The sequence below is a fragment of the Undibacterium sp. TC9W genome (assembly GCF_049339865.1).
Classification (GTDB): Bacteria; Pseudomonadota; Gammaproteobacteria; order Burkholderiales; family Burkholderiaceae_D; genus Undibacterium.
Genome location: NZ_JBMPPJ010000010.1, coordinates 1 through 57,671 on the forward strand (window position 1 = coordinate 1; position 57,671 = coordinate 57,671).

Genomic DNA, 57,671 nt, shown 5'->3' on the forward strand with positions numbered 1-57,671 from the left:
TTTCGCCAGCTCTTTGGCCAGCGCCTGCAGTTTGCTTCTTTCCATTGCGTTTGTCGTCATTTTGGCAATTCCTCATTATAGGAGCTTCATCTGCCAGAATTACTTACACACTTTTATTTACAGGCTCCCGCCCATTGCCGGATAGCTTATGGATGGTCGTGCCGCCTGCCAGACCTGGGCATCCCCGCTTCCCTGTTCCAGTAATCCAGCCAGGTCATAGTGCTGGCCATCAGCCTGATTGGCCTGGCGAGCCAGTTGCCAGGCATCTTCGCTGGTATTTCTTAATCATTATATTTGCCGTTCTGCAGCATAAGTTTCTCTAAATTCTCTGAACTTTAGGAAAATTGAAGCATCTACCACTCTTTCCACACAACAAGCTTCATAGCCAGGACATACCATGTCACGTACCCTTATCTCTCTTGCTCTTGCCAGCCTGTTCACCAATATGCTGGCAACGCCTGCTTATGCACAAAATACAAGTGCAGGCACTAACAGCACAATCAACGCAAATAAACTGCAATCGGGCATTGATTTGCAGTGGATGGATAAAAACGTCAGGCCACAAGATGACTTTTACCAGCACATGTCAGGCAAATGGCTGGCGACTGCAGAAATACCGGCTGACCGTGGCCGCTTTGGTTCATTTGACCAGTTGCGTGAGCTGTCAGAACAAAGGTCTTACGACATCATCCAGGCCCTAGCTGCCAACAAGCAATTGACGGCTGGTTCCAATCAGAAAAAAATTGCTGACCTGTTTAACAGCTTCATGGATGAAGCCCGCGCCAACGAGCTTGATATCAAACCACTGCAAAGCCAGTTTGCCCGCATCGATGCCATTACCGATAAATCAAAACTGCCAGCCTTGATGGCAGAACTCAGCAAGCTTGGTGTCAACACGCCTGTTGCGGCGGGCATTAACCAGGATGCGCGTGACTCCAGCCGCTATGCGGTATATCTGAGCCAAAATGGCCTGACCATGCCTGATCCTGATTATTATCTGAAACAGGATGATGCGAAGTGGCAGGGTTTCCGCGACGCTTATCTCAAACATCTGGAAAAAATGCTGGGTATGAGCGGCCAACCCAAGCCGGAACAAGGCGCAGCCGCCGTCATGGCGTTGGAAACCGAGATCGCCAAAATACAATGGACCAAGGTAGAAAACCGGAAACCGGTTAAAACCTATAACAAGATGGACATGAAACAGCTTGAGCAATTAATGCCTGGCTTTGACTGGGGAACTTATTTCAATGAGACAGGCATGGCAGGCAAAATGGATTATGTCATTGTGCGTCAGCCTGATTTTTTCAGTAACCTGGCCAAGGTCCTTGCAACCACCCCGCTTGATACCTGGAAGACTTATCTGAAATGGCAAACCCTGAACACCTATGCACCTTTCCTCAGCCAGCGCTTTGTCGATCAGGATTTTGAATTCACCAGTAAAACTTTGCGCGGTGTCCCGGCCAATCAGGCGCGCTGGAAACGTGGCGTAGGCCGGGTGGAAGAAGCTCTGTCAGAAGCACTGGGGCAATTGTATGTGGAAAAATTTTTCCCGCCTGAGAACAAGACACGCATGCAAACCATGGTCAACAACTTGCTGCTGGCCTATAAGCAAAGCATAGAAACCCTAAGCTGGATGAGCCCGGAAACCAAGAAAGAAGCCCTGACCAAACTGGCCAAATTCAATTCCAAGATAGGCTACCCTGATCAATGGCGCGACTACAGCAAACTGGCCATTGCCAAGGATGATCTGGTCGGCAATATCATACGTGGCCGTGAATATGAATATCAGCGGCAGTTGACAAAACTGGGCAAACCGGTCAGCCGTACTGACTGGGGCATGAGCCCACAAACCGTGAATGCTTATTACAATGCACGCCAGAATGAAATCGTCTTCCCGGCAGCGATATTGCAGCCACCATTCTTTAATGCGGCAGCCGACGATGCCGTCAATTATGGCGGCATAGGTGCAGTCATAGGACATGAAATCAGCCACGGTTTTGATGACTCTGGCAGCGAGTTCGACGGAGATGGCAATTTGCGTGTATGGTGGACCAAGGACGACAAGGCCAACTTTAGCAAACTGACAACCGCCATGATTGCCCAGTACAGCGCCTATAGCCCGCTGCCGGGCTACAAGGTCAATGGTGCGCTGACTCTGGGTGAAAATATTGCTGATAATTCCGGCCTGTCGATCGCTTACAAGGCCTACCAAATCTCACTGGGTGGCAAGCCAGCGCCAGTGATTGATGGCTACACCGGCAACCAGCGTGTCTTCATGGGTTGGGCACAAGTCTGGCGCGGCAAATCACGCGATGGAGAAACCATACTCAGGGTGAGTACTGATTTCCATTCCCCCGCCGAATTCCGCGGCAACGGTCCCTTGACGAATTTGCCAGAGTTTTACTCTGCTTTTGGCGTCAAGGAAGGCGATAAGATGTATGTTGCGCCTGAAAAGCGCATCACTATCTGGTAATTAATATTCAGACAAAGGTGGGCAGAAATGCCCCCTTCTTTATGGAAATAGCCATAAAATAAGATGTACATTTACCTGAAGGCAATTGTCGGTACAGGCTTTTACAAAAAACGGGCGGAAGCTTATCAGTGTCGCAATGACGATATAGTCCGGCTGTGGCAAAATAGCCGGGATTGAATTTCCATCGATGAAAGCAAATTTATGAGTTTTGTACGCCGTGTCCAGCAAGATAAGTATGATGTCTATGATAAAGAAGACGTGCATGCGCGCTTAAATTTCTTCAAGAATCTGCAAACCATCACGAATGCCATCCATTCGACCAGCAATATCGAGCAAATCATGCTCGATCTGTCGCACGATATCTGCGATCTGTTTGATTGTGAGCGCCTGACGCTATATTCGGTCAACTACAAGAAAAATGCCATCGAATCCAAGGTCAAAACTGGTTTGACCTCATTCAAGGATTTTGCTCTGCCTATCTCTGAAAAAAGTGTGGCTGGCTTTGTCGCCATGAGCAAGCAGACCGTCAATATTCTGAATGTGTATGACGAAACTGAACTCAGGAAGCATTCGCCCAAACTGGAATTTTTGCGCCGTGTTGATCAACGCACAGGTTTTCGCACCAAGCACATGCTGGTCGGCCCGCTGATTCATGAACAAAGCAATGAATTGCTGGGTGTGCTGCAACTCATCAACAACCGCAATGATTGCCAGTTCCCACCACTGCTGGAAGAAGGCTTCAAATACCTGCGCAACACCCTGGCCGTGGCTTTCGCACAGCGCCTGATGTCACCGCAGGTGATTCATACCAAATTTGATTCACTGATCAAATCATCGATACTGTCGATACCTGAACTGGGTCTGGCTGCGCGTGCAGCACGCCGCAAGGGTGTGGACGTGGAAGAAATCCTCATTGATGAATTTGAAGTCAGCCTGACGGATATAGGCAATTCTCTGGCGACATTCTTTGAATGTGAATACCAGCCTTACAAGGCAGACCGTGCCCGCCCGGAGGCCCTGAAAAACTTCAAGCGCGCCTACGTAGAAGATCATCATTGGGTCATCCTCGAAGAGAACGCTGACAGCCTGACCGTCATGACGACAGACCCTGAGCGTGTCATGGCTTCACGTATCGTGCATAGCCTGTTCCCTATCGCAAAAATACAATACGTGGTGACGACACAAAGAGAATTCAGACAAACGGTGGATCAGTTCTTTGGTGATACCGAAACTGCTGCCGCTGCTGCCGAACAAACAGCGCAGGATGCAATTGATACTGTCTCTGCCTCAGAAAAAGCTTTGATCGCACAGGTCAGGGAAACCATACAGGACGCCTTTGCCAAGAGTCATCCTGAATTCCAGATTGACGTGCGCTCACGCGAAGACAAGACTGTCAGCCGTATGCACAAGGACGGCTCTGTACAACGTATCGCAGGCCAGGTCATTGTTGATTTTCATGTCGATTTTCTTGATACCGGCATGAATACAGCAGCATAAAATACTGCGCATTGCTAAAACGCCACGGTCAGAAATGAACGTGGCGTTTTTTGTTTAAGGAGCAGCTTCAGACAGTTTTTGCAAATCAGGCCGCTGTCGCGCTATCTGTTGCCAGACTTGCCTGGCCTCGGCAAAAGCGCGCCTGCTTTGCAGCATGGCGGCATACATGACCCAGTCTTCAACGCCTGCATTGCCTTCTGGCTTCAATTCATTGAGGCTATTGGTTTCTGCCTTGCTAGCCATTTTGAATTCAGCCCTGGCGGTATATGTCTTGCCATCTTTGGGCGAGACGTAAGCAACTTGCCAGCGATAAGTTGTCCCCTCTTCCAGCTTTATCTTCTCTGGTAATTGCCAGTTATTCTCTCGGGTTTTTTCTGTGATGACGGTCTTTTCATCCATGTCCTGGATGCTGATTTCAAAGTCAGCAGTTTCTGCAGAAATCCAGCTAAAGCCGGGGCGCTGGCCCAGCAACAGGGAATTGTTTTCTGGTGTAACGGCAACGATGCGCGGTGGCACCTGGCGCATACGCACGGCACCGGCAATCACATTGCTGGTTTCCGCAGCACGCACGAGTCTTTCTGCCATGGGCCGCACTATCGCTTTTTGCCCTAGCAGGCTGGTGACGCCGTCTTTTTCTATGCTTACCGTTGCAGGACCTGTCAGTTGATATACGGAGCGTGTCGCATATAAGGACAGCGAAGCCCTGGCACCTGTCTCCAGCGTAATTTGCATTTTCGGTTGCAGGTAAGCCAGCAATTGCAGTTTGGATGTCGCTCCATTGACTTCCATCTTGCCATTGCCCTGTACGTCCAGCACCATGCCCAGTGCAGCTTCAGCACGTGCCAGGCCGCAAGTCAGCGCTGCGACGAGACTGACTATAATCGCCAGATAGGTTCTCAATCCACTCATACTTTTTTTCATCATCACACTCATCAATTAAATTGCGGTATTTAAATTTCAGTAACAACAGATACCGGCTGCCAACCCCAAACGGCAATGGCAGAACGTCCCTTGAGGTTTTTATCACCGAGCGGGGTCAGCGTGTCAGCTTCTTCAAGGCTGGCAAGCACGGCCTCCGAACAAACGACAGGATAACCCACGTCCTTGCACAAGCCCTCTATCCTTGCTGCGGTGTTGACTGTGTCACCTATGGCCGTATATTCGTGCCGCTCTGCTGAACCAACCTGGCCAATGACTGCATCGCCCGCATGCAGGCCTATACCTATCTGCAATGCAGGCTTGCCTTCTGCCGCAAATTCCAGGTTCAATGTATCCAATGCAGCCAGCATCGCCTGCGCGGCATTGAAGGCATTTTGTGCTGGATTGTCGAGTCGCTTGGGTGCGCCAAAAAATGCCATCATGCCGTCACCAATAAACTTGTCTATGGTACCGCCATGTTCATGCACAGGCTTGCTCATGACGGCAAAATAGCGATTCAAGAGACTGACCACATCCTCTGCCTGTGCATGTTCACACAAAGTGGTGAAACTACGGATATCAGAAAACAAGACACAAACATGCAAACGCCTGCTTTGTGAAGTCTGGTCTATACGCCCTTCAACTATCTCCTGCATGACAGCCGGGCTGACGCGGCCAGAAAAAGCCTTGCTCAGCCTTTGCTTGTCGATGTAATGCTGCCAGGCTTGCCATGCACTGCTGCTGCTCAAAGCCAGCAAGCCAGTCAGAAAAGCGGCCGTTGGCGGCACCCATACATCATATTGCATGGCGATGCTGCTGGCTGCGAACAGACCCACAGGCGCCACTGCAAACACCAGCACTTTAATGCGTATGCTGCGACCCAGCCAGAACAGGGCAAACAAGGCAGACAAAGCAAACAGACTGAGCGTGCCAGCCTGCTGCAATAAACGCTGATTCAGTATGCTGCGTAGTAACTGCGCGTGTGCCAGTACACCAGGATTAGGATCATTTACTGGCAACCAGGCTGCCAGTGACACTGGCAAATCCACCAGATCAGTCGCATCCATGGTGGCACCGAGCAAGACGACTTTGCCTGCAAAACGTTTTTGTAATTCTGCTGTTTTACCCTGCCCGGCAAGCTTCAAGACTTCTTGTAGCGGGACATATTTGAAGCGCTCACCGAGACGGTAATTGATCAAACCATTCCAGTCCTGTCGTACACCTGCTGCTGCCGCTATCTCAGTCGCCAGGCCGCGTTCACTGCGGTCAGGCTGGCAATCACGCCCCGGAAAGCGGCGTATGCGCTGATCACTGTCGCGACAAAATTCAGCTGAGGCAACAGCCTGAAATTGTTCGCCCTGCATGCCCAGTACAGCTGCGTAATCCACCTGGATATCGCGGTAATGCGCATGCTTCAAATCCCAGATTTTGGCAGTAACCAGCGGCGTGGTCTGTATGCTGTCGAGCAGACCACCCAGCAATATTTTATGAAAATCAACCGCGTCCTTGCGGGTAGAAATGAGACTGTCAAAGCGCTTTTCAGGCAGGCTTAAATCCATGCCTACTACTTTGGCTCCCGCCTGGTTCATGGCTTTCAGAAAATTGGCCAGATGCTGATGATTCAGGCTCAGTGGCTCATCGACTTCATCAAGAAAGGCCTCATCTATTCCCACTACAACGGGGTCTATGGCTATTTTTTGAGGAGAGTATTCACGCGACAATTTGAATTGCAGGTCGAGAATTTTATTGTCTATCGCTATGACCGCTGGCAAACGCAGCAAGATTGCAGCCACAACAAGCAGCACCAGCAAACCCAGCACTTGCAGCAAGCGCGGGGTAAAAAAATCCTGCAGGCGTCTGGACTTGGTCATGGCAACTTAATATCTCAATAAACCAGTGGCTGTGGGCAATAAACCGCCTCTTCCGACCAGACTCAGGGAACTACCGCTGCCCAGCCTGCACAAGTCTGCCGCCAGGTCAGCAAAATCATAAGTCTGCGCATTCAAGTTCACCAGGCTGGCAGAGAAATCGACTTGCGGGCTACTCAATCTGACAGCCCCGTTCACGCCATCAGGTGCCGCTGCCTGTATCAAATTCTTGCCACTACCGTCAAATTTTAATGGCGCACCGCCAAGCAGCAATTGATTACCGCTGGCGATGGTGGCGTTCACCTGTATGTTCACATTACCACCACTGGCAGCCTTGGCCGCAGTATTTGCCTGGACAAAACCACTGCGCAGTATCAAGGCTGGTGCACTGATGCTGATGTCACCGCCATTACCGGTCTGCAAACCTGTCACGGAGGTAGTGATTTGTGAGCGCTCAAGTATCAAAGCGCCTTTACCCTGTACCGTAATTGCACCGCCATTACCATCAAAAGCACTGGTGTTGATATTACTGTTTTTGGCAAGCAGGCGGTGACCGTAGTTGAGGCGAATATCACTGGCCGCCACATTGCCGCTGGCAGAAGCAGTAATCTGCGCTTGCTGCAATGTGATATTTGAGGCATCAATTGCCAGCAGGGTCTTGGCTGGCAATTTGTCGGCGCTGACCTGGGCAGCATTGCTAATTGATACTATGCCCTGATCGATGTTCAGGCTGTCTGTCGCCTTGATATTCACATCGCCGGTATAACCGCTGGATGCAGCACCGGCTTCAGAACTGATGATGGCATTGCTATCTACACGAATTTTACTGGCATTGACATTGACTTCTCCCGCCTTGCCTCTGGCATAGGCACTTGATGAAATCAATGCTGCATTGCTCATCTGCAGTTGGCCCGCCGTGACATTCACGGTCCCCGCATTGCCGACCGACCTGCTGGTAGATTCATCACCGGCATTAGCGCTGCTGAAGATACCGGTACTCAAGACCTTGGGATTCACCTCATCATCCTTGACAGAATTACTGAGTTTGCCATCCAGGCTGATGTTGGCGGCATTGACCTTCACCGTACCAGCTGAACCAGTGGTATAACTGGTCGTGGCCGACGATATCTGACCACCATCCTTCAATGACAGATTGCCTGCCACATTGACAGCTACATTTCCTGCATTGCCTTGTGCCTGCGTGCCAGCATCACTATAGATGCCAGTCGCCAGGCTCTTGCCATCAATATCAAGGCTGGCAGCATCAATGCTGACGCTGCCGCCATTGCCGACAAAATGGGTGGCTGAAGAAATCCTGGCACCGTTTTGTATCTGCAAAGACTGGCTGGTCTTGACTGCGATATTGCCCGCATTACCCGTGCCTATGGTTTCTGCCAGAATGCCGCTGCCGTCACCATCCAGAGCCACAGAGTTGGCAGCCACATTGATAGAACCGCTATTGCCGCGTGTATAAGTCGTGGTGGATATACGCCCTCCACCAGCCAGTGATAATTTACCTGTCAGGCTAACATCAATATCACCGCCATTACCACCACGGAAGCTGGCTGAGGTACGGAAATCACCCGCGTCACTATAGATGCCCGCTTCCAGCCCCTGACCATCAACGCTCAGGCTATTGCCAACAAACCTGATCTTGCCAGCCTGCCCTGCATCAAATGCCGAGCTTGAAATACCCCCCTCAGAAAATATGGAAGTGGCCCCGCTGACATTGACACTGACATTACCGGCATTGCCAGCAGCGCCAGAAATACTGTTGATGCCGGTAGAGACACCGTTGCCATTGATCAGCAATTCTGCCGCAGTGACTTTGACATCGGCACCCTGCCCCACAGAATAAGTAGCGGAAGAGATTTGTGCGCTGTTCAATATGCTGAGCTTGCCTTTGGCAGTGGCCTCAACATTACCAGCATTGCCTGACCCTTTATTGGTAGTACTGAGCAATCCCGTATAAGGGCCATTGGCCTCTGCACCATCCAGCATAATGTCGCTGGCATTCACACGCACATTGCCAGCATTGCCTGAGGTATAGCTTGATGAGGAAATGACAGCACCATTCAGGATATTGAGTTTGCCAGCCACATTGATGTCAAGATTGCCTGCATTGCCATAAGCCTCATTAGCCTGGCTGAAAATACCTGTTACCTGGCCCTTGCCATCCATACTGACACTACTTGCATCCAGCTTGATGGAACCGGCATTGCCAGAACTGAAGGTAGAAGTCGAAATGCGGCCAGCATTGACGATGCTGAGCTGCTGGTTTGCCGTAATAAAAATGTCACCTGATTTGGCGCCGCCATCATTGGCATTGCTGAAAATGCCAGTAGGCTTGCGCGCATCCTGGCCGTCAATCAGAATATTCCCAGCCTGTACTCGCACTTGGGCGCCATCGACATTGCCATTCACCGACGCATTGATGCTGCCGCCATTGAGGATACTCAACTTGCCACCCGCTGCAGGCAAATCACCGGCAAAACCAACTTCCAGCTTGCTCTTGCCCACTGCAGCCACACGCACTGCCGCGCCGGGTGCAAGCAAGCTGGAGTCATTGATCGTGATATCGCCAGCGGCCAAGCTCAGCGCTTGTTGCGGGCGGACATTGACAGTCGCGCCATTTTTGAATTCGATAGTGGCAGAATTATTACCCAAAAATCCAAAAGCTTCAGGCGCGGCTGCAGACAGAGTACTGGCTTTCGCCGTATCGACATAAAAATTTCCATCGGCAAATTTCACATAATCTGCAGTACTGATATGCAAACCTGCAGGTACATCAATGGCAGCCCCGGCGCCAACAATCACACCAGCAGGATTGATGAAATAAAAATGCGGCTGGTTACCCGCAGTTGCACTGAGTTTCAACAAACCATTGATATTCGAGGATGCGCCGCCAGTGACACGGGCTATGACATTTTGCAACACCGTCGTAGTGGTGAAAGTGGCAGACTCACCATTTTCTATACTGAAGTTTTTAAAGCTGTGAAATAAATTACCGCCTTTGGTTGTACCCAGGCTTTGTGGTACAACAAAATTGCCACTGAGGTTTTGTACGGCACCAACTGTGCCGTCCGTGGTGGCACCAGCGTAAACAAATACAGGCATACTTCCAAAAGCCAAGGACAGGCTTACTCTGACAAGGCTTAATCTGAGCAAGCCCACCTTATGTAATTGCTTAGACTTCATAACCAGCTCCCGACCATGATGAATGGTGCCCAATAAAATGGATGACTGAACTGATTATTCTTCATCAATTCCAATTGTGCCTTTTGCAAAGCCTGCGCCTTGCTCGTGACGGGTTCTGCCAGGCGGCGGTAAAACTGACCCATCAGCAAAGTCGCCGCATCATCAGATACGGGCCACAATGAACCCAGGGCACTCCTGGCCCTGGCTTTGAGAGCTGCGCCACTCAAACCCAGTGGTGCCCTGTCATCACCCTCTGCCGTTTCACAGGCTGATAATGTTAATAATTCCAGCTCCTGATTTTTCATACTGCCTGCCCGTAAAAAACCTTGCAGATTATCCATGGTGATCAAGTCATCATGCGCCATGACAAAGGTGCTGTCGGCAGTGCCACCAAACACACCGTGCGAAGCAATGTGCACAATCTGGTAATCACCTGTTTTGACTTTTTGACTAAATGCAGCGACGGTAAATTTCGCATTCAACAAAGTCTGGCTACTGGTCAATTTTTCCAGTGTGCGGATTTCTTCATCGACGCCAGCGAGCGCCAGCATTTGTTGCAATTGCTGGTGTTGTTCTGGCTTGTTCAGGATAACAGTTTCGCTTGTCTTGGGGATGTTACGCAGGCTACGCGTCAGCACGGCCCTGGCAACTTGCCTGCCATTTGCAGTCGTTTGTGGATTAGCTGCCAGCAATTGCTCAACCATTGCACCAGGCAATTTATCAACCACAGCACCTGGCTCACTCATGCCCGCCAGCAGCGTTTTATATGTAGTGTCACCACGTTTGCGCGCACTGGTATTCGTCAGACTCAAAGCAGGCACTACGGCGATCGCATATTTTTCTATGGCAAATTGCTGGCCATCATGCAGGGCGGCAAAGGGTAATAAACGCAACACACCGTCAGGAACAATGACGAGTGTGCGTATGCCTTGTTGCGTGAGTTCAGCATCAACAGGTGCCAGCAAGGCCTGGTACAGCCGCTTGGCCTGCGGTTTGAATGAGAGGTTATCTTTCAGGATATTGCCGAAATCCAGTACATCTGCACGCATCTTTGCGACAGACATAGTGATGCTATGGCGGTACATGCCCTTGCTTGTTTCCAGCAAAAGCTCAAGCCTGTCGGGCAAGATGATGGGATACAGTATTGCTGTATCATGTGCAATCACATCATTCTTGCCAGTCTTACGATTGGCCCTGGCAGTATCAACAGCGCAGCGGTCGCCGAGATAGTCTTGCAATTCTGTTTGTTTGAGCAATTCCAGCACATCGCGGGCGCGACGCAATTGTGCATTTTTTTGTACATCATCCAGTTGCGCCGATGTCTGCAATAGCAAATCTGCCAGCCCCAGATACACTGGCTCCAGGGTTTCGCGGAACGACGAACGGCCATCCTGATATTCGACCGGTATGTCGGTGCGTATTGCTTCTATATGCTCAAGCGCTCTTTGATAGGCGGCGATTGCCTCAGTATTTTTTGCTTGCCCCCGCAAGATGCGGCCATGGCGCCATTCGATATTGATGAGCAGGTCATGCGCTTCCTGGCCCTGTGAAACCAGCAAAGCCTTGTCTGTCAAGGCGAGGGCGTCATCGTAGCGTTGTGCATCTTCGTAAAGCTGTGCAAGCTGGTCCAGCGCTTCCAGTTGCAATCGTGCCTGGCCCTGCTTTGCAGTTAGTTTGTGCGCATGGTCGAATGCCTGGAAAGCCAGGTTCTGCCCTTCTGTGCCCAAAGCCCTGGCTTGGACGCCAAGATTCAGGCTATAGCGGGCAGCTTGTGGCTGTTCTCCTGTTTGTATCAGTTGCTGCCACAATGCCTGCAGGTCTTTCACGCTAGCTGCCGGGGTCAGATTTTTTACTTCCAGCTTTTGCCGGTTCAGTCCGACACTGATCGCGATTGCGGCATCCGATGGTGCCAACTGTAGCGCCGTATCATAATAGTAACGCGCCTGTTCTGCATGCCCCTGTTGCTGCTGCCAGTTGCCAACATCAATCGCATATCCAGCCTTGTCCAGTTTATTGCTGGCGTGATCAAAGGCAAATACCAGGTAGGGTTCCGCCTTGGCAACCTGATGCATCTGCACATAAGTCTGTGCCAGTGCAGATGCTGCCTTGACTTTATCCGCTGTCTGATCCGCTCTGGCGTAAGCAGTTTGTAGTACGGACAATGCCTGCGTGTAACTACCGCTGGCACATTCACGCACGCCCTGATCCAGCGCGGCATCGTTTGCAGATGCGGCCAAGTGAACAGACATTGCCAGTACACTGGCAATCAAGATACATCTGGCTGGTGAGGCAAATTTCTTACGCATATGCCGCACTCTCAAAATAAATGGTAAGTCAATTGGGCATGCACGCCATGGTCTTGCAAGTTGCCATTGCTCTGCCCCGGCAAAGTAATGAGCTTCCTGGTCAGGAACAAGTCGGCTGCCCAGTTTTGCCATTGCCAGTTCATACCCACGCCTATCGAGGCCAGTCTTTGTGCAGCCTCGCCCTGGTTGCTGGCTGTCGCCAGATCAGTAAAGGCAATCAGCTTGAATTTGTGCCCCGCCTCTAGCCACACTGGCAAGGGGTAATGGTATTCTGCATTCAATAACCAGGCACGGTCACGTACGACAGTGTTTTCTCTGTAACCGCGAACGGTAGCGACGCCACCCAGCGAGAATCTTTCCATGGGCAATAAACGGTCTGGTGTTTGCTGCGCAGAAGCGCGTAAAATTATTTGATCGCCGGCCTTGCCGAGGTTTTTTACATACTGCAGTTGCCCTGTCCAGATGCGGTAATGCTGATTGGGTACCTGCAAGTTGTTATTGCTGATATCGCTGTTGTCTATATTATTGCGGCCAAAAGCAAACACACTGCGCAAGGCCAGGGCCTGGGTTTCCCAGCGTTCTGTCCATTCCTGGGAAAAGCGCACTACTTTGGTTTTTGAATAACCATCAGGCTCGCCCGGCGTGAAGGAAAACGCTTCGCCCAATAAACTGGTCTGGCTATCGCGCTGGCTATAGCTGAGGCCAAGTTCGATTTTTCTTTGCAGGCTATTCGACAAAGTCTGGCTCATGCCGAGTTCATAACCTGAACTACGGCTCTTGATATCGATCGCTGCCATGGATTCACCAACAACAGAGGAGCTGCCTTTATCAAGACCAAGCTTCAATGCCGTGCCACGGCTATTCACTGGCATGTTCCAGCCCAGATGTACAGGATCAGCACCTTCGCTATGGGCGACACTGGCTTCCAGATAATCACCATAGCCACTCAGATTGCGCACCCAGCCTGACATGCCCAAAACTTCTGACCCTATTGAGGGCGCACGGTAGTTATTGGCATAGATATTCAGGCCATAGGCTTTGGCACGTACAATATCGATGTCCAGTATGGCAGTACTAGGCTTGTCACCGGGGATGATGCGGCTATTGATTTTTTCAAACAGCGGGTCAGTCAGCAAGAGCTGGAAACGCTGCTGCAAGACCGGCATATTGAATACTTCGTCATCCCTTAGCAAACGCTGCTGCAAATACGCTGGCCGCAGTCTTTCTTCCCCCTTTACCCGTACTTCAGAGATGCGTCCTTCTATCAAACTTATGCTGACTATGCCTGATGGAAAAGGCTCGTTGCCCTCTGCCACGACCAGGATAGCGCCAGAATTGAGGTAACCGCGTTCCACATACAGGCGTGAAATGCGGGTCCGCAACTCTTCCAGATCAGCATAAGTGGCACGCTTGCCAAGATAGGCTGCCGACATTGCTTGCAATTCTGAGGTGTTGATGACTGCGTTGCCACTGAATTGAAACTCCCTGACCAGCACATCTCTGGCTATCATTTGCACAGGAGGTAAATCATTGGCGAAAACCATATCTGGATTCAAGCACGCCAACACAATACAGGCCGCGATCCGTGAAGTACCTGACACTGCAGGTCTTGCAAAAATAGAATTCCACATCGTTATTGACCGCCAGTACTGAGAAATCGATGTGCGGTCATAGTATGTAGAATTGCTTGCATGAGATGGTTGAAAAATAAACAGGGAAATAGTGCCACAGTACAGACGAACAACGCAGACCCGGCATGATAAGTCTATTGCCAAATCATTACAACGATACCAAGGTATGGCTTACATTTGGACACATCTGAAACAGGCAGACAAGGCTTTGCAGCAAGCTTGAATAATTGCTCACGCCTTGACTGATCGAATACTCATAAAATTGGCATGGTAAAAAGACCGTGGCAGCACAGTATCTTGCAGGAAATTGTACCGGTACACATTGCCTGCCATGCTCTAAGATAAACTCACAGTAGATTCAGGAGTAGAAAAAATGCAAATATCCGGTTCCCGCCCCATGCAAAAATATCAGGGGAGTTGCCACTGTGGTGCGGTGCACTTTGAAATTGAGACGGATTTTCCTGAGCTGACGATGTGCGACTGCTCAATATGCCGCCGCAAAAATGCCTTGATGGTCAAGGTACATGAAAGCAAGTTCAAGCTGCTGGCGGGTACAGAATCATTGAGCGAATACCAGTTCCACAGCAACACCGCCCATCATTATTTTTGCAAGACTTGCGGCATTTATCCTTTTCACCGCAAACGCGTGACACCAGACAATTTTGGTATCAACGTCTATTGCCTTGAGGACTTTGATCCTGAAGGCATTCCTGTGCGCCAGGCCGTTGGCGCCCGGATGCCATAAGGCGATGAATCTTTTACACTAAACAGGAAACCAGAAATGCAAACCCAAACCCTTCTTGCCTTTACTGCCATCGCCAGCCTGGCGATACTCAGCCCTGGTCCAGCCACCTTGCTGTCTTTAAAAAACGGCGCGAGTTATGGCACACGCGCGGTCATTTGGTCAGCCTTTGGCAATGTATGTGGTATCTTTTGCCTTTCTACTACCGCATTTTTAGGCTTGGGCGCTTTGCTGAATTCGTCTGCCATGCTGTTTGCAGCCGTCAAGATCATTGGTGCACTTTACCTGTTCTATATCGGTGCCAAGCAGTTATTTGGGAAAAGCAACGCATTGACGCATGATGGGCAAAACGGTCAGGCTGATAGCAGGCCACGTCCGCGCAAATTATTTTCTGAAGCTTTTTTGACAGCAGCCACCAACCCAAAAGCTCTGATGTTTTTTACAGCCTTGTTCCCGCATTTCATCACACCGGACGAAGCTTTGGCACCGCAGTTTTTTGCATTGATGGCAATCTTCATGGGCCTGTCTTACCTGACCCACCTGATGTATGCGCAACTGGCTGCGCGTGCCATGCATGTACTGGTCAAGCCGCGTTTTGTGAAATGGATTAACCGCGTCGTTGGTGCGGCATTCATTACCTTCGGGACGATGTTGCTGAGCTTGCGCAGGCAAACAGCCTGAGGGCCAGAGGGCCTGAGAATTCAGGCAGATAAAATCTTTTCCATGAAGACGCTCAAGGGGTCTTCTTCATATTGACCAAAAGCAGCCCGTTCGGCATAGCCGAGGCGAAAGTATAAGCCCAGCGCCTCAGGCTGCCTGATACCGGTTTCCAATCGGACTACACGTATATCCTGATCCAGCAAATGATCTTCCAGTGCCCGCATGATGTGCTTGGACAAACCTCTTCCTCGAAATTCATCAGGTACAAACACGCGCTTGATTTCACCATAACTTAACTGCTCATCGTCATCAAACAGGATAGTGACAGCACCACAGGCAGCCAGTTGTCCGTCCATGTAACAACCGAGAAAAATCACATTATCGTGCAGCAATGCGTCCACGCTGAGCATGTGATTACTCTCGGCTGGATATAGTGCAGCCATGTAAGCATCAGACATGGCAATCAGTCTGCCTGCGGCTTCTGAAGCCGGATCGACTCTTTCTATCATCATGTTTTTATGCGACTTTTTCCTGCATATTAAAACTAATCATCTTCTTGAGTTCCGGCACGCAAGAGCCACAATTCGTGCCGCATTTGAGTTTGCCCTGCAAGTCAGTCAGAATATCGGCAGGCAAACCATCCATGCCTGCAAGTGTCTTATTGATTTCAGTATCAGTCACATTCAGGCAACTGCAAACCACTTTTCCACGTGCGGCAAAACCCTGAGGTGCCGTTGTACTCGGCATCAGCAGGAGACGGCCCAACCTGGCGACTGGTTCTTGTTCCTGCAGGAAGTCCTTGAGCCAGCTCTCAGCAGACACATCCCCCGCCAGTGCCACGGCAGCCAGGCCACCTTCTTTTACCAGGATATGGCGCGAAACACTGCGGCGCTTGTCGTCATAGCGCAAGACGTCCGCGCCCACTATGCCAAAAATGTTCTCGATTTTTTCCAGGACTTCAGTTGCCACCGCTTCTTCATTCGCAGCACGGAAGATCACACCTACTTTATCACGGCCAAATGGTGTGCAGGATGCATAGGCAAACTCACGCATATAAGGGCGCAAGGCAGCTTGTACGCTGTAGGCTTCTTCGCTATCCAGCCACGCGAATACAACGAAGCGCCAGGGTAATTCTGCCTTCAGAATCTTGACGGCTGCAGCTTTCAGTTCAGGTTGTTTAGAGCTGGGATCGATTGCTGGTGAAGTAAGGGCATTCACACCATAGCTGGCATTGCCGGCATGGCCACGGCCAGATACATATTCCTCCCCCCAGTGCATGGCGATGAAAACCTGGCCCGCACGCTGCTCATCACTTTCAACTACCGGCAAAATGACAGTACCGCGACGGCTGCTGACATGCACCAGATCTCCCGCTTTCAGAAAGCGTCTTTGCATATCTGTGGCTTCCATGCAAAGGCCAGGTTCTGCCACGTGGGCAAACAACTGTGCCACAGTGCCGGTACGGCTCATGCCGTGCCACTGATCACGCAGGCGTCCGGTATTCAAGGAAAATGGATAGCGTGCATCAACTGCATCCTTGACAGGTTGGTATACAGTATTGACGAAACGTGCGCGGCCATTTGGTGTAGGGAAGATACCGTCTTCATACAAGCGCTGTTTGCCAGTGCTGGCACCAGCCGGATAAGGCCATTGCTGTGGCCCCTGCTTCTCGAGTATGGAGTAAGACAAACCGGTGATATCCAGATCGCGACCACGGGTACTGTCACGGTGTTCGTTCCAGACTTGTTCGTCGCTGTCGTACTTGAAGTTGACGGGTGACTTGCACAGCAAAGGAGCCAGTACCTGGGCAAACTGACTGGCGATTTGCCAGTCGTGCCTGGCTTCACCAGGTGCGGCTATGACGGGGCGCACGCGGGATATGCGGCGTTCTGAATTGGTGACGGTGCCTGTTTTCTCGGCCCAGGTGCTGGCGGGTAAAAGTATGTCGGCATAAGGCACGGTGGCCGTGCTGGCATAGGCTTCCTGCACGATCACCAGCTCGGCTTTTTGCAGAGCTTCGCGTATCAGGTTTTGCTCAGGCATGGATTGCGCGGGATTGGTGCAGACTATCCAGATGATCTTGATCTCACCCTGCCGGACTGCTTCAAACATTTCCACTGCGGTTTTACCAGGTATGGCAGGCACATGGTCTACTCCCCAGTAGGCGGCAATTTCTGCGCGATGTTCAGCATTGGCAAGGTCGCGGTGACCCGACATCAGGTTGGCCATGCCGCCGACTTCACGCCCGCCCATGGCATTGGGCTGGCCAGTCAAAGAGAACGGTCCAGCACCTGGTTTGCCGATTTGATGGGTAGCCAGATGCAGATTGATCAGGGCAGCATTTTTTGCAGTACCGGCAGATGATTGATTCAGCCCCTGGCAATACAGCGACAGGCTGGCTTTGGACTGGCCAAACCAGCGTGCTGCCTGCACCAGGTCAGCTTCCTTGATGCCGCAGGTCCTGGCAACAGCTGCTGGCGTGTAATCACGTACGGTTTGCTTGAGTTCGGCAAAGCCCTCTGTATGTTCCTGAATATAGGCCAGATCGATTAAATCTTCCCACAGGCACAGATGCAACATGCCATTGAACAGGGCAACATCGGTACCTGGCAAGATAGGCAGGAACAAATCTGCTTCACGCGCAGTATCGGTACGGCGCGGGTCGGCAACAATAACTTTGATTGCCGGATTTTTTTCCCTGGCCTGTTCCAGGCGCCGATATAAAATCGGATGTGCATAAGCCGTGTTGGAACCGACAATAAAAATAACTTCTGCGAGATCTATATCTTCATAACAGGCAGGCGGCGCATCCGCACCCAGGGTCTGCTTGTAACCGGCAACCGCGCTTGACATGCACAGGCGCGAGTTGCTGTCTATGTTATTAGTGCCTATCAAGCCCTTGGCGAGTTTATTGAAGACATAATAGTCTTCCGTCAGCAACTGACCAGAAATATAAAATGCCACACTGTCAGGGCCATGCGTCTTGATAGTGTTCGCAAACTTGCCCGCCATGCTGGCAATGACGCTATCCCAGTCGCTGCGCAGTCGCAACTCTCCACGCATGGTGGGATCGCGCATTTCAGGATACAGCGCCCTGACCTGTTGCTGTATTTTTGCATCTGCAGACAGATGCAAAGTGCTGCCCTTGCTGCACAGGCGGCCAAAATTAGCTGGATGCTCGGTGTCGCCACGTACACCCAGCACTTGCCTGCCATCGCTTTCAATTACTACACCGCAACCAACGCCGCAATAACAACAGGTAGATTTGGTTTCAGTCATACATGCCTTTAAGTGCACGCTGCATCACATACTATGCATAGTATGTGATGCAGCGCATTTTTTCTATACCTCTATTGCGAGTGTGCGTAACTCATTTGCGTCCAGATATACCTGATCTGCATCCACTTTCAGGCTGAACTTCTGGGTGCAGCCCTCATCTGGAGAAATCGCGCAACCTGTGGGCAATTCTATGTTCCAGTTATGCAAGGGGCAGGCTACTCTTTCGCCAAAGACTATACCTTGTGACAAAGGACCGCCTTTGTGCGGGCATTTATCCAGCAGAGCAAAGACCTTGTTTTCTGTATTTCTGAAGATGGCGACATCCGGCTTGGCCGCACGTGCAACCACGCGTGCACCCAGTACGGGGATATCTTCAACACGACAAATAACTTGCCATTCCTGACTCATGTTTTTTCCTCTCAAAAAATGGCGTTATGCTGGCAAGCGTTCAAACTGACGCGTATCGACCTGAGCTTTTTCTGGTTCATGCCATGGATCAGACTCGCCTTCCAGTGCAAACAGCAAACGTTGATACAGGTCTTTGCGGCGCTCGTGGTCTTCCAATATGATTTTCTTCACATAATCCAGACCGACACGGGCAAGGTAATGCACGGTGCGCTCCAGGTACCAACCTTCTTCACGATATAACTGCAAGAAAGCACCGGTATATTCCATGACTTCTTCATGGGTTTTCAACTTGACCAGGAATTGCGCAACTTCGGTTTTGATACCGCCATTACCGCCTACATAAATTTCCCAACCAGAATCAACGCCGATAACACCAACGTCCTTGATACCTGCCTCAGCACAATTACGCGGGCAACCTGACACAGCCAGCTTGACCTTGTGTGGCGAATACATGCGTGCCAGTTCACGCTCCAGTTGCTGCCCCATGAGGGTGGAGTTTTGCGTACCGAAACGGCACCATTCACTGCCCACACAAGTTTTCACGGTACGCAGACCCTTGGCATAAGCCAGGCCGGATGGCATGCCCAGGTCTTGCCATACGGCGCGCAAATCCTCTTTCTTCACACCCAGCAAGTCAATACGCTGGCCACCAGTGACCTTGACTGTTGGTATCTTGAATTTATCGACGACATCAGCAATCCTGCGCAATTCGCTGGCATTGGTTTCACCTCCCCACATACGCGGGATGACGGAGTAAGTGCCATCCTTCTGGATATTCGCATGCGAACGCTCATTGATGAAACGTGTTTGCGGATCATCCTTGGCTTCACGTGGCCAAGTAGAAATCAAATAGTAGTTGATGGCCGGGCGACAACTGGAGCAACCGTTAGGCGTGCGCCATTCCATAAATTCCTGCACGCCAGAGACCGTCAACAGCTTGTTGGCCTTGATGGCATCACGCACTTGCTGATGGCTATGATCAGTACAAGTGCACATAGGTTTGACTTTAGATGCAGTCGAATAATCACCACCAGCAGTAAACATGATGATCTGCTCTACCAGACCAGTACAGGAACCGCAGGACGCCGAGGCCTTGGTATGTTTGCGCACATCATCGAGTGTGAACAGACCTTTTTCCTTGATGGCCTTGACGATGGTGCCCTTGCAGACGCCATTACAGCCGCAGACCTCGGCCTCATCCGGCATGGCGGCAGCCTTGGTATGGCCTTCATGACCAACGTCGCCGGTATTTGATTCACCAAACATCAGGGAATCGCGGATTTCAGAAATATTCTTGCCTTCGCGCAGCAGTTTGAAATACCAGCTGCCATCGACGGTATCGCCATACAGGCAGGCACCAATCAGTTTGTCGTCTTTTACCACCAGTTTTTTGTAGACGCCGCCTATGGGGTCAGACAAGATGATTTCTTCAGTGTCTTTACCACCCATGAATTCACCGGCAGAAAACAGGTCTATGCCTGTCACTTTCAGTTTGGTGGAGGTGACTGAACCCTGGTAACGGCCTATGCCAAAATTAGCCAGGTGATTGGCGCAGACTTTGGCCATTTCAAACAGAGGTGCGACCAGACCGTACACAGTGCCGCGATGATTCACGCATTCGCCGACAGAGTAAATGCGCGGGTCATAAGTCTGCATGGTGTCATTGACGATGATGCCGCGATTGCAGTACAGGCCAGCAGATTCTGCCAGTGCTGTATTAGGACGTATGCCAACTGCCATGACGATCAGTTGCGCAGGGATTTCCAGGCCATCGGTAAAGCGTATGGCTTTGACGTGACCAGCATCATCACCAATGATGGCTTCGGTATTTTTTTCGAGCAGGAAGTTCAGGCCGCGGTCTTCCAGAGATTTTTGCAGCATCTTGCCAGCAACAGGATCAAGCTGACGCTCCATGAGCCAGCCTGGCAGATGCACGACAGAAACGCTCATGCCGCGCATTTTCAAACCATTGGCGGCTTCCAGACCCAGCAGACCACCACCGATAACGACAGCATGTGTATGCTTTTCTGCCGCTTCTATCATGGTGTTGGTGTCGTAGATATCGCGGTAGGCAATCACGCCCTTGAGATCCTTGCCTGGAACCGGCAACATGAAAGGTGTAGAGCCAGTGGCCAGCAGCAGACGATCATATTCAGTCTGGGTACCGTCTTCGGCGATCACGATACGTTTGTGGCGATCGATTTTGGTGATTTTTTTTCCGAGGTGCAGCGTGATATTATTTTCTTCATACCAGTCGACATCATTAAGCATGATGTCTTTGATGGTTTGCTCGCCTGCCAGTACTGGTGATAGCAGGATACGGTTGTAATTGGCATAAGGTTCTGCACCAAATACGGTAATGTCATACAGGTCGGGGGCGATCTTGATTAATTCTTCCAGGGTACGCACACCTGCCATACCATTCCCTACCATCACTAGCTTAAGTTTCTTCATGGCTGCTCCTTTGCTTGTCTCCCCAGACTCTAAGCAAGAGCAATGCCAGTTCATTTTTATCTGAGGGAAAGCCAGACTGTTTTTATAAGCCTGCACCAATTTAACTGCGCATTAATATGGTTTTCACCAAGAAAAACGGAGGATTCCTCTGTTGGCAGCAAAAGCAATGCCACTTATTGAAGCATGCACCCGAAATTCTCGCGGCACTCATACAAAACCCAGCCATTCCGGTGCATTGCACCATTTAATTCAGAGCACGCACAGTTTTTGCGCAGAAAGTTTTGTTTTCAATCATGAAATACGCGAATCATCTGCACATTTTGATGGCACGTCCCTTGCAAGTGGCATGCGTGTTCACTATTGGAGCGATCATGCAAAAAACTTCCTTCTGGAAAGCCGGGCACACGCCCACCTTATTGGCATCCTTCTTTTATTTCGACCTGAGTTTCATGGTCTGGGTATTGCTGGGGCCACTCGCCATCCAGATTTCCAAGGACCTGGGCCTGACCGCTGCGCAAAAAGGCCTGATCGTCGCTACCCCCTTATTGGCCGGTGCCCTGCTGCGCATCGTCATGGGTGTGCTGGTCGATCATCTGAAACCCAAGAAAGCCGGTTTGATAGGGCAGGTCGTCGTACTGGCAGGATTATGCTGGGCATGGCTGGGGAATTTGCACACTTATGAACAACTGCTGTTCCTCGGCGTGATCCTGGGCGTCGCAGGTTCTGCCTTTGCCGTGGCATTGCCGCTGGCATCGCGCTGGTATCCGCCTGAGCACCAGGGCACTGCTTTGGGGATAGCGGGTGCAGGCAATTCCGGCACCGCCTTTGCCGCCCTGTTTGCACCAGCACTGGCAATTGCCTTTGGCTGGCAAAATGTGTTTGGCCTGGCGCTGATACCCTTGTTCATCGCTTTGGCGGTTTACCTGATTTTTGCCAAGGATGCGCCAGGTGATGCGCCTAGCAAATCCCTGACTGAATACCTGGCCGTGCTGAAAGACAAAGACGCCTGGTGGTTCATGTTCTTTTACAGCGTCACCTTTGGTGGTTTCTCTGGCCTGGCATCTTCCCTGACGATTTATTTCAATACGCAATATGGTTTAACGCCAATCACAGCCGGTTACTTCACTGCTGCCTGCGTGTTTGCCGGTTCTCTGGTGCGCCCCATGGGTGGCCGTATTGCTGACCGCATAGGTGGCATCAAAACCCTGTCTGTCATGTACACCGTCGCTTCTGCCTTCCTTTTCATTGCATCCATCGGTTTGCAATCTGCGGCTGCTGCAGTATGTGTATTCGTGGTTGCCATGCTGGCCTTGGGCACCGGCAATGGTGCGGTATTCCAGCTGGTGCCGCAGCGCTTTCGTAAAGAGATGGGTGTCATGACTGGCCTGGTGGGCATGGCTGGTGGCATAGGTGGTTTTTATCTGGCGGCCAGCATGGGTTATTCACGCCAGATCACCGGCAGTTATCAAATAGGCCTGTCGATTTTCGCCAGCCTCGCCATCATCGCCTTGCTGGGTTTATCATTGGTCAAGAAACGCTGGCGCACGACCTGGGGCTCTGCCGCCATGACTACTGCAAAAATCTGAATACACAAAATACACAAAATACACAAAATACACAAACATGCCACTGACAGTCAGCACAGGACATCACAGCGTCGCTGGCATACGCCCGCGTAATGAAGACTTTGTCGGCATGGTCACGCCAGGCGAACCCGAGCTGTCCTGCAAAGGCATGGTATTGGCAGTAGCAGATGGCGTCTCTGGCAATGAAGGCGGGCGCGAAGCGGCTGAATATGTAGTACGTGGCCTGCTGACCGATTACTATGCCACGCCTGACACCTGGGAGGTAACAACAGCACTCGATAAGGTGCTGGTCGCCATGAATAGCTGGGTACAGCAGCAAGGCTCAGTCCGCCGTGAGCTGGCAGGCATGGCCACTACCATGACCTCACTGGTCTTGCGCGGACGCATGTATTACAGCGCCCACGTGGGCGACACCCGCTGTTACCTGTTGCGTGACGGTGCCTTGCAAAAACTGACCCAGGATCATGTCTGGGACAGACCAGAGATGCAACATGTGCTGACCCGTGCCATCGGCCTGGACAACCACCTCGTCATCGATCATGGCATGGGTGAGCTGCGTGTCAATGATGTCTTTTTGCTGGCTTGTGATGGCATCTGGGCCAGTCTGACAGAATATGATCTGACAGATTTTTTGAAGCAGGTCAGCACCGATAAGTTGGACAGTGAAGCAGTCTGCGAAGCACTATGCGCAGCCGCATTGAAAGCGGGGTCGCAAGACAACTGCAGTGCGGTGATAGCACGCATAGACAGCTTGCCAGAAGGTGAGTTGCGCGATGCCATCAGCGAGCTGCACGCCCTGCCAGTACCACCACGCATGAAACCCGGCCAGACCCTTGATGGTTATGCGATAGAAGAAGTCATGCATACCTCGCTGACGACGATACTATATCGCGTCAGCGACACCTCTCATCACCGGCAACTGGTGTTAAAAACCCTGCATCCTGACAAGGCCAATGATGCGCAGGAGCGCTCAGCCTTTGCGCATGAAGCATGGCTGGCCAAGCGCGTGGTAGCACGTTTTTTCCCTCAGGTCATAACACCCGATCAAAGAAACTACCTGTACTATCTCTCAACCTGGCATGCCGGTGCATCCCTGCAACAAAGGCTGGAAGCCGGGCAGCATTTCACCATCCCAGAAGCAGTCGCTTATGGTGGCAAGCTGGTACGCGCCATCGGTGCGCTGCACAGACGCAGCATTCTGCACAGGGATATCAAGCCCGCCAATGTGCATCTGGGGGATGATGATGAAATCCGCATTCTTGACCTTGGTGTCGCACAATCCGGCTTTGACAGCCGGGATGGCCAGGGCAATGCCAGTCATATCATGGCAGGCACACCTTCATTTTTGGCACCTGAACAATTCCAGGGTGCAGCACCATCCCGCGCCACTGATCTGTATGCCACCGGCGTCACACTTTACTATTTGCTGACACGCCACTATCCGTATGGCGAAATCGAACCTTTCCAGCGCCCCAAATTTGCTGAGCCTGCGTCGCCGGGGCGCTACCGCCCGGATTTGCCACACTGGCTGGAAAACGTCTTGCTCAAAGCCGTGGCACGTGACGAGGCTGAACGTTTTGAAACCGCAGAAGAATTTTTACTGGCACTGGAACGTGGTGCCGCCCATCCCCTGCCCGCCCCGCAAGCCAAACCCCTGGCCCAGCGCGACCCGCTGGCCACCTGGCGCATGCTGGCAGTATTGTCCATCGTCGCCAATGTCTTGATGTTGTATATACTAATCGCCCGCTGATCTCTGCACAATAGTATTGCCCTCGCTGTTAATAGTGCATTAACATAAGCCTGTAGTGGCGGGCCCTTGTGTGCCTGTGGCTTTTTGCACGCGGCAAAAAGCGCCTTTTGTACCGGACCAAGAACATAAGCGGCCATATTTATGTCGAACAGCTTTCATCGCCTGATCCAGCTCCTGCGCTTGCGCCGTATAGGCATGCGGCTGGCATTGAGCTATGCTTTGTTGCTGATACTGTTCAGCATTGTCTTGCTGTTGCCAATTTCACAAATCCGCAACATGACTGCGCGCAATGAGCAATTTGCCCGCAAAGAGGTGCGAAGTCTCCTGTATGTGCAAGAACTCAGCGTAGCGACAGAAAACGTCGGCAGAGCCTTATTGCAATTCCTGACAGTTCCTTATGAACAACGGGTACCTGAATACACCATCGTCGATGAAAAAAACCGCCGCATAGATCAGTTCATCAGCGATCTAGAAGGCAGCCTCAGTGACGACGGGCAATTGAACAGCCTCAAACTGCTCAAGCAAAAGCGCGCAATTTATCAGCAGCATTATCTTGATACTGTCAATCAGCTCGAAGATGAAGGGCAGGATGCGGCCAAAACCAGCTTTAGTACGCGCGTCAAACCGGCACTCGATGCCTTGCTCGAACAGTCCAAAATTTTTCTCAAGCGTGAGCAGGAATTAATCCAGGCCCATCAGGCAGAAGCGCAACTGGAACTAGAAAAAACCGGCACCATGGTCGCCATGCTGTCTGTCTTTGGCGTCATCCTGGCGGCAGCGCTGGCATGGCTGACCACCCGCAGCGTAGTCAGGCCATTGGCAAGGCTGGAAATCAGCGCACTGCAAATTGCCAAAGGCGACTACCAGACCCGTTTTATTCCCAGCAAGACAGAAGAAGTCGCACGAGTAGGTGAAGCCCTGAATACTATGGCTGAGGCCATAGGCATACGTGAACAAGCTGTTGAGCGCCTGGCTTATTACGACAGCCTGACTGGCCTGCCCAACCGCACCCTGTTGCTCAAGACGCATGAAGGCCAGGGCTTGCCATATCAGGGCTTTATCCTCATGGATCTGGCACGCCTGAAGGTCATCAATGAAACCCTGGGATTTGATACGGGCGACACCGTCATCTCAGATGTGGCCTTGCGTCTTAAAACCGTCATCAGCCAGGATACCTCCATACAAAAACCCTGGCTGGCAAGACTGGCTGGCGGGGCCTTCGCGGTACTCTGCCATGACAGTTCCAAAGCTGCGGTAGAAGACCTGCATCAGCGCATAGATGCAGCCATGGCCGATCCGGTCAAATGTGGCCAGCATTCTGTCGATGTCAGCCTGGTGTATGGTTTTGCCATCACCACAGCCACACCGCTACCCTTGATGACCCTGATACGTAATGCCGAGGTTGCCCTGTATGCTGCCAAACGCAGCGCCAGTTCATCGGCCTGGTATACCGATGCGCAGGAAGCCTCACGCCTGACCCATCTTAGCCTCTTATCTGATTTGCGCTCTGCCGTCCGGGAATCAGAACTGCAAATGTGGCTGCAACCCAAGCTCTACCTGGCAACAGGCAAGGCTTATGGTTTTGAAGCCCTGGTACGCTGGCAACATCCAGTGCGTGGTTTTATCTCCCCCGCAGAATTTGTTCCGTTTGCCGAGCGCACCGGCTATATCAGCATGCTCACCATGTGGATGCTGGAACAGGCCATCGTCACGCTCAAAAACTGGCAAGACAAATATCCTGGCCAGACCATTGCCGTCAATGTCAGCACCCATGATTTGCGTGATGCCAGCTTCCCAGATCAAATAGCCGCACTGTTGCGTCAATATGAGCTCAATCCAAAATTGCTGAAGCTCGAGATTACCGAGAGCGGCATCATGGAAGACCCGGGCAGTACCATAGAGTTGCTGAACCGTCTGCGCGCCATCGGTCTGGATTTATCCATTGATGATTTTGGTACAGGCTATTCTTCCCTGTCTTACCTGCAACGCCTGCCTGTAAGTGAGCTCAAGATAGACCGTAGCTTTGTCATCGACATAGATCAACTGCCAGCGACCCAGGGTTTGGTCAAGGCGATTATAGAAATGGGCCATGGCCTTGGCCTGAGCGTGATTGCCGAGGGCATAGAAACCGCAGCCGAGCGGGAATGCCTGCGCCAGCTTGGTTGTGATTCCATGCAAGGTTATTTCGCCAGCAAACCTTTGTATGGTGATAATCTGCAAAAATGGCTGGACGCTCTGGCTAACCACGCTGGCGATTGAGCGACACTATGCAAGCACCTGATTTTCCTGTCGATGAGATATTGCGCCTGCAAACCCTGCAAGCCTGCGCCATACTGGACACGCCACCAGAAGAACGTTTTGACCGGCTGACGCGGCTGGCGAGCCATTTGTTCAAGACACCGATTGCTCTGGTTTCCCTCATCGATAGCGACCGTCAATGGTTCAAGTCAAAACAGGGTCTGGATGTCAGCGAGACGGCGCGAGATATTTCTTTCTGCGGACATGCGATACTCAAGCCGGATATTCTGTATGTCGCCGATGCCAGCCAGGATGCGCGTTTCAGCGACAATCCTCTTGTCAGCGATGACCCCAATATCCGCTTTTATGCCGGTGCACCCTTGCGTGCACGTAATGGCCAAAGCCTGGGTACCCTCTGCATCATCGACACCAAACCGCGCATACTTAGTGCAGAAGACCTGGCTGCCCTGCGTGACCTGGCTGATTGTGTAGAGAGTGAATTTGCTCGCGAAGAACAGCAAAGGCAATTGCATGCCTTGCTATCGCTGACTGCCATCACCGCCCTGTCGCACCAACACCCTGAAGCAGCCTTGCAACAAACCCTTGCCATGGCCTGCGATTATCTCGGCATGAGCTGTGGCCAAATCAGCCGAATACAAGCCGGCGGCAAAGCCCGCCTGGTCTGCCAGTCCGGGGATTCGCTGCATCCAGAAATGGCGGCTGCACATTCGGCACCGCTGTGCATACTGCCAGAAGATGCACACAAGGGGCTCATTCATGCAGCAGACCTGGCACAAAGCAAGTACAGGAACGCCATACCAGCACAGATACAATGCCTGATAGGCCTGCGCCTGCATATCAATGCCAGGGATGATGCCGCACTGTGCATCTGGCATACCGAACCAAGGTCATTCCCGTTTTCAGAAGTAGAAACAGAATTTGTACGTCTGCTGGCTGACTGGATTACCGGTGTCATGAAAAGACAGGAGCTGGACCGGCAATTACAAAGGCAACGCGCACTCAGTGATGCCATCGCCATGGCACAAGCTCTATTCATCCGTGAAACCGACCAGGAAAAAGGCTTTGAATCACTGCTCGCAGCAATCTTGAAGCTGACAACCAGCGCCTATGGTTTTATCTGCGAAGTCAAGGATAATACCGTCAGCAACCCGGCCCTGAAAAGCATGATGCTGGCCTGGAATACTACCACTCCGGGTATCTCCAGCACCACTCTGGATGCCGCAGCCAGGGATATGGCCTGCATGCAATTAAAATCCAGATATGGCACGGCACTGAAGTCTGGCCAACCCGTTATCGACAATGCTTTGGCCGCCGATGCACTCGACCAGGTATTCCCGGCGCACTTCGATACCTTGCAATATTTCTTGTGCATACCTGTGCAATACGACGGTCAATTGATTGCCCTGGTTGGCATAGCCAACAAACCGGATGCCTATGATCAGCGGGAGGTTGAATTCCTCAATCCCCTGTTCAGCACACTCGGGCAGCTAATCAGTGCAGCCCGTGTTCAAAAACACCGGTTCGAAACGGAACGCCAACTCATCAACGTCATCAAGGGTACCAATATTGGTACATGGGAATGCAATATCCTGACCGGCGAAACCATCTATAACGAACGCTGGGCTGAGATGCTGGGTTACACTCTAGCTGAACTCGAACCTACTACCGTTGATACCTGGCTTCGATTATGTCATCCGGATGATTTGAAGCTGACCAGTGACATGATAGAACAGCACTTCAAGGGAGAAATTGAATATTTTGACCTGAAAAGCCGCATGCGCCACAAGGATGGCCACTGGATATGGATACATGACCGAGGCTGCGTTGTCAGTTGGGGGCCGAATGGTGACCCCCTGATCATGTCAGGCAGCCATGCCGACATCACCAAGCAAAAAGAAGCGGAAGCAGAACTCGAGCACGCCTATGAATTACTGGAAAAATCCAATACTGCCGCCCGCATAGGCACCTGGGGCTTTGAAGTCAACTCCCGCAAGCTTCAATGGAGCAAGGTAACCCGCCAGATACATGAAGTAGATGAGGCATTTGAATGCAGTGTCGATAATGCCATTGCCTTTTACACAGGCGCACAAAGCCAGCAAGAAATTCGCGCGCTATTTGCCCGGGCCATCCGCGAAAACATGTCATTTGACGGCGAATTTTGCATTCGTACCGCCAGGGGTAATGACAGGTGGGTCCATGTGACTGGCTTCCCGCAATTTGAAAAGGGGGTATGCGTTCGCGTTTATGGCACTTTCCAGGACATTAGCGAAAGAAGAGTCGCCGCAGAAGACTTGCGTGATCAAGCCGCCCATACCAGTGCCGTGCTCGACAATGTGCTTGATGGCATCATCACTTTTGATGAGCAGCAAATCATCCTCAGTGTCAATAATGCCGCCGCTCATATTTTTGATTATGCGGCTGACGAATTACTGGGCCGCAGCATACGTCATATCATTCCCTATTCTGTGCATGACGACAATACTGCACAAGCGCCAGAAACTGGCATACAAAGCATCATAGGCATAGGACGTGAAGTGGAAGCGCGTCGTCAGGATGGCAGCCTGTTCCCACTGGATTTGTCAGTATCCACGGTCACGCGCCTGGGGCAACCCCTGTTCATCGCCCTGATGCGCGATATTACTGAACGCAAACGTACCGAGACCATCAAGAATGAATTCATTTCCACGGTCAGCCATGAACTGCGCACGCCCCTGACCTCGATCTCAGGCGCGCTGGGCCTGATCTCTGGTGGCGTGTTTGGCAGTTATCCTGAACCCATGAAACAGATGATTGATGTTGCCAACAAAAATTGCCAGCGCCTGACCTTTCTCATCAACGACCTGCTGGACATGGAAAAACTCACTGCAGGCAAAATGGTATTCAGGCTCGAAACCGTAGCGGTCCGTGACTTGCTGCAACAAGCAGTCGATGCCAACCAGACCTTTGGCACACAACGCGGGGTCAGCCTGCGTCTGGCAAGTCAGCTGCCTGACGTCAACATCACGGTTGATACCCAGCGCTTCATGCAAGTCTTGTCGAATCTGCTGTCGAATGCCATCAAGTATTCACCAGAAAATGATGTCGTCAATATCGAAGTAGAAAAGCGCACGAACAAACTGCCGCTCTTGCCTGCGCTACGTATCAGCGTCATCGATCACGGCATGGGCATACCGCATGAATTCCGCGACAGAATATTCCAGAAATTTGCCCAGGCAGATTCTTCCGACACCAGGCAAAACGGCGGCACCGGCCTGGGCCTAGCCATTACCCGCGAACTGGTAGAAAGAATGGGCGGCACCATAGGCTTTGAATCCATGCCAGGGCAAGCCACCAGGTTTTACATCGATTTACCCATTAATACCTAAATTCCCTTATGAGACAGGAGCATGGATGTATATAGGAGAACTCGCGCGCCTGGCAAATGCCTCGGCAAAAGCCATACGCCTGTATGAAAACCTGGGCTTGCTTGGCCAGGTGCAACGCCTGGGGAAATACCGGGTTTATACAGAGAGAAATGTCTTGCAGGTGCAGTTGATAAGGCAAGCGCAAAGCCTGGGCTTTCGCCTGTCAGAACTGGCACCCATGCTTCATACAGCGCATGGCGAAACAGACTGGGCATTGATAGCACAGCATTTGCACGATAAGCGTGCTGCCGTGAAAGCGGAAATTAAAAAGCTTGATGCGCTTGATGCCAGCCTGCTGCAAATGCAGGCAGAAATCCAAGATTGCCTGCAAGCACAACTTGCAGCGCAACAAGCTGTCTGCACCAGTTTCCCTGTCTATCAGCATGCTGATTGATATAGCTTGACTCTGTCCCTAGGGACAAGGTGCACACTGTAGCCAGGTTCATCAATTTGGATACAGTATGCAAAAAAAGCGTGTGTTAGTCATTGCCAGCCATCCCAGCGGCAATAGTTTTGGTTCTGATCTCGCCGATATCTATGTACAGGCAGCCCGCACAGCGGGACATGATGTGCAGATATTAAGGCTGGACCAACTGATATTTGATCCCATCTTGCACCAAGGCTATAAAGTCATACAGCCTCTGGAGGCCGATCTGCAAATGGCACAAGAGTCCTTGCTATGGGCCGAGCACCTTTGCTTCGCCTTTCCCATCTGGTGGGGCGGCGTGCCTGCGCTGCTGAAAGGCTTCCTGGATCGTGTCTTGCTCCCAGGTTTCGCCTTCAAATACCATCCCGGAAAAAGCTTTCCTGAAGGCTTGTTGAAAGGCCGCTCGGCCCACTTGCTGATCACCATGGATACACCACCCTGGTTTTTTGGCCTTTACTACCGTGCGCCGGGCATACATCAAATGAAGCGCACTGTCCTTGAGTTCTGTGGCATTAAACCTGTGAGAATACTGAGCCTGGGACCGGTCATCAATTCCCAGCCAGCACAAAGGCAGAAATGGATAGACAAGACAATCGGCCTGGCAAGACGCCTATAAACCTGGACCGCCCGCCAGTGTCACAAAACGCGCAAGTAGTGTTTTCAATTGCACTAATACAAAGAAAGCTCTACCATGAGATTGTCGTAAAAGCATTTCAAAAACACACTCTCATCTTGTAGCAGATAAACTCGGGCGGGTATTTCATGCGCATCAGGAAAAATGTCCACTTTCACATTTACATCTCCTATTTCTTCACCGGCCTGATCCTAATCTTCGCTATCGCCATGGGCACAGTGCAATTCAGCCGCATGAGCCAGATCATATTGGCGCAAGCCAATAGCAGCTACGCCCTGATAGGGAATGAAGTCGCCAGCAATGTCAAAGATATTTATGAGCCGGTAAAAAACCAGACAGAGATACTTGCCCAGTCACATCCCATTACTGGCAAAGACCTGAACGAACGCCTGACCCACGTTAACTATCTGGCCAAGGCCATCATCAGCGTCAAATCTGCGACTTCTGCTTATGTGGGTTTTGCCAGTGGCGAATTTTTCCTGCTACGCCAATATGCCAAATCCAATGGTGGGCAAGATGTATTCAAGGCACCGACAAAGACCACCTGGATAGTACAAAGCACCAGCACGGATGCCGGCAAGATGGTCGAACACCAGGTGTATCTGGATGAAAGGCTCAATGAAATCAGCCGTCAGCAAATTCCCCTGCGCAATTATGACCCACGTCAACGTGGCTGGTATGAAACCGCCATGAAAAACGCCAGCCAGGCCAATGTCAGCGAACCCTATTACTTTTTCACGACCGGCCAGATAGGCGTGACCTATGCACAAAAAATTGTCGATGCTGATGCTGTCGTCGGCATAGACATAGAAATGCCCACCATCCATGAAACCATCAGGAACAGCAACGTCACCCCGTCCACCAGAATCGCCCTGATAGATAGCAAGGGTCAATTGCTGGCCTGGCAAAATGGCAAACAACCCGCCTACAAACCGCAAATCGTCACCAAACTGGATGGCACCCAGGGCATGCCTACCCTGGCTGAGCAAAATGCTCCCGTCCTCAACAAAATACGTGAACTCGACAGCAGCGCCGGCAACGGCAGCCAGACACTGGATGCAATCGATAAAACCTGGGCGACCTATCAGGGCAAGATACAAATCCCCGGCGGCCATGACTTGCGCATACTCATCGCCAGCCCGCATGAAGAATTGCTGGCCGATGTCATCAGGATGCGCGAACAAACCAGCTTGTTGTTTCTGGTGATGCTGATCATAGGCATAGCTGTCACCATTTACTTCTCGCGCCTGGCATCCAAGCCACTCAAACAATTGAATGATGAAGCCAGCAAGATCGCCCGCTTCGATTTCAAGAGCCCTATCAATATACAGTCGCGCATCAAGGAAATTGCCGACCTCAGCAATTCCATGCGCGGCATGAAGGCCACCATACGCTCCTTCCTCGATATCGCCAGCAGCCTCGCATCAGAAACCAACTATGACAAATTGCTGGCGCGGGTACTGAAAGAAATGTCAGAAATCACCGAAGCCAAATCCGGCATCCTCTACCTCTATCAGCCTCAAGACAAGGCCATGCAAGTGGTGCAAGCCTATGCTGATCATCAGGTGCTGGAAACCAATGCACACAGCATCAGTATGGCAGATGAAACGCATCCCGTCATACTAGCCTGCAAATCCCGTAGCAGCATTTGCCAGTTGCAGGCAGCAGACCTGACGCGCTACTTCAGCGCCCTGCCCGCCACTGACCACACCACAACCCTTATTGCCATCCCCTTAAAAGATAGAAGTGGCACACTAGTCGGTGCAATCGCCCTGGTCATCGACGATGCAAACATAGACCCAGGCAGGCAAGCCATGGCCGAGGCAGTGTCTGGCGCTGCCGCCGTCGCCATAGAAAACCAGCGCCTGATACAGGAACAAAAATCCCTGCTCGAAGCCTTCATACAACTGATCGCCAGTGCCATTGATGCCAAGAGTCCCTACACCGGCGGCCATTGCCAGCGCGTACCTGTACTGACAAAGTTACTGGCGCAGGCTGCTTGCAAGGAAACCGAAGGCCCGTTTGCAGGCTTCCAGCTCACAGAGACAGAATGGGAAGAACTGCACATCGCCGCCTGGCTGCATGATTGCGGCAAAGTCACCACGCCCGAATACATCGTCGACAAAGCCACCAAGCTCGAAACCCTGTATGACCGCATCCATGAAATACGCATGCGCTTCGAGGTTTTGAAACGCGATGCGCAAATTGATTACTGGCAAGCTGTGGCTAAGGATGATACTGGCAATGATGCCGCAGAACTCAAGAAAAAACTGGACGACACCATCACCCAGCTCGACAGCGATTTCGCCTTCATCGCCGAATGCAATGAAGGAGGCGAATTCATGGCGCCCGATAAAATCGCCCGCATACAAGACATTGCCGGACGCCACTGGCTCAGGACGCTGTCTGATCGCATCGGCATTTCACACGAGGAAAAAGAACGTAAAAACCGCACAACAGAACCAAACTTGCCAGTGCAAGAACAACTGCTGAGCGATAAACCAGAACACATCTTTGCCCGCTCGCCCCGCGAGACCATCCCCCCCGACAACTCATGGGGCTTCAAGGTCAAGGTACCAGAACACCTGTACAACCGTGGCGAAGTCTATAACCTCTCGGTAGCACGCGGTACCCTGTCAGAAGAAGAACGCTACAAGATCAATGAGCACATGATACAAACCATCATGATGCTGGAAAAACTCCCCTTCCCGCGCCACCTTGCCAAGGTGCCAGAAATCGCCGGTGGCCATCATGAAAAATTGGACGGCACCGGCTATCCCAAACGCCTGAACGCAGAAGAAATGAGCATCCCCGCCCGCATGATGGCAATAGCCGACATCTTCGAAGCCCTGACCGCCGCCGACCGCCCCTACAAGAAAGGCAAGACCCTGTCAGAAGCCATCAAGATCATGAGTTTCATGAAAAGAGACCAGCACATTGATGGTGAATTGTTTGCTTTATTCCTGAAATCAGGCGCGTATCTGGAGTACGGGAAAAAGTTCATGAATCCTGAGCAGATTGATGAGTTTGATATACATGCATACGTCTGAATAGTGCTATCGGCAGTCAACAAGTCTTGAGTAGCGACATAGGCAAACGCAGGGTAGTGGCGCCTGTAGTTAATTCATTGGTGGCTGCGTGCGCCACAACCAGGCTTGTCATTTTACGGCAATGCCATGATTTAGTGGTGCTGACGCCCTCTGTCAGCAATTGGAATTCGCCTACCCTCACTGCAATTCCATCACGGTAGATGTGAGAGCATTTATTTGATACAGTTTGCGAAGCAATTTAAATCGAACAAAACATCTTAAAATTTACCATGCTCATAACTAAACGACTTGCAGCCATCGCCAGCATTATTTTTTTTGGCAATTTCTATCCTTCGGTAGGATTTTGCAAGACACCTCAGGAGCAATTACTGGTAGGAAAATGGGTGCACAGCCATCAAATTCAAACTGATGATGGTCGCGTCACACCTCAAAAAAAAGTACCGATAGAAAGTACTGGTATAAAAGCCACAGGTGAATTCTTTGCAGACAATACCTGGGTACTTAATGGATCAAAGGTAAAGTCATCAGGTACTTATCGCTGGGTAGATGGCGAACATATAGAACAAAAAGTTCTTGAATCCAACGTTGCGATACAAGTAGGAATGCTGTCTGTTAAGCGAATAAAAGTAAGTGAAAACCGCCTGGAATTTATCGTCGCCCACGATAGGGCTGAAATGGATCGTTATCTGGGCCCAGCCAAGCCGGGCCAAAAACGCCCTAATGAAACGATCATTACAACAGTCTTCACGCGTGTTGGCACTGCTCATCCTTGAGAATATTAATTTTCTAAAATTAACGACACCATCGCAGGACGGAAAAATCAATCCTTACGATCTTCCTGCACGGCTCTGAAAGAACAGAATGAGAATGCGAAGATAATTCCTATATTGACTTTAGTTACACCAAATCTCAACGCCACTTTCCAAGTCCCGTGTAACTTCATCAATCGCAACAAGCAAGACCATATTTCGAGGCTTATGGAGCGACCAGCAATTACGCATATATTCTGCATCGAGAAGCGTAAGCGGAAGAAAATCTGAATTTTGTCTTTTCGCGAAAATGAGGCTATTTTTTGCAGGAAGAGGCAATTCCTTGTCTTCAGCAATACCTGCCAGTGCCAGGCCTTTTCCTTTAATCTCAAAACAATCCTCAAGCTTGAACAGTTTGTACATATTTTATGAATTAAAAGAATTCAAAGAATTTAAATAATAGGTTGCTTGACTTCGAGATTATCATCACCGACAAGGTAACTCCTGCACCGTTTCAAGTAAGGTAGCTGGAATATCTCAAGCTCTGATTCTGGAATCACCATGCCCCACACATGTCCGAAAGGATCAGAATACAACTGAGCAAATTTTTCGTCTCTTGCCCGAACGCATATTGAAGGACGCGTCAAATATTCCCTCAACAGGTATTTTATTCTGTTGATATCAGTGATCACCTCTTCAAATACGTCTGGTAGTTTTTCAGCTTCCACATTCATGGTGACAGTTCCTTCCGAAGAGATTTTTTGATTTATCACAACGCATGTGATTGACGCTAAAGATTACTTGAATCCTCTCCAAGGATATGCGTTAAAAACATAACCGGGCAGAAAAATTTGACTCCATCAAATTATTACATTAATCTAATTTCAATATTGTTGCGAAGAAATTTCTACGTAGACGGACGCAGCAGTTCACTTCACTTCATCTGCTCTCCGCGATAAACCCATCACATCTTTTCATCACCAAAGGAAATAACATGTCAGAAGAGTTTCGATTCCACGCTACCTTGCATGCACCTTCGTCAAACACGGTCCAAGTGTTGAATAGCCTTGTCCCCATTCTCAACAAACAAGAGTATTCAAAAATACCCGAAGTACTTGCTCAAGCCAATATCGAATCAAAAAAAACCATAGAAATTATCAAGTCCTGCTTTAGCGACTACTCAGACTACGCAGTGGGCTTCAAAAAAGGCGCAGTAGAACTCTTCGTGAATACGGCCACAGACAACGAAGTTGAAATGGAAATTGCAGGAAATAACGAAGAGCTGACTATCCATATTGAGGGACAAGATCATGGTGCGGATGATTTTGGAGCCTCATTTTTTGGCATCCTGAGCGCGCTTGAATATACAGGACTCAAAGCGACAAACAAGACCATGGGTTTGATTTCAAAGTACACTGTAGTCAATGATGGCGTTGAAGTTGAGCATCGTGAAAGAGAGTGCTGATTCCAAGGCACCACTGTACTGGGTTCTGTCGTGCAGGCAGAGCCTATTTGATTGCGGAACTGAACAAAAAATGCCCGCTGTTAACCGAAATAAAAGCACAACAAATTCCAGCAAAAACAATGGGCATTTATAGCCGTTCCTAAATGGGTTTGATAAACCTCCCCCCCCAGCACAGCATGCAACAACACATTGCCATGCATCCAGATGCGCAGATTTTACATCTTCAATTTCATTATAACTAATACAATCCTCGTAGGTTATAAAGATCTTGCCAGATGGAACCGATCTAGCATTATAAATATGGGCGTGGCCTGCGCTGAAAACTACATCCTTGCTGTTAGGGCCTATCGTGGCGATGACTTCGCGCACGGCATTAGAGCAGTCGGAGTGGTAGAGTCCTGGGACGTAGGAACTTTTCAAAGATAGAGTTAATTCCAGTGCCTTTGCAGATTCGGGATAAAGTTGCAATTTCCATACATACTATGGATTTAGTTTAATTAAAATTATCAACATTCAACGACATAAATGAAATCGAAAAGGTAAAAAATGAGTGATCAAAATGAAGAAATTCTTAATCAGCAAACTGAGCGTGCAGAGGATATTTTAGGTGGGCTGATCAGCTTGCGATCAGCATGGATGGGAGATGAGCATGTCAAGGCGATACCTGACGACGGTGCATTGAGCCGCTTACTTGACGAGCAAAGCAAGTTCCTGCAGCTTAGGAAAAATTTGTACGTCATGAATCTTGAAGAAGTAAACCAGATAATTACAACATACTCAGCACAATTAAAGGATGAGCAACTTGAGAGAGCAACATTTTTGAAATCTAGGAATACATGATGGATATCGATGGAAAACTGTCTCCGGAGCTGCATGACAAGATATTTAGGCAGGCCATAGAAACTCAAATGTTGGCAACCACCCGGCCCTTGGAAAATAATGAGCAATTAACCGCTGTTTTTTTAGGTGGTCAACCAGGCGCTGGCAAAGGTAGCTTGGCGCGACAAACCATGGCAGAGCTTGCACCAGAAAAGACAGTGCAAATTGATATAGACAAGCTAAGAGAATTTCATCCTTCATATCAGTCCTGGCAAAGCGACTCCAAAACTGAGAGAATCGCCGCAGACCTTACGCAACCTGATGCAGGTGCCTGGGGAAGGTCATTGCTTGAATCTGCGATAGAGAAAAAAAGAAATATTGTTCTCGACAGTACATTGGGCAATACCAAAGGAACAGAAAAGCAAATCGATATGCTACAGAATGCGGGCTACCAGATTATAGTGCGCGTTTTAGCAGTACAACCCGAAGTCAGTCACTTAGGTGTGCTTAAACGATTCGAAGATGGCAAGCAAGAAAACGCGCCTCGATGGGTTCCTCCGAAGATAGAGAAAACTGCCTTTGAGAATTTACCAAAAACTTTGCTGGCTATTGAACAAAAGCAGGCAGAAAATCATGTGCATATTCAGGTTTACGACAGGGACAAGACAAAACTATTCGATAACATCAACAAGTCAGAGCAAAGCACCAAATTTAAATCCGGAGTGGAAGCCTTATCAGTTGAACGTCAGAGACCATTGAATGCCAAAGAATTGGATAAATATGCAGGTCAGTGGGATACAGTAATTAACTCCATGAAAAAACGTGACGCACCTACAGAAGAAATAGCCGATGCCAACGCTTTGGCAACAGCTATGTGCTCACCAAAAATTCCGTCGGGAAAAGTGAGTAAAATGGACGAAAACAATGCCTTGTTAAACATGCCAATTTCGCCATCAAGTCGTTTGCTGGCAAAAGCGGTCGAACCGCCATCGCTTAAAGAGTCAGGGCTAACTCCGTTGAAAATGAAATAGCGCGAAGTAAGCTTTTCAAACAAAACTTAAGACATTTTTATAAAACGTACCCCTAGCTCGAAAAAGTATAGGAACCGGATAATAGATCCCCCTGGCCATTCAGAAAAAATTTTACTATATTCTGAATTTTTCACGGGCATCTACTTCGGGCAAAATCGGTTTGTACGGCTTATTGCCCTCCCCCAGCCCTCCCCAACATCGCATGCAACAACACATTGCACCCCGCCTCCAGGTGTTCTGATTTCGCATCTTCAATTTCATTGTGGCTGATGCCATCCTTGCAGGGCACGAAGATCATGCCTGAGGGGGCCAGTCTGGCGGTGTAGATGGCGTCGTGGCCTGCGCCTGAGACTACGTCCATGGTGCTGTAGCCCAGGGTGGCTGTGGCTTCGCGTACGGCGTTGACGCAGTCTGGGTGGAAGGGGCATGGGGGGTAGTAGGAGACGCGCTCTACGCTGATGTTCAGGCCGCTGTCCTTGCTGGTTTTATCGACGAAGGCGAGGATTTCATTGTGCATGGTGTCGAGCAGTTCTGAGGACACATTGCGCAGGTCTATGCTGAATTTGACTTCGCCGGGAATGACGTTGCGGCTGTTGGGGAATACTTGCACCATGCCTACCGTGCCACGGCCATAGGGCGGATAACGGTTGCCGATATTGACGACTTCCTGCATGATTTTGGTGGAGATTTGCAGCGCGTCTTTGCGCAGGGCCATGGGTGTAGGGCCTGCGTGGGCTTCCATGCCGGTGACGACGCAGTCATACCATGAGAGGCCAAGCACGCCGGGAACGACGCCGATGACCTTGTTAGCATCTTCGAGTACCGGGCCTTGTTCTATGTGGGTTTCGAAGTAGGCACCTATGGGGTGCTGGCCTGGTACTTCTGTACCTTTGTAGCCTATGCGTTCAAGCTCATCACCTACGGTTTTGCCGTCTGTGTCTTTGGCGGCGTATGCTGTCTCCAGCGAGAATGCGCCGCAGAATACGCCTGAGCCCATCATGACGGGGACGAAGCGCGAGCCTTCTTCATTGGTCCAGAAGGCGACTTCGATTGGCGCTTCTGTTTCTATGTTGTGGTCGTTGAGGGTGCGCACGACTTCGAGCGCGGCCAGCACGCCGTAGTTGCCGTCGAACTTGCCGCCGGTGGGCTGGGTGTCGATATGGCTGCCGGACATGATGGGTGGCAGTCCCGGGTTCTTGCCTGCCCTGCGCATGAAGACATTGCCTATCTGGTCTATGGTGACGGCGAGGCCAGCCTGTTTGGCCCAGGAGACGACGAGGTCGCGGCCTTGTTTGTCGAGATCAGTCAGGGCCAGGCGTTTGACGCCACCTTTTTGTGTGGCACCGATTTGTGCCAGTTCCATCAATGAAGCCCAGAGGCGGTCTCCATTGATACGTAAGTTTGCGGTAGACATTTGTATTACTCCTGATCTTATTTTTTACGTGCGCATTTTGTTCAGCGCTTGAAACATGGGCGAGAAGGATGGACGTTTGATATAACGCCCTGCTCCCATCTCGGCCCTTAAATCACCTTCTTTAAATACCAGCTTGCCACCGCTGATGGTGTGCGTTGGTATGCCCTTGACGGTGCGGCCTTCAAAGACATTGAAGTCGCCTTTGGAGAATTGCGTTTTGGCTGACAGTGTCTTGGTGCCATTGACATCCCACAGAACGATGTCGGCGTCTGCACCTTCGGCAATCACGCCTTTGCGCGGGTAGATATTGAAAATCTGTGCGCAGTTGGCGGAGGTGACTTTGACGAATTCTGACGGCGTCAGGCGGCCAGTATTCACGCCTGCATCCCACAAGACCATCATGCGTTCTTCTACGCCGCCGCATCCGTTTGGTATCTTGGTGAAATCATCCTTGCCTGCGGCTTTTTGGGCGGCGCAGAAGGTACAGTGGTCAGTCGCCGTGGCATGCAGGTTGCCGCCTTGTAGGCCTTGCCACAGCGCCTCTTGATGATGGCTGCTGCGGAAAGGCGGGCTCATGACATGGCCTGCCGATTGTGCAAAATCAGGGTTCTTGTAGACGCTGTCATCAATGACGAGGTGGCCTGCCAGCACTTCACCAAACACGCGCTGGCCGTGGGCACGGGCGCGGGTGATGGCGTCCAGCGATTCCTGACAGGATACGTGGACGATGTAGAGCGGCGTGTTAAGCACGTTGGCAATGGCGATGGCGCGCTGAGCGGCTTCGCCTTCTACCATGGGCGGGCGTGACAGGGGGTGCGACTGCGGGCCTGTCATGCCTTTTTTCATGAGCTCTTGCTGCAGGACATAGACTAGCTCACCGTTTTCTGCATGCACGGTAGGTATTGCACCAAGCTCCAGTGCGCGGGAAAAGCTTTTTACCAGGATCTCATCATCAGCCATGATGGCATTTTTATAGGCCATGAAGTGCTTGAAGCTGTTAACGCCATGTTCGTTGACAAGCTTGCCCATGTCAGCGTGAACGGTGTCATCCCACCAGGTGACGGCGACGTGGAAGGAGTAATCTCCAGCAGATTTTTCTGCCCAGCCGCGCCAGGTGTTGAAGGCTTCCATCAGGCTTTGTTGCGGGTTAGGGATGACGAAATCGATAATGCTGGTGGTGCCGCCCGCCAGGCCAGCCGCCGTGCCAGTAAAAAAATCATCTTGCGTGACCGTACCCATGAAGGGCAATTGCATGTGCGTGTGCGGGTCTATGCCACCGGGCATGACGTAGAGGCCGCCGGCGTCAATGACTTCAGCACCCGCAGGTGCGTCGAGATTGTCGCCGACGGCGATGATCTTGCCGTTGTCGCAAAGTACATCGGCTTTAAATTCGCGGTCTGCGTTGACGACAGTGCCGCCGCGTATCAGTATGCTCATGGCAGTTCCTTCATTAATTCATTGGGTGTACGAGATCAGGGAGGTTGCTTCTCGTAGGTTGGGCATCGCTTTATCTGCCCAACACTGGGCTTGAAATAACGTATACGTTCTTAAAAGCCGAGTGTTGGGCTGGTGAAGCGTAGCCCAGCGGGGCCCGGCCCAACCTACGTTCTTGCAACCTAACTCGATGATTTTGCACATTCAAACCTTCTTACCACTCATCAAACCCATATACACCACACCGGACAAGGCAAGGCCGACGAACCAGGCGTAGGTGTAGATGGTTTTTAATACTTCTGGAATAGCCGGGAAGCTGGCAGGAAAAGCCGCATTCAAAAAACCCGGAATATTCGGCAAGACGCCGATCACAAAGGCGATCACGGCAGCCATGTTCCAGCCATTTTTATAGCTGTACTTGCCTTCATCCAGATACAGGGCGTTCACATCAATTTCTGTCTTGCGAATGAAGTAATAATCGATAATCAAAATACCGGCTATGGGGCCTAGCAAGGCGGAATAGCCGATCAGCCAGGTGAAGATATAACCTTGGGTAGATTCCAAAATCTTCCACGGCATCATGATCAGGGCAATGGATGCGGTGATATAGCCACCTGTTTTATATGAAATGAGCTTGGGGTTCAGTGCCGAGAAATCATAAGCCGGGCCGACGAGGTTAGCGGCCAGGTTGACGGATACCGTGTCTATCAGCAAGACCAGCAAGGCGATCAGGACGGCAATGCCCGTCATGCGGCTTGCGAGGTCTACCGGGTCCCACAGGGCTTTGCCGTACAAGACAACTGTGGCAGAGGTGACGATCACGGCCAGCAGTGCCAGCAAGCCCATGGGGGCTGGCAAGCCTATGGTCTGGCCGAGGATCTGATCTTTTTGCGATTTGGCAAAGCGGGTAAAGTCAGGGATGTTCAACGCCAGAGTAGCCCAGAAGCCGACCATGGCTGTCAATGAAGGCCAGAAGGTACTCCAGAATTGACCGGCTTTTTTTCCACCTTCAACAAATTGGGATGGCTGATCGAGGATGGGGCCAAAGCCGCCAGCCTTGTTATAGACCCAACCCAGCAAGACGAAACAGATGATAATTTTAAGTGGAGCGGTATAAGTTTCCAGCTTGCGTATCGAATCCATGCCGTGGAAGATGTACCAGAATTGTATGGCCCAGAAAATCAGGAAGCACACCAGTTGTGCAGCATTAATGCCGAGACCGGCAATATTGTCACCGCCGAGAGGATGACCAATCAATACCCCACCCAGGGTATAAATCATTTGTCCGCCAAACCAGGTTTGTATGCCATACCAGCCACAGGCGACGATGGCACGCATCAGGGCAGGCAAACGGGCACCGCGCACGCCAAACGAAGTTCGCGCCAGCACCGCATAGGGGATGCCATATTTGGCACCGGCATGGCCTATCAGCAACATGGGGACGAGCACGATGGCATTGGCAATAAACACGGTCACTACTGCCTGATAACCCGACATGCCACCTTCAATGAGGCTGGCTGCCAGGGTATAGGCTGGGATACACATGACCATACCCACCCACAAAGCGGCAAAGTGATACCAGCGCCAGGTACGCTGGGCTGCTGAAGTAGGTGCTAAATCCTCATTCCAAAGTTGCCCGCTTTGTGTCTGCATATACTCTTCTCCAGGTGTCGAATGTGAAACGCTCAATTATGCCTATGTTCTTAGCAAGCTTTATTCCATGAATGGAATTGGTAGAGACCTCTCAACACAGAGGCACAGAGGGTGGAAAGGCTTCTTGCAAGAAGCCTTCGTTTCGCAAGCGAGTGGCATGCCACTCGAATTCCTTGCTACACCACAGAGAACGGCAAGAGAATTTCTTTGTTTATCTCCTTGTTTCCTCTATGTCTCTGTGCCTCTGTGGTTAATGGTCTTCGTCTTGACTCCAAACAGAATTTATACGCCCACTATTCTGCAAGTACAAGCAATTATTTCAACACCGCACGCGGGTTACGTGGGTCCTGCGTCCAGTTCATATATGGCTTGCCAGTTGCCTGAGGCACCATGGTGATGCACTGTTCTACCGGGCAGGTGATCTGGCAGAGGTTGCAGCCTACGCATTCTTCCTTGATGACTTCGTATTTGCGGGTGCCGTTGTCTGCAATCAACTGGGCAATCGACTGGTGAGACGTGTCTTCGCAGGCGATGTAGCAGCGGCCGCATTGTATGCATTTGTCCTGGTCGATCTCGGCAATGACGGCATAGTTCATGTCAAGGTATTTCCAGTCTGTCGTATTGGCGACTGCCTTACCGGCAAAATCACTGATGCGTTCATAGCCTTTTTCGTCCATCCAGCGCGACAGGCCGTCTGTCATTTCCTTGACGATGCGGAAGCCGTGCAACATGGCGGCAGTACAGACCTGCACTGAGCCTGCACCCAGCGCCAAAAATTCTGCTGCATCGCGCCAGTTGCCTATGCCGCCTATGCCCGAGATAGGCAAGCCCTTGGTGGCCGGGTCACGGGCGATTTCTGCCACCATGTTCAGGGCGATAGGCTTGACCGCACTGCCGCAGTAACCGCCGTGCGTGCTTTGGGTGCCGACGATGGGGCGGGCGATCATCTGGTCGAGGTCTATCGACGTGATGGAGTTGATGGTGTTGATCAAGGATACCGCATCTGCACCGCCATTGAAGGCAGCACGGGCTGGTACGCGCACGTCAGTGATGTTGGGTGTCAGTTTGACGATGACGGGCAATGAGCAATACTTTTTGCACCAGCGTGTGATCATTTCCACATATTCTGGCACCTGGCCTACGGCTGCACCCATGCCGCGTTCTGGCATGCCGTGCGGGCAGCCGAAGTTGAGTTCTATGCCGTCTGCGCCTGTAGCTTCCACCAGTGGCAGGATGCGTGCCCAGCTTTCTTCTTCGCAGGGGTACATCAGGGACACGATCATGGCGCGGTCTGGCCAGTCTTTTTTGACCTGGGTGATTTCGCGCAGATTGATTTCCAGGCTGCGGTCGGTGATCAATTCTATGTTATTGAAGCCAATGACTTCGCGGTTCTTGCCAAAGTGGGCAGAGTAACGCGAAGAAACGTTGACCGGTGGTGGGTCTTCACCCAAGGTTTTCCAGACCACGCCTCCCCAGCCTGCTTCAAAAGCGCGGATAACGTTATAGGCCTTGTCGGTCGGTGGAGCAGAAGCCAGCCAGAAAGGATTAGGAGCCTTGATGCCGGCAAAGTTAATCGAGAGGTCAGCCATATTACACCTTCGCTTTCAAATCATTATCAATCGCCAGCGCTGCCAGCTTGCCATGTTGGACTGCCTGTACGGTCAAGTCCTGCCCGTCAGCGATGCAATCGCCGCCTGCATAAATGCCGGATACACTGGTGCGGTAATGCGCATCCACATGGATTTTGTCATTCTGCTTTTGCAGGTCTTTTGCCAGGCCGTCTGACAGGCTGCTACTGTCCATGCATTGACCTATGGCCTTGAAGACGGCTTGAGCGGGGATATCGATCGTTGCGCCGCTGGTTTGCAATTTTCCACCCACTTCTTTGGTACGTGCAAAGCGCATGGCGCTGACCTTGCCTTCTGCATCGCGCAAGACTTCTTGCGGTTGCGCCCAGGTGACGATGCGCACCTGGTTGGCTTTGGCGATGTCCTGTTCATGGTGAGTGGCAGACATATGCTCTGCACCACGGCGGTACACCAGCGTGACTTGCTCCGCACCAAGCCGGGCGATTTGCACTGCCATATCGATGGCGGTATTACCGGCACCGATGACCACGCATTGTTTGGGTACGGGTAACTTAGTCAGGTCTTCTGCCTGACGCAGTTCAGCGATGTAATCTACCGCTGCCATCAGGCCGGGGGCATCTTCACCTGTCAAGCCTAACTGACGGCTGGCACCCAGACCGAGACCCAAGAAGACGGCATCATAATCGCGGCGCAAATCTGCCAGGTGCAGGTTCTGCCCCAGTACCTGTTCATGCTTGACGGTGATGCCGCCAATTTGCAGCAGGAATTCTACCTCGCGCTGCGCACTGTCTTCTGTCAGTTTGTACTTGGCGATCCCGTATTCATTGAGGCCACCGGATTTTTGCTTTGCTTCAAAAATAACGACATCGTGACCCAGCGTCGCCAGCCTGTGTGCACAGGATAAACCTGCTGGCCCACCGCCAACGATAGCGATTTTTTTACCTGTACTGGCGGCGCGCTGGAAAGGATGCTGTTCAAACTTTGCATTGTCGAGTGCAAAGCGTTGCAGCAGACCGATCTTGACCGGTGCACCTTCTGCATCATGATTGCGCACGCAAGCATGCTCACACAAAATCTCGGTCGGGCAAACGCGTGAGCAGCTTGCACCGAGTATGTTTTGATCGAGGATGACCTTGGCTGCGCCATTGATATTGCCGACAGCAATATTCTGGATAAAGCTGGGCACATCAATTTCTGACGGGCAGATGCGTGTGCAGGGAGCGTCGTAACAATAGAGGCAGCGGTCACTTTCTATCGCTGCCTGGCGCTTGTTCAGTGCCGGATTCAAATCAGTGAAATGCGAACGCAGCGCTTCCTGACTTTCTTCTGCCTGGGGTAAATGCTTAAGGGCTTCCAACATGGTGGCTCCAATCGATCTTGAGAATTCTTTTTACAAGCAATTTTCGTGACAGCTAATTTACTACTTTAGGACTTACGAAAAATTGTCCCAGCAAGGCGCAGCGACGAAGACAGTACTTTAGTACGGCTAGGAGCTGCAACGCCGCTGGGGCGATTTTCTCGTATGTCCCGCGTTTATTTATTTTGAGGGAAGGAGAATTCCGCCCCCTTGGAAATGCTGTCTGGCCAGCGCTGCATGACTGCTTTCACACGCGTATAAAAGCGTACGCCTTCAGGGCCGTAGATGTGATGATCGCCAAACAGGCTGCGCTTCCAGCCACCAAAACTATGGAAGGCCATGGGCACAGGCAGTGGTACATTCACACCGACCATGCCAACCTGTATCATGCGCACAAATTCACGTGCAGTACCGCCATCGCGGGTGAATACGGCAACGCCATTGCCGTATTCATGTTTGTTGATGAGGTCTGCTGCTGCTTCCATATCCGGTACGCGTACTACGCACAGGACCGGGCCAAAAATCTCTTGCTTATAGACGGTCATTTCTGGTGTCACATGATCAAACAGGCTGCCACCGCAGAAGAAGCCTTGCTCATGTCCTGGCACTTTGAAGTTGCGGCCATCGACGACGAGTTTTGCGCCTTCTGCCACACCGTCACCGATCAGGCTTTCTATACGCTCTTTGGCGGCGTGAGTGATGACAGGGCCCATTTCAGCATCCGGCACCAGGCCGTTATTGATCTTGAGGGATTTGACACGCGCTGCCATCGCATCGACCAGAGCATCAGCAGCAGAACCAACCGCGACTGCGACCGAGATCGCCATGCAGCGCTCACCGGCAGAACCATAAGCTGCACCCATCAGTGCATCGACTGCCATTTCCAGATCAGCATCAGGCATGACAACCATGTGATTTTTTGCGCCACCGAGTGCCTGCACGCGTTTGCCATTGGCGCAACCGCGTGCGTAGATTGCCTGGGCAATTGGTGTCGAACCTACGAAGCTGATGGCCTGTACTTCTGGATGATCAAGCAGTGCATCAACAACAGTTTTATCACCTTGCACGACATTGAATACACCATCAGGCAAACCCGCCTGCTTGAGCAGTTTTGCATGCAGCAAGGATGCAGATGGGTCGCGCTCGGACGGTTTCAGAATAAAAGTATTGCCGCAGGCGATAGCGATAGGGAACATCCACATCGGCACCATGACGGGAAAGTTGAATGGCGTGATACCTGCGACTACACCCAGCGGCTGACGCATGCTGCAGGCATCAATGCCCCGGGCGATTTGCTCGGAGTATTCACCCTTCAACAGTTGTGGGATGCCGATGGCAAATTCCACCACTTCTATGCCGCGTGCGACTTCACCCTTGGCATCGGCCAGGGTCTTGCCATGTTCCTTGGTCAGCAAATTGGCGAATTCATCGATGTGCTGTTGCAGCAGGTTCAGGTAAGCCATTAGCACACGGGCGCGTGACAAGGCTGGTGTGTTTGACCATGCAGGAAAAGCCTTCGCTGCTGCGGCAACTGCCAGGTTAACGTCCTGCTCGCTGCCCAGTGCGACCTGGCCCTGCACCGAACCTAGTGCAGGATTATAGATATCGGCAAAGCGTGGCTGCACGCTTTGATGCAGTTCGCCGTTAATGTAATGATTGACTTGATATGTGGTCATGATGCCCGCCGGATTAGTCGAGGTGTTTCAAAATGTCATGCAATTTTCCGAACAACTGATCTACGTGTTTTTTCTCCAAAATCAATGGAGGTGACATGGCGATGATGTCGCCCGTCGTGCGTACCAGTACGCCTTCGGCAAAGGCTTTCTTGTAGGCTGCCATGGCGCGTGCACCGACTTTGCCTGGCATGGATTCCAGCTCTATTGCACCGATCAGGCCGACATTGCGCAAATCTATGACGTGTGGCAAGCCTTTCAGGGAATGCAGGCCATCTTCCCAATAGGCCGTCATGCTTTGTGCATGTTCCAGTATCTTTTCTTCCTTGAAGACTTTCAGCGATGCGAGGCCAGCTGCAACCGCCAGTGGGTGGCCAGAATAGGTGTAACCATGGAACAGTTCTATGCCTGCCGGGCCGGCCATCAGTGAGTCGTAAATCTTTTGGTGGCTGAATACCGCCCCCATAGGCACGACACCATTGGTCAGTCCCTTGGCTGTGGTCATCAGGTCAGGTGTGACATCAAAAAAGTCAGATGCAAACGGCGTTGCCATGCGGCCAAAGCCAGTGATGACTTCATCAAATATCAGCAGGATGCCATGTTTGTCGCACAGTTCACGCAGGCGTTTCAGGTAACCTTTTGATGGCAGGATGACGCCAGCAGAACCCGCCAGCGGTTCAACGATGACGGCAGCAATGGTGGAGATGTCATGCAACGCAATAATTCGCTCAAGTTCATCGGCCAGATGGGTGCCGTATTCTGGCAGGCCACGGGTAAAGGCATTTTTTTCCAGGTTATGGGTGTGCGGCAGGTAATCAACGCCCGCCAGCAAGGTGCCAAACTGTTTGCGGTTGGCTGGCAAGCCGCCGAGCGACATACCGCCGAAACCTACCCCATGGTAGCCACGTTCGCGGCTGATAAATCGAGTACGCTGGGCTTCGCCGCGGCTGCGGTGGTAAGCCAGCACCATTTTCATGGCAGTATCAACAGCTTCTGAGCCAGAGTTTGTGTAGAACACCTGGCCAAATCTGTTGCCACTGTAGTCTATCAACTGTTCTGCCAGCTCAAACGCTTGCGGGTGGCCGATCTGGAAGGCGGGCGCGTAATCCAGGGTCGCTACCGACTCCTGTACCGCTTTCACCACTGTCGGGTGGGAATGTCCCAGCGGCACGCACCACAGGCCTGCCGTGCCGTCGAGTATCTCGCGGCCATTCTGGTCACGGTAGTACATGCCAGAGGCAGAGGCCACCAGGCGGGGCGCCTCTTTATAGTCACGGTTGGCCGTGAAAGGCATCCAGTAGGAATTGAGTTGTTGTTTGCTGAGCATGGGCTTCTCCTTGACACTGAAAACAATTTACCAAGTGGTAAAAATATGCTGAAATGCTAAATAAGCATATGCAGTAATGACATATACAGCCAGTTTAATTTCATCCAACCGTATTGGTAGCCAGAACATAACAGTTACGTGCGTTTGCACAATTTGTGTTCAGCGAGGAGCAAGCATGGACACCGTAAAAGAACAGCAGGTAGCAGAGCAAAGTCCGATCTGGCCGCAACTGGCGCTGGAGCGCAGCCGCCAGGCAAGCCTGGTAGAGCAGATCGTGCAGGAAGTAAGCCGTCTGGTGCGCCAGAACGACCTGGCGCAGGGCAGCAAGATGCCATCGGTGCGGCAATTCGCCAAATGCAATGCGGTCAGCACCTTTACAGTTGTGGAATCTTATGAGCGCCTGATCACCCTGGGATTGCTGAGTTCACGACGTGGCTCTGGGTATTTTGTCACCAAACCGGCCTGTACACCGCAGCCCATGGCGCAAGCCGTCATACCCAGCGCGCTGGATGCCTTAAGCCCCGATTTGTATTCCGGTGTATCCAGCGCCCTGCCCGTAGGTTCTGGCTGGTTGCCGCCAGAATGGTATGGCGATGATATTTTGCTGGATGCCCTGAAGCAATCGATGCGCATCCCTACCCAGCGCCTGCGTGGTTATGGCAATCCCCTGGGTTTCCCCAGCCTGCGCCAGCACCTGGCCAGCAGCCTGTCGCAGGAATTGTTCAGTGTTGATTCTGAACAGATTTTGCTGACCCATGGCGCTACCCATGGCTTTGACCTTATCCTGCGCACGCTATGTAAACCCGGCGATACCGTTCTGGTCGAAGACCCGGGTTATAGCAATCTGCTATCCCTGATACGCCATCACGGCTGCATACCTATAGGCATAGCCCGCGATGAAAAAGGCCTGAACCTCGACAGCCTCATGGAAAAGGCCCTGCTGCACCAGCCCAAGCTGATGTTTGTGAATACAGTCTTGCAAAACCCGCTGGGCACCAGCCTCTCCCAGGCACAGGCGCACCGCCTGCTGGCTTTGGCAGAACAGTTTGACTTCTGGTTAGTCGAAGATGATATCTATCGTGAACTATGCCCGCGCCCTGAACCCTCGCTGGCAGCGATGGATGGTTTGCGCCGTGTGATACGGGTAGGCAGTTTTTCCAAAACGCTCTCCCCTACCCTGCGTGTAGGCTCAGTCTGTGCATCGCATTCGCTGATAGGTGAACTGTTGAGGGTGAAGATGCTGGCTGGTTTGACCACATCTGAAATCAATGAACGTGCGGTGCTACACGCGATCAGCTCGCGTCTGTACCGCCGCATGCTGGAAAAGCTTAAACGCCAGTTGGAAACTTCACGCAATGCCAGCATGGATTTGTTACTGGCCGCAGGTCTGACCCCATTGGCAGAACCACGCGGTGGTATGTTCATCAGTGCAGGCTGGAAAGATAGCAAGGCCAGTGCCAGCGAGATTTCACGGCAGGCTTTGCAGGAAGGCATCTTGCTGGCACCTGATGAATTCTTCAGCCTGCGCACCAGCGAGCACCCATGGTTCCGCTTCAATATCGCTTATAGCGGTGATGAAGCATTGAAAGCCTTTTTGATGAAGCAGCGTCATGGATAGAGCACCAGACAAACTCACGCGCTCACGCGATGCGCTGCAAGCACGCATCATGCAGGCGGCGGTGGAGGTATTTGCCGAGGCTGGTTATGCAGGCACGGCGCTGGCATCGATAGCCGAACGGGCTGGCCTGTCGAAACAGAATTTGCTGTACTACTTCCCGACCAAGCAAATCCTGTACGAAAAGGTACTGGACCAGGTGCTCGATCAATGGCTGGACCGCATGAATATCCTCGCAGACCCCGATCAAGACCCGGCGACACTACTGGGAAACTACATACGTGCCAAGCTGCGCTTCTCGCGCGAACAACCGCAGGCTTCACGCGTATATGCGATGGAAGTCATCAGCGGTGCACCTGTGTATGCCGAGACCATGCGCAATAAAATACTGCCCTTATTGCAAAAAGATATAGCCGTTTTTGAAGCCTGGATGGCGGCTGGCAAAATCGCTGCCGTGAACACGACACATTTGTTGTTCTCAATCTGGGCGATGACGCAGTCGTATGCTGACTTTGCAGCACAAATGAGCCTGGTGCTGGGTCATAGTCCATTAAACAACAATGACTTTGAAGATGCCGAGACATTGATAGTTGATATGGTATTGCATCGACTACACCTGCAGGCCGCAGCCCCCGTCTAGTTGCCCTTGGATTTGAGGTAATGTAAATGTCTGTCAAATACCACGGAAATAAAATAATGCCTGAAGGCACTTAAGGGAAAATGCTGGCATAATAAATTCTGAGGATACCAAAACTCATTTCGATTGATTTTCCAAAAGTCATGTTGCAATGCAAATGATCGGGGGAATGCATGAATCACGAACAGGGATCTGACGAAGACTGGATCATCGAAGACGAGAGTAATGACAAGTCACAGGATCAACTGAACTCTTCATTTGAATCACACCCCTGGCGGCTACTCATTGTCGACGATGAAGAAGACATTCACGCCGTTACCCGCCTGGCCCTCTCAAATATCGTTTTCAAGGGGCGCCCGCTGGATATACTGTCAGCGCACAGTGCATCTGAAGCATTTGATATCTTAAGCAAAGAAAACGACATCAATCTGATCTTGCTCGATGTCGTGATGGAAACCGATGACGCTGGCCTGCGTCTCGTCAAACGCATACGCGAAGAATTAAAAAATCAACTGGTACGCATCGTCCTGCGGACTGGCCAGCCCGGCCAGGCACCGGAGAAAAGTGTCATCGTCGATTACGATATCAATGACTATAAAACCAAGACCGAGCTGACAACCCAGCGCCTGTTCACAACTGTCATCGCCTCCTTGCGTGCCTATGAAGGCTTGCTGTCAATAGAGCGCAGCCGCATAGGGTTGACACGCATACTGCAGGCGTCTGCCAACCTGTATGAATTAAAGTCCTTGAAAGAATTTGCCAGCGGCGTGCTGAACCAGATAGGTGCAATACTGGATGTCGGTGCCGACGGTGTTCTATGTCTTTCTCGTAATCCACTTGGCAGCAATGGCGGCAACCTGCAAGCCAGTGTAGTTGCAGCGACTGGCACTTATAGCAATTATTCCGGGCTGAACAAACTGCCACAGGATTGCGAGTGGACAGCCATCGTAGAAAGGGCCTTTAACGAAAAGAAAAGTCAGTTCCAGCATCCTGCCGATGTCTTGTTCATCCACACCCGGCAAGGCCATGAATTTGCCATATTGGTGACACCGCCCTGGCCGCTGGGCCAGATGCAGCGAGACTTGCTGGAATTATTCTGCGACCGCATCGCTGCCGCCTTTGATAACCGCTATCTGAACGAGCAATTGCAAAAAGCCCAGGAGGCCTCGGTGGTTGCCTTGACTGACCTGGCAGAATCTCGTGACACGGATACTGGCGGCCATGTGCAGCGCGTTTGCCGGCTGACCAATGCAATTGCCAGAGAACTCAAGCGGCGCAATGATTTTGCGGCTGACCTGACGCCGCAATTCATGGAAATGGTGGGCATCGCCAGCATTCTGCATGATGTCGGCAAGGTAGCGACGCCAGATGCTGTCCTGCTGAAAGCTGGCGGGCATGACAAACATGAACGCGTAATCATGGAATACCACGCACTGGCAGGGGAAACTGTACTGGCGAGGGCTGCCACCATGGTCGATGGTGTCAGTTACCTGACTTATGGCTCACAGATTGCAGGCAGCCATCATGAACATTTTGATGGCCAAGGTTACCCGCGCAAATTAAAGGGGGAAGAAATCCCCTTATCGGCACGCATAGTTGCCGTAGTCGATGTGTTTGATGCCCTGCTGCATCGCCGCCCGTACAAGGAACCATGGTCGCTAGAAGACACCATCGCCTATATCAAATCCAGGAGCGGCACACAGTTTGACCCTCTAGTCGTTGATGCCCTGATCCATTATGTACAGACCGAGCAACCGGACTGGGTCGCCAGCGGAGAATAATCAAACCCGGCCCCATTCCCTCTATCTCAATGCTGACAGGCTTTTCCGTCTGCCGGCTTATCACTTGCCAGCGCCTGAATAATCGGGCACTGCGTCTGCTGGGCTGATGATGCGCATTGATGTATCAGTTCAGTCAACATGTCTTCCATCCTGTGCAGGTCAGCCAGCTTGGCCTTCACCTGTAACAAGCGTTCTTGCGCAACGTCTCGTATGGCTTGTTTGTCATTACCATCTTCGAGCATCAGCAAATTGGCGATTACATCCAGACTGAAACCTAACTCCTGCGCTCTTTTGATAAAACGTATGCGCTCTGCCAGGCTGGCTGGATAGGTTCTGAAACCACTTGCCACCTCGGGCACTGGCAGCAATTCGCGGCGCTGATAGTAACGTATGGTTTCCACGCCTACGCCTGCTGCCTTGGCTAACTGCCCTATCGTATATTGATCTGCATCAGACATTATTAAATAATCCTTGACTCTGTTCTTGGGTACGGAGTCTATGATAAGGCAATATCATTTTATCTGTACGGGAGCATCATCCATGACCCAGGATCACACCACCCACGAGCACAGCGGCAATTGTTGCGGTCATAAGCATGACGAGCAGGCAACCGCAATTCAGGAAAAAAAATATACCGACCCGGTCTGCGGCATGCAAGTCAGCAAGAACAATGAAAAGACAGCCCGTTTTCAAGGTGTCGCCTATTATTTTTGCAGCATGTCCTGCGTCAGCAAGTTCAATGCTGCGCCTGAGAACTATGTGAAGGCCAAGAAGGTCATAGGACTGGGCAGTGTCAATACTGCGAGCACAGATGCCATGCAAAGCGATGCACAGGGTGAGCACAAAGACCCGGTCTGTGGCATGCGTGTCAATGGGCAAAGCCAGCACCAGTTTGTGCATGACGGGCAGTGTTATTATTTTTGTTGTAATGCCTGCCTGGAAAAATTCAGCAAAGATCCTGCCGCCTGGCTGGACCCGGCCAAACGCCCCGCACCTAAGCCCGTCGCCAAGGATGCGATTTTCACCTGTCCCATGCACCTGGAAATAGAACAGGTGGGTCCGGGTACCTGCCCGCTGTGCGGCATGGCGCTGGAACCCAAGGAAGCCTCGGCAGAAGAGGACACCAGTGAACTCGATGACATGTCGCGGCGCTTCAAGTTCAGTCTGGTGTTGAGTTTGCCGCTGCTGATCATGACCATGGGTGACATGCTGCCTGGCGTGTCGTTTCATCACTTGCTGGGCATGACGGTGTTCAACTGGCTGCAATTCATCCTGGCGACACCTGTGGTGCTATGGGCTGGCCTGCCATTTTTTGAGCGTGCGCTGGCGTCCTTCAAGACAGGGCATCTGAACATGTTCAGTCTCATAGGGGTGGGCACTGCTGCAGCTTATGTATTCAGCCTGGTAGCATTGCTGTTACCGGGTATATTGCCTGCCGCCTTCAAGATGGATGGCATGGCACCACTGTATTTTGAAGCAGCGGCCGTCATCATTACTTTAGTCTTGCTGGGACAGGTACTGGAATTGCGGGCGCGCTCGCAAACCAATGCGGCGATCAAGGCCTTGCTAGGCCTGACACCTGCGACTGCGATACGCATTGCTGCCGATGGTAGCGAGACTGAAATTGCCCTGGACGAAGTCCAGCTTAATGATAGTTTGCGCATCAAGCCAGGCGCGCATATACCTGTTGATGGTGTCGTGCTGGATGGTCATAGTAATGTCGATGAAGCCATGCTGACAGGTGAACCACTGCCCGTCAGCAAACAGGCTGGCAACAGAGTCAGTGCTGGTACCATCAATCAGCAAGGCAGCTTCAGCATGCGGGCTGAACGCATAGGCAAGGATACCCTGCTCGCCAGCATCATCAATCTGGTGAACCAGGCCGGACGTTCCCGCGCACCTATCCAGAAGCTGGCGGATCAGGTATCTGGCTGGTTTGTGCCGGGTGTGATTGCCGCTGCCGTGCTGGCCTTCATCGCATGGGCAGTATGGGGGCCAGCGCCGGGGATGGCGAATGGTTTGATGGCTGCAGTATCAGTGTTGATTATTGCCTGTCCTTGCGCACTTGGACTGGCCACGCCGATATCGGTCACAGTGGGTATAGGTCGCGGTGCCCACGATGGTGTACTGATCAAGGACGCAGAAGCACTGGAGAGGCTGGAAAAAATCGACACCCTGCTGATAGACAAAACCGGCACGCTGACAGAGGGCAAACCCACAATGCAACACTTCAGCGTCGCCAGCGGCGAATCAGAAACGGACTTGCTGGCGCTGGCCATGGCACTGGAACAACACAGTGAACACCCGGTTGCCCATGCCATCGTCAGCTATGCAGAGTCTCGCGGTGCAAAGTCCATTGCCATCAGCAATTTTACGTCCATCACGGGCAAGGGTGTCAGCGCCACAGTAGATGGCAAGACGGTCTTGCTGGGTAACCCTGCACTGTTGAAAGAACATGCCATAGAGCTGCCAGGCTTTGAATCGCAAATCAGTGATCTGCAGGCGCAGGGACATACGGTCATGCTGCTGGCGGTTGCACAAAAAGCCGTGGCCATGCTCAGTGTTGCAGACAAAATCAAGAGTAACAGCAAAGAGGCCATCACTCAATTGCAGCAGCAGGGCATGCACATCATCGTGCTGACGGGTGATAACGCCAGGACTGCCCAGGCAGTGGCAAAACAACTGGGACTCGACGATGTGCGGGCAGACTTGCTGCCAGCCGACAAGTTCCGCATCGTACAGGAATTACAGGAACAGGGTCACGCAGTTGCCATGGCTGGCGATGGCATCAATGATGCACCTGCGCTGGCGCAGGCTGATGTTGGCATCGCCATGGGCATCGGCACCGACGTCGCCATGCACAGCGCCCATGTGGTGCTGGTCAAAGGTGATTTGCGCGGCATAGTAAAAGCCCGCGCCCTGAGCAAACAGGCCATGAAAAACATCAGACAAAACCTGTTCTTTGCCTTTGCCTACAATTTTGTCGGAGTGCCCATTGCCGCAGGCTTGCTGTATCCATGGTTCGGGATTTTACTCAGCCCCATGATAGCCAGTGCGGCGATGAGCCTGAGTTCAGTCTCCGTCATCAGCAATGCCTTACGCCTGCGGCATGCAAAGCTGTAGTATGCAATTGTCAGGAACAGGTAAAATACGCGCCTGTTCCTGCTCACCAAGTTTCATAAGAAGAATCCATGCGTATCTCCCGCCTGCTTGTTGCTCTCTCCACCCTGTTTATCCTGTCAGCACAGGCCGCAGATAAAACCAGGAAACCTGGCAAAAAACCTGTAGAAAAAACTGTCAGCACAACGGTCTATGTGGCTGGTGACATTGCCGATTGCCGCAAGCAACCTCCTGCAGAAAGCATGGCAGCCAGAACCGCAGAGCTGATAGCCGCCGGCCTGGCCAAAGACAATACAGCACGAGCCATTACCCTCGGTGACAATACCTACCCGGTAGGCAAGCCAGAAGAATTCACCAAATGCTATGAGCCCACCTGGGGACGCTTCAAGGATAAAACCCTGCCTTCACCGGGCAACCATGATTACGGCATGCCCAAGGCCCTGGGTTATTACAATTACTTTGGAGAACTGGCCGGGCCTGACAGGCGCGGCTACTATGCAACGCAATTAGGCAAGTGGCTGGTGCTCTCGCTCAACAGCAATCTCGACCCCAGCCAGATGCAAGTGCAGATGACATGGCTGAAAGAAGAGCTGGCCAGCAACAAACAAAACTGCACCCTGGCTTTCTGGCATCACCCTGTATATAGCTCAGGCGGCCATGGCAATAATAAGAACATGCAGGAAGCCTGGGCCATGCTGGTAGCAGCCAAGGCAGATCTGGTCCTGACTTCGCATGATCATGATTACGAGCGTTTTGTGCCACTGGATGCGAATGGCGACAGGGACGACAAGAATGGCATACGCAGTTTTGTGGTTGGCACTGGCGGGGCTAAACTGACACCGATGTTTTTACCCAAAGGGGCGACGGAGATACGAGACAATTCCACCCATGGCGTACTGAAACTGACTTTGCAAGACAAGTCTTACGAATGGGAATTTATGCCTGTTCCAGGCCAGGATTTTACCGATAAGGGCAAGGGCATTTGTCATTAAATACCGAGCCCCTGAACTTGTTTACAGCGGGCGCAACTTTGGTACGCCATACTCTGCATCGGCATTGATATGCTCAAGCACGGCGCGCATGGCTTTTACCTTGCTTGCGCCCATGCTCTCAATTAAACGATGTTCAAACTCCTGGTGAAAGGCGCGCGCCACCTTCATCAGGGCCAGTGCACGCGGTGTCAGGTGCAGCAATCTCACCCTTGCATCAGTAGTGTCATCTTCACGCCGCACATAGGCTTTTGCTTCCATATCATTGATGATTTTTAGCGCGCCCTGTGGAGTCATCCCCAGGCTTTCTGCAAGCTGCTTGAGATTTTGCGGATTGTTTTCCAGTAAACGAAAAACATAGCCGAAAGAACTGCCGACATCGGCATAGCCTTGCTGTGCCAGATGTTGATGCAATTGTTCTTTAAAGCTGCCAAAAGCCAGATTCAGCAATACGCCGAGATCCATATTTTCTTG

General features: G+C 51.5%; 40 protein-coding genes (1 of these 40 running past the window's edge). 20 read left to right on the plus strand and 20 right to left on the minus strand.

The window, feature by feature from the left end; genetic code table 11:
* Window positions 1–397: 397 nt before the first annotated feature.
* Both ACO0LN_RS15580 and ACO0LN_RS15585 read left to right on the plus strand, forming a co-directional pair.
* Complete coding sequence (locus ACO0LN_RS15580) at window positions 398–2,473, plus strand: M13 family metallopeptidase (protein WP_422975298.1); 2,076 nt, start codon at window positions 398–400, stop codon at window positions 2,471–2,473.
* Window positions 2,474–2,674: 201 nt separating this feature from the next.
* The gene (locus ACO0LN_RS15585; protein ID WP_422975300.1) at window positions 2,675–3,970 is read left to right on the plus strand and encodes a hypothetical protein; all 1,296 of its coding nucleotides are present in this window, start codon (window positions 2,675–2,677) and stop codon (window positions 3,968–3,970) included.
* A gap of 54 nt (window positions 3,971–4,024) precedes the next feature.
* Here the strand turns inward: ACO0LN_RS15585 and ACO0LN_RS15590 are convergent, their stop codons facing one another.
* From ACO0LN_RS15590 to ACO0LN_RS15610, 5 genes are all read right to left on the minus strand, one after another.
* On the minus strand, window positions 4,025–4,891 hold the full coding sequence (locus ACO0LN_RS15590; RefSeq protein WP_422975302.1) for a hypothetical protein: 867 nt from the start codon (window positions 4,889–4,891) through the stop codon (window positions 4,025–4,027).
* Window positions 4,892–4,920: 29 nt separating this feature from the next.
* Window positions 4,921–6,759: a CHASE2 domain-containing protein gene (locus ACO0LN_RS15595; RefSeq protein WP_422975304.1), complete on the minus strand. Its 1,839-nt coding sequence runs from the start codon at window positions 6,757–6,759 to the stop codon at window positions 4,921–4,923.
* Window positions 6,760–6,765: 6 nt separating this feature from the next.
* On the minus strand, window positions 6,766–9,873 hold the full coding sequence (locus ACO0LN_RS15600) for a beta strand repeat-containing protein (protein WP_422975306.1): 3,108 nt from the start codon (window positions 9,871–9,873) through the stop codon (window positions 6,766–6,768).
* A gap of 77 nt (window positions 9,874–9,950) precedes the next feature.
* The gene (locus tag ACO0LN_RS15605) at window positions 9,951–12,260 is read right to left on the minus strand and encodes a CHAT domain-containing protein (RefSeq protein WP_422975308.1); all 2,310 of its coding nucleotides are present in this window, start codon (window positions 12,258–12,260) and stop codon (window positions 9,951–9,953) included.
* An 11-nt stretch (window positions 12,261–12,271) separates the two neighbouring features.
* Window positions 12,272–13,804 carry a ShlB/FhaC/HecB family hemolysin secretion/activation protein gene (locus ACO0LN_RS15610; protein WP_422975310.1) on the minus strand — a complete coding sequence of 511 codons (1,533 nt, stop codon included), beginning with the start codon at window positions 13,802–13,804 and terminating at the stop codon, window positions 12,272–12,274.
* Window positions 13,805–14,264: 460 nt separating this feature from the next.
* Here ACO0LN_RS15610 and ACO0LN_RS15615 point away from each other — a divergent pair, with 460 nt between their 5' ends.
* A complete protein-coding gene (locus ACO0LN_RS15615) occupies window positions 14,265–14,636 on the plus strand; it encodes a GFA family protein (RefSeq protein ID WP_422975312.1) in 372 nt (123 codons plus the stop codon).
* Window positions 14,637–14,672: 36 nt separating this feature from the next.
* Window positions 14,673–15,314: a LysE family translocator gene (locus ACO0LN_RS15620; RefSeq protein ID WP_422975314.1), complete on the plus strand. Its 642-nt coding sequence runs from the start codon at window positions 14,673–14,675 to the stop codon at window positions 15,312–15,314.
* Between the two features lie 20 nt (window positions 15,315–15,334).
* Here ACO0LN_RS15620 and ACO0LN_RS15625 read toward each other — a convergent pair whose 3' ends face one another.
* The 4 genes from ACO0LN_RS15625 to nirB form a co-directional block, all read right to left on the minus strand.
* Window positions 15,335–15,805 (minus strand): GNAT family N-acetyltransferase, encoded by a 471-nt coding sequence (locus tag ACO0LN_RS15625; protein WP_422975316.1) that lies wholly within the window; start codon window positions 15,803–15,805, stop codon window positions 15,335–15,337.
* 4 nt (window positions 15,806–15,809) lie between these two features.
* Window positions 15,810–18,572: a molybdopterin-dependent oxidoreductase gene (locus tag ACO0LN_RS15630; RefSeq protein ID WP_422975318.1), complete on the minus strand. Its 2,763-nt coding sequence runs from the start codon at window positions 18,570–18,572 to the stop codon at window positions 15,810–15,812.
* A 63-nt stretch (window positions 18,573–18,635) separates the two neighbouring features.
* Window positions 18,636–18,980, minus strand: coding sequence for a nitrite reductase small subunit NirD (gene nirD, locus ACO0LN_RS15635; RefSeq protein ID WP_422975320.1), 345 nt, complete (start codon window positions 18,978–18,980; stop codon window positions 18,636–18,638).
* Between the two features lie 24 nt (window positions 18,981–19,004).
* Window positions 19,005–21,434 carry a nitrite reductase large subunit NirB gene (gene nirB / locus ACO0LN_RS15640; RefSeq protein WP_422975322.1) on the minus strand — a complete coding sequence of 810 codons (2,430 nt, stop codon included), beginning with the start codon at window positions 21,432–21,434 and terminating at the stop codon, window positions 19,005–19,007.
* A 371-nt stretch (window positions 21,435–21,805) separates the two neighbouring features.
* On the opposite strand from nirB, the gene ACO0LN_RS15645 reads away from it, so the two are divergent.
* From ACO0LN_RS15645 to ACO0LN_RS15680, 8 genes are all read left to right on the plus strand, one after another.
* Window positions 21,806–23,020 (plus strand): nitrate/nitrite transporter, encoded by a 1,215-nt coding sequence (locus tag ACO0LN_RS15645; protein ID WP_422975324.1) that lies wholly within the window; start codon window positions 21,806–21,808, stop codon window positions 23,018–23,020.
* A gap of 37 nt (window positions 23,021–23,057) precedes the next feature.
* Window positions 23,058–24,770 carry a protein kinase domain-containing protein gene (locus ACO0LN_RS15650; protein ID WP_422975327.1) on the plus strand — a complete coding sequence of 571 codons (1,713 nt, stop codon included), beginning with the start codon at window positions 23,058–23,060 and terminating at the stop codon, window positions 24,768–24,770.
* A 141-nt stretch (window positions 24,771–24,911) separates the two neighbouring features.
* Window positions 24,912–27,029 (plus strand): EAL domain-containing protein, encoded by a 2,118-nt coding sequence (locus ACO0LN_RS15655; protein ID WP_422975329.1) that lies wholly within the window; start codon window positions 24,912–24,914, stop codon window positions 27,027–27,029.
* 8 nt (window positions 27,030–27,037) lie between these two features.
* Window positions 27,038–30,394, plus strand: coding sequence for a PAS domain S-box protein (locus ACO0LN_RS15660; protein ID WP_422975331.1), 3,357 nt, complete (start codon window positions 27,038–27,040; stop codon window positions 30,392–30,394).
* A gap of 25 nt (window positions 30,395–30,419) precedes the next feature.
* The gene (locus ACO0LN_RS15665; RefSeq protein WP_422975333.1) at window positions 30,420–30,827 is read left to right on the plus strand and encodes a MerR family transcriptional regulator; all 408 of its coding nucleotides are present in this window, start codon (window positions 30,420–30,422) and stop codon (window positions 30,825–30,827) included.
* 67 nt (window positions 30,828–30,894) lie between these two features.
* Window positions 30,895–31,476, plus strand: coding sequence for an NAD(P)H-dependent oxidoreductase (locus ACO0LN_RS15670; RefSeq protein WP_422975335.1), 582 nt, complete (start codon window positions 30,895–30,897; stop codon window positions 31,474–31,476).
* 146 nt (window positions 31,477–31,622) lie between these two features.
* Window positions 31,623–34,544 carry an HD domain-containing phosphohydrolase gene (locus tag ACO0LN_RS15675; protein WP_422975337.1) on the plus strand — a complete coding sequence of 974 codons (2,922 nt, stop codon included), beginning with the start codon at window positions 31,623–31,625 and terminating at the stop codon, window positions 34,542–34,544.
* Between the two features lie 269 nt (window positions 34,545–34,813).
* Window positions 34,814–35,317: a hypothetical protein gene (locus ACO0LN_RS15680; RefSeq protein WP_422975339.1), complete on the plus strand. Its 504-nt coding sequence runs from the start codon at window positions 34,814–34,816 to the stop codon at window positions 35,315–35,317.
* Between the two features lie 120 nt (window positions 35,318–35,437).
* Here ACO0LN_RS15680 and ACO0LN_RS15685 read toward each other — a convergent pair whose 3' ends face one another.
* Both ACO0LN_RS15685 and ACO0LN_RS15690 read right to left on the minus strand, forming a co-directional pair.
* Window positions 35,438–35,716 (minus strand): hypothetical protein, encoded by a 279-nt coding sequence (locus ACO0LN_RS15685; RefSeq protein WP_422975341.1) that lies wholly within the window; start codon window positions 35,714–35,716, stop codon window positions 35,438–35,440.
* 29 nt (window positions 35,717–35,745) lie between these two features.
* The gene (locus ACO0LN_RS15690; protein WP_422975343.1) at window positions 35,746–36,027 is read right to left on the minus strand and encodes a hypothetical protein; all 282 of its coding nucleotides are present in this window, start codon (window positions 36,025–36,027) and stop codon (window positions 35,746–35,748) included.
* Between the two features lie 260 nt (window positions 36,028–36,287).
* Here ACO0LN_RS15690 and ACO0LN_RS15695 point away from each other — a divergent pair, with 260 nt between their 5' ends.
* From ACO0LN_RS15695 to ACO0LN_RS15705, 3 genes are all read left to right on the plus strand, one after another.
* Window positions 36,288–36,758: a hypothetical protein gene (locus tag ACO0LN_RS15695; protein ID WP_422975345.1), complete on the plus strand. Its 471-nt coding sequence runs from the start codon at window positions 36,288–36,290 to the stop codon at window positions 36,756–36,758.
* 546 nt (window positions 36,759–37,304) lie between these two features.
* A complete protein-coding gene (locus ACO0LN_RS15700; RefSeq protein ID WP_422975347.1) occupies window positions 37,305–37,598 on the plus strand; it encodes a hypothetical protein in 294 nt (97 codons plus the stop codon).
* Entirely contained in the window at window positions 37,598–38,608 is a 1,011-nt protein-coding gene (locus ACO0LN_RS15705; RefSeq protein ID WP_422975349.1) for a zeta toxin family protein, read from the plus strand. The genes ACO0LN_RS15700 and ACO0LN_RS15705 overlap by 1 nt, the downstream gene beginning before the upstream one ends.
* Before the next feature lie 169 nt (window positions 38,609–38,777).
* Here ACO0LN_RS15705 and ACO0LN_RS15710 read toward each other — a convergent pair whose 3' ends face one another.
* The 7 genes from ACO0LN_RS15710 to ACO0LN_RS15740 form a co-directional block, all read right to left on the minus strand.
* On the minus strand, window positions 38,778–40,022 hold the full coding sequence (locus tag ACO0LN_RS15710) for a Zn-dependent hydrolase (protein ID WP_422975351.1): 1,245 nt from the start codon (window positions 40,020–40,022) through the stop codon (window positions 38,778–38,780).
* 24 nt (window positions 40,023–40,046) lie between these two features.
* Complete coding sequence (hydA, locus tag ACO0LN_RS15715; protein WP_422975353.1) at window positions 40,047–41,459, minus strand: dihydropyrimidinase; 1,413 nt, start codon at window positions 41,457–41,459, stop codon at window positions 40,047–40,049.
* A gap of 201 nt (window positions 41,460–41,660) precedes the next feature.
* Window positions 41,661–43,109 (minus strand): NCS1 family nucleobase:cation symporter-1, encoded by a 1,449-nt coding sequence (locus ACO0LN_RS15720; RefSeq protein ID WP_422975355.1) that lies wholly within the window; start codon window positions 43,107–43,109, stop codon window positions 41,661–41,663.
* A 314-nt stretch (window positions 43,110–43,423) separates the two neighbouring features.
* Complete coding sequence (gene preA / locus ACO0LN_RS15725; RefSeq protein WP_110255749.1) at window positions 43,424–44,698, minus strand: NAD-dependent dihydropyrimidine dehydrogenase subunit PreA; 1,275 nt, start codon at window positions 44,696–44,698, stop codon at window positions 43,424–43,426.
* 1 nt (window position 44,699) lies between these two features.
* Window positions 44,700–46,058, minus strand: coding sequence for an NAD(P)-dependent oxidoreductase (locus tag ACO0LN_RS15730; protein ID WP_422975357.1), 1,359 nt, complete (start codon window positions 46,056–46,058; stop codon window positions 44,700–44,702).
* Between the two features lie 173 nt (window positions 46,059–46,231).
* Window positions 46,232–47,731: a CoA-acylating methylmalonate-semialdehyde dehydrogenase gene (locus ACO0LN_RS15735; protein WP_422975359.1), complete on the minus strand. Its 1,500-nt coding sequence runs from the start codon at window positions 47,729–47,731 to the stop codon at window positions 46,232–46,234.
* Window positions 47,732–47,744: 13 nt separating this feature from the next.
* The gene (locus ACO0LN_RS15740) at window positions 47,745–49,055 is read right to left on the minus strand and encodes an aspartate aminotransferase family protein (RefSeq protein WP_422975361.1); all 1,311 of its coding nucleotides are present in this window, start codon (window positions 49,053–49,055) and stop codon (window positions 47,745–47,747) included.
* Between the two features lie 175 nt (window positions 49,056–49,230).
* On the opposite strand from ACO0LN_RS15740, the gene ACO0LN_RS15745 reads away from it, so the two are divergent.
* From ACO0LN_RS15745 to ACO0LN_RS15755, 3 genes are all read left to right on the plus strand, one after another.
* Complete coding sequence (locus ACO0LN_RS15745; RefSeq protein WP_422975363.1) at window positions 49,231–50,673, plus strand: PLP-dependent aminotransferase family protein; 1,443 nt, start codon at window positions 49,231–49,233, stop codon at window positions 50,671–50,673.
* Entirely contained in the window at window positions 50,666–51,310 is a 645-nt protein-coding gene (locus ACO0LN_RS15750; protein WP_422975365.1) for a TetR/AcrR family transcriptional regulator, read from the plus strand. Before ACO0LN_RS15745 ends, ACO0LN_RS15750 begins: the two co-directional genes overlap by 8 nt.
* Window positions 51,311–51,480: 170 nt before the next feature.
* Window positions 51,481–53,088 carry a DUF3369 domain-containing protein gene (locus ACO0LN_RS15755; RefSeq protein WP_422975367.1) on the plus strand — a complete coding sequence of 536 codons (1,608 nt, stop codon included), beginning with the start codon at window positions 51,481–51,483 and terminating at the stop codon, window positions 53,086–53,088.
* A 26-nt stretch (window positions 53,089–53,114) separates the two neighbouring features.
* On the opposite strand, the gene ACO0LN_RS15760 is transcribed toward ACO0LN_RS15755, so the two are convergent.
* Window positions 53,115–53,546 carry a MerR family transcriptional regulator gene (locus tag ACO0LN_RS15760; RefSeq protein ID WP_422975369.1) on the minus strand — a complete coding sequence of 144 codons (432 nt, stop codon included), beginning with the start codon at window positions 53,544–53,546 and terminating at the stop codon, window positions 53,115–53,117.
* A gap of 82 nt (window positions 53,547–53,628) precedes the next feature.
* On the opposite strand from ACO0LN_RS15760, the gene ACO0LN_RS15765 reads away from it, so the two are divergent.
* Both ACO0LN_RS15765 and ACO0LN_RS15770 read left to right on the plus strand, forming a co-directional pair.
* Window positions 53,629–56,211, plus strand: a complete 2,583-nt coding sequence (locus ACO0LN_RS15765) for a heavy metal translocating P-type ATPase (protein WP_422975371.1) — start codon at window positions 53,629–53,631, stop codon at window positions 56,209–56,211.
* 68 nt (window positions 56,212–56,279) lie between these two features.
* Window positions 56,280–57,200, plus strand: a complete 921-nt coding sequence (locus ACO0LN_RS15770; RefSeq protein ID WP_422975373.1) for a metallophosphoesterase family protein — start codon at window positions 56,280–56,282, stop codon at window positions 57,198–57,200.
* Between the two features lie 21 nt (window positions 57,201–57,221).
* On the opposite strand, the gene ACO0LN_RS15775 is transcribed toward ACO0LN_RS15770, so the two are convergent.
* Window positions 57,222–57,671, minus strand: partial view of a MarR family winged helix-turn-helix transcriptional regulator gene (locus ACO0LN_RS15775; RefSeq protein WP_422975375.1) — the 3' portion only. 3 nt of this gene lie beyond the right edge of the window; the window shows 450 of its 453 coding nt (coding positions 4–453); its start codon lies beyond the right edge, outside the window — the gene reads right to left on this strand; it ends in the stop codon at window positions 57,222–57,224.

Coding starts and splice junctions, on each gene's coding strand:
- ACO0LN_RS15740 (WP_422975361.1), bottom strand. CDS start 49,055: ATGCTCAGCAAACAACAACTCAATTCCTACTGGATGCCTTTCACGGCC.
- ACO0LN_RS15685 (WP_422975341.1), bottom strand. CDS start 35,716: ATGTACAAACTGTTCAAGCTTGAGGATTGTTTTGAGATTAAAGGAAAA.
- ACO0LN_RS15645 (WP_422975324.1), top strand. CDS start 21,806: ATGCAAAAAACTTCCTTCTGGAAAGCCGGGCACACGCCCACCTTATTG.
- ACO0LN_RS15660 (WP_422975331.1), top strand. CDS start 27,038: ATGCAAGCACCTGATTTTCCTGTCGATGAGATATTGCGCCTGCAAACC.
- ACO0LN_RS15745 (WP_422975363.1), top strand. CDS start 49,231: ATGGACACCGTAAAAGAACAGCAGGTAGCAGAGCAAAGTCCGATCTGG.
- ACO0LN_RS15665 (WP_422975333.1), top strand. CDS start 30,420: ATGTATATAGGAGAACTCGCGCGCCTGGCAAATGCCTCGGCAAAAGCC.
- ACO0LN_RS15655 (WP_422975329.1), top strand. CDS start 24,912: ATGTCGAACAGCTTTCATCGCCTGATCCAGCTCCTGCGCTTGCGCCGT.
- ACO0LN_RS15625 (WP_422975316.1), bottom strand. CDS start 15,805: ATGATGATAGAAAGAGTCGATCCGGCTTCAGAAGCCGCAGGCAGACTG.
- ACO0LN_RS15750 (WP_422975365.1), top strand. CDS start 50,666: ATGGATAGAGCACCAGACAAACTCACGCGCTCACGCGATGCGCTGCAA.
- ACO0LN_RS15585 (WP_422975300.1), top strand. CDS start 2,675: ATGAGTTTTGTACGCCGTGTCCAGCAAGATAAGTATGATGTCTATGAT.
- ACO0LN_RS15580 (WP_422975298.1), top strand. CDS start 398: ATGTCACGTACCCTTATCTCTCTTGCTCTTGCCAGCCTGTTCACCAAT.
- ACO0LN_RS15670 (WP_422975335.1), top strand. CDS start 30,895: ATGCAAAAAAAGCGTGTGTTAGTCATTGCCAGCCATCCCAGCGGCAAT.
- ACO0LN_RS15630 (WP_422975318.1), bottom strand. CDS start 18,572: ATGACTGAAACCAAATCTACCTGTTGTTATTGCGGCGTTGGTTGCGGT.
- ACO0LN_RS15605 (WP_422975308.1), bottom strand. CDS start 12,260: ATGCGTAAGAAATTTGCCTCACCAGCCAGATGTATCTTGATTGCCAGT.
- ACO0LN_RS15765 (WP_422975371.1), top strand. CDS start 53,629: ATGACCCAGGATCACACCACCCACGAGCACAGCGGCAATTGTTGCGGT.
- nirB (WP_422975322.1), bottom strand. CDS start 21,434: ATGAAGAAACTTAAGCTAGTGATGGTAGGGAATGGTATGGCAGGTGTG.
- ACO0LN_RS15735 (WP_422975359.1), bottom strand. CDS start 47,731: ATGACCACATATCAAGTCAATCATTACATTAACGGCGAACTGCATCAA.
- nirD (WP_422975320.1), bottom strand. CDS start 18,980: ATGAGTCAGGAATGGCAAGTTATTTGTCGTGTTGAAGATATCCCCGTA.
- ACO0LN_RS15615 (WP_422975312.1), top strand. CDS start 14,265: ATGCAAATATCCGGTTCCCGCCCCATGCAAAAATATCAGGGGAGTTGC.
- ACO0LN_RS15720 (WP_422975355.1), bottom strand. CDS start 43,109: ATGCAGACACAAAGCGGGCAACTTTGGAATGAGGATTTAGCACCTACT.
- ACO0LN_RS15595 (WP_422975304.1), bottom strand. CDS start 6,759: ATGACCAAGTCCAGACGCCTGCAGGATTTTTTTACCCCGCGCTTGCTG.
- ACO0LN_RS15620 (WP_422975314.1), top strand. CDS start 14,673: ATGCAAACCCAAACCCTTCTTGCCTTTACTGCCATCGCCAGCCTGGCG.
- ACO0LN_RS15730 (WP_422975357.1), bottom strand. CDS start 46,058: ATGTTGGAAGCCCTTAAGCATTTACCCCAGGCAGAAGAAAGTCAGGAA.
- ACO0LN_RS15600 (WP_422975306.1), bottom strand. CDS start 9,873: ATGCCTGTATTTGTTTACGCTGGTGCCACCACGGACGGCACAGTTGGT.
- ACO0LN_RS15710 (WP_422975351.1), bottom strand. CDS start 40,022: ATGTCTACCGCAAACTTACGTATCAATGGAGACCGCCTCTGGGCTTCA.
- ACO0LN_RS15700 (WP_422975347.1), top strand. CDS start 37,305: ATGAGTGATCAAAATGAAGAAATTCTTAATCAGCAAACTGAGCGTGCA.
- ACO0LN_RS15695 (WP_422975345.1), top strand. CDS start 36,288: ATGTCAGAAGAGTTTCGATTCCACGCTACCTTGCATGCACCTTCGTCA.
- ACO0LN_RS15610 (WP_422975310.1), bottom strand. CDS start 13,804: ATGGTTTTCGCCAATGATTTACCTCCTGTGCAAATGATAGCCAGAGAT.
- ACO0LN_RS15675 (WP_422975337.1), top strand. CDS start 31,623: ATGCGCATCAGGAAAAATGTCCACTTTCACATTTACATCTCCTATTTC.
- hydA (WP_422975353.1), bottom strand. CDS start 41,459: ATGAGCATACTGATACGCGGCGGCACTGTCGTCAACGCAGACCGCGAA.
- ACO0LN_RS15680 (WP_422975339.1), top strand. CDS start 34,814: ATGCTCATAACTAAACGACTTGCAGCCATCGCCAGCATTATTTTTTTT.
- ACO0LN_RS15590 (WP_422975302.1), bottom strand. CDS start 4,891: ATGAAAAAAAGTATGAGTGGATTGAGAACCTATCTGGCGATTATAGTC.
- preA (WP_110255749.1), bottom strand. CDS start 44,698: ATGGCTGACCTCTCGATTAACTTTGCCGGCATCAAGGCTCCTAATCCT.
- ACO0LN_RS15650 (WP_422975327.1), top strand. CDS start 23,058: ATGCCACTGACAGTCAGCACAGGACATCACAGCGTCGCTGGCATACGC.
- ACO0LN_RS15690 (WP_422975343.1), bottom strand. CDS start 36,027: ATGAATGTGGAAGCTGAAAAACTACCAGACGTATTTGAAGAGGTGATC.
- ACO0LN_RS15760 (WP_422975369.1), bottom strand. CDS start 53,546: ATGTCTGATGCAGATCAATATACGATAGGGCAGTTAGCCAAGGCAGCA.
- ACO0LN_RS15770 (WP_422975373.1), top strand. CDS start 56,280: ATGCGTATCTCCCGCCTGCTTGTTGCTCTCTCCACCCTGTTTATCCTG.
- ACO0LN_RS15755 (WP_422975367.1), top strand. CDS start 51,481: ATGAATCACGAACAGGGATCTGACGAAGACTGGATCATCGAAGACGAG.
- ACO0LN_RS15705 (WP_422975349.1), top strand. CDS start 37,598: ATGGATATCGATGGAAAACTGTCTCCGGAGCTGCATGACAAGATATTT.